The organism is Acinetobacter sp. 1125_18A, assembly GCF_052824985.1.
Window position 1 is genome coordinate 288,358 of the sequence record NZ_VTDG01000001.1, and the last position, 57,671, is coordinate 346,028.

44 protein-coding genes and 1 pseudogene (2 of these 45 only partly in view) are annotated in these 57,671 nt (G+C 40.9%); 15 read left to right on the forward strand and 30 right to left on the reverse strand.

What is annotated here, in order from left to right; genetic code table 11:
- Positions 1–631, reverse strand: the 5' portion of a protein-coding gene (locus tag FY049_RS01365) for an LLM class flavin-dependent oxidoreductase (RefSeq protein WP_056518009.1). It extends 503 nt beyond the left edge of the window; only the first 631 of its 1,134 coding nucleotides appear in the window; its start codon is at positions 629–631; the stop codon falls past the left edge of the window.
- 315 nt (positions 632–946) lie between these two features.
- Here FY049_RS01365 and FY049_RS01370 point away from each other — a divergent pair, with 315 nt between their 5' ends.
- From FY049_RS01370 to tatC, 7 genes are all read left to right on the forward strand, one after another.
- Positions 947–2,020 carry an ABC transporter substrate-binding protein gene (locus tag FY049_RS01370; protein WP_446083000.1) on the forward strand — a complete coding sequence of 358 codons (1,074 nt, stop codon included), beginning with the start codon at positions 947–949 and terminating at the stop codon, positions 2,018–2,020.
- Between the two features lie 3 nt (positions 2,021–2,023).
- Positions 2,024–2,863 (forward strand): ABC transporter permease, encoded by an 840-nt coding sequence (locus FY049_RS01375; protein ID WP_004717490.1) that lies wholly within the window; start codon positions 2,024–2,026, stop codon positions 2,861–2,863.
- Positions 2,863–3,651 (forward strand): ABC transporter permease, encoded by a 789-nt coding sequence (locus tag FY049_RS01380; protein WP_446083001.1) that lies wholly within the window; start codon positions 2,863–2,865, stop codon positions 3,649–3,651. Before FY049_RS01375 ends, FY049_RS01380 begins: the two co-directional genes overlap by 1 nt.
- Before the next feature lie 30 nt (positions 3,652–3,681).
- Entirely contained in the window at positions 3,682–4,437 is a 756-nt protein-coding gene (locus FY049_RS01385; RefSeq protein WP_004717493.1) for an ABC transporter ATP-binding protein, read from the forward strand.
- Between the two features lie 96 nt (positions 4,438–4,533).
- Positions 4,534–4,749 carry a Sec-independent protein translocase subunit TatA gene (locus tag FY049_RS01390; RefSeq protein WP_004823388.1) on the forward strand — a complete coding sequence of 72 codons (216 nt, stop codon included), beginning with the start codon at positions 4,534–4,536 and terminating at the stop codon, positions 4,747–4,749.
- Positions 4,750–4,762: 13 nt separating this feature from the next.
- Positions 4,763–5,179 (forward strand): Sec-independent protein translocase protein TatB, encoded by a 417-nt coding sequence (gene tatB, locus FY049_RS01395; protein ID WP_004823389.1) that lies wholly within the window; start codon positions 4,763–4,765, stop codon positions 5,177–5,179.
- Entirely contained in the window at positions 5,176–5,913 is a 738-nt protein-coding gene (gene tatC, locus FY049_RS01400) for a twin-arginine translocase subunit TatC (RefSeq protein ID WP_446083002.1), read from the forward strand. The genes tatB and tatC overlap by 4 nt, the downstream gene beginning before the upstream one ends.
- Positions 5,914–5,955: 42 nt before the next feature.
- On the opposite strand, the gene FY049_RS01405 is transcribed toward tatC, so the two are convergent.
- A complete protein-coding gene (locus FY049_RS01405; RefSeq protein ID WP_004717502.1) occupies positions 5,956–7,026 on the reverse strand; it encodes a sigma-54 interaction domain-containing protein in 1,071 nt (356 codons plus the stop codon).
- Positions 7,027–7,343: 317 nt separating this feature from the next.
- Between FY049_RS01405 and FY049_RS01410 the strand changes: the two genes are divergently transcribed.
- A complete protein-coding gene (locus tag FY049_RS01410; RefSeq protein WP_004717504.1) occupies positions 7,344–8,435 on the forward strand; it encodes an LLM class flavin-dependent oxidoreductase in 1,092 nt (363 codons plus the stop codon).
- Between the two features lie 127 nt (positions 8,436–8,562).
- Here FY049_RS01410 and FY049_RS01415 read toward each other — a convergent pair whose 3' ends face one another.
- The 4 genes from FY049_RS01415 to FY049_RS01430 all read right to left on the reverse strand — a co-directional run bounded on the left by FY049_RS01415 (position 8,563) and on the right by FY049_RS01430 (position 16,190).
- Positions 8,563–9,825, reverse strand: a complete 1,263-nt coding sequence (locus FY049_RS01415) for a lipase family protein (RefSeq protein WP_446083003.1) — start codon at positions 9,823–9,825, stop codon at positions 8,563–8,565.
- 53 nt (positions 9,826–9,878) lie between these two features.
- Complete coding sequence (locus FY049_RS01420) at positions 9,879–12,371, reverse strand: TonB-dependent receptor plug domain-containing protein (RefSeq protein ID WP_446083004.1); 2,493 nt, start codon at positions 12,369–12,371, stop codon at positions 9,879–9,881.
- A gap of 166 nt (positions 12,372–12,537) precedes the next feature.
- Positions 12,538–14,370 (reverse strand): ABC transporter ATP-binding protein, encoded by a 1,833-nt coding sequence (locus FY049_RS01425; RefSeq protein ID WP_446083005.1) that lies wholly within the window; start codon positions 14,368–14,370, stop codon positions 12,538–12,540.
- Positions 14,367–16,190: an ABC transporter ATP-binding protein gene (locus tag FY049_RS01430; protein WP_105713534.1), complete on the reverse strand. Its 1,824-nt coding sequence runs from the start codon at positions 16,188–16,190 to the stop codon at positions 14,367–14,369. Before FY049_RS01430 ends, FY049_RS01425 begins: the two co-directional genes overlap by 4 nt.
- Positions 16,191–16,476: 286 nt before the next feature.
- Here FY049_RS01430 and FY049_RS01435 point away from each other — a divergent pair, with 286 nt between their 5' ends.
- On the forward strand, positions 16,477–17,532 hold the full coding sequence (locus FY049_RS01435; RefSeq protein ID WP_004717513.1) for an ABC transporter substrate-binding protein: 1,056 nt from the start codon (positions 16,477–16,479) through the stop codon (positions 17,530–17,532).
- Positions 17,533–17,733: 201 nt separating this feature from the next.
- Here the strand turns inward: FY049_RS01435 and FY049_RS01440 are convergent, their stop codons facing one another.
- The 15 genes and pseudogenes from FY049_RS01440 to FY049_RS01510 form a co-directional block, all read right to left on the reverse strand.
- Positions 17,734–19,002, reverse strand: coding sequence for an acyl-CoA dehydrogenase family protein (locus FY049_RS01440; RefSeq protein WP_004823398.1), 1,269 nt, complete (start codon positions 19,000–19,002; stop codon positions 17,734–17,736).
- Between the two features lie 26 nt (positions 19,003–19,028).
- The gene (locus tag FY049_RS01445) at positions 19,029–20,846 is read right to left on the reverse strand and encodes a dipeptide ABC transporter ATP-binding protein (RefSeq protein ID WP_446083006.1); all 1,818 of its coding nucleotides are present in this window, start codon (positions 20,844–20,846) and stop codon (positions 19,029–19,031) included.
- 2 nt (positions 20,847–20,848) lie between these two features.
- Positions 20,849–21,697 carry an ABC transporter permease gene (locus tag FY049_RS01450; protein ID WP_004717521.1) on the reverse strand — a complete coding sequence of 283 codons (849 nt, stop codon included), beginning with the start codon at positions 21,695–21,697 and terminating at the stop codon, positions 20,849–20,851.
- Positions 21,694–22,845: an ABC transporter permease gene (locus FY049_RS01455; protein WP_446083007.1), complete on the reverse strand. Its 1,152-nt coding sequence runs from the start codon at positions 22,843–22,845 to the stop codon at positions 21,694–21,696. Before FY049_RS01455 ends, FY049_RS01450 begins: the two co-directional genes overlap by 4 nt.
- 2 nt (positions 22,846–22,847) lie before the next feature.
- Entirely contained in the window at positions 22,848–24,425 is a 1,578-nt protein-coding gene (locus tag FY049_RS01460; RefSeq protein ID WP_446083008.1) for an ABC transporter substrate-binding protein, read from the reverse strand.
- A 12-nt stretch (positions 24,426–24,437) separates the two neighbouring features.
- Positions 24,438–25,631 carry an LLM class flavin-dependent oxidoreductase gene (locus tag FY049_RS01465; protein WP_224964057.1) on the reverse strand — a complete coding sequence of 398 codons (1,194 nt, stop codon included), beginning with the start codon at positions 25,629–25,631 and terminating at the stop codon, positions 24,438–24,440.
- Between the two features lie 32 nt (positions 25,632–25,663).
- Entirely contained in the window at positions 25,664–26,374 is a 711-nt protein-coding gene (locus FY049_RS01470) for a class II aldolase/adducin family protein (RefSeq protein WP_446083009.1), read from the reverse strand.
- Positions 26,375–26,389: 15 nt separating this feature from the next.
- Complete coding sequence (locus tag FY049_RS01475) at positions 26,390–27,448, reverse strand: ABC transporter substrate-binding protein (RefSeq protein ID WP_004823403.1); 1,059 nt, start codon at positions 27,446–27,448, stop codon at positions 26,390–26,392.
- Positions 27,449–27,742: 294 nt separating this feature from the next.
- Positions 27,743–29,970 (reverse strand): annotated as a pseudogene (locus FY049_RS01480) (TonB-dependent receptor).
- A 143-nt stretch (positions 29,971–30,113) separates the two neighbouring features.
- Positions 30,114–31,088: a siderophore ABC transporter substrate-binding protein gene (locus FY049_RS01485; protein WP_224964059.1), complete on the reverse strand. Its 975-nt coding sequence runs from the start codon at positions 31,086–31,088 to the stop codon at positions 30,114–30,116.
- 6 nt (positions 31,089–31,094) lie between these two features.
- Entirely contained in the window at positions 31,095–31,865 is a 771-nt protein-coding gene (locus tag FY049_RS01490) for an iron ABC transporter ATP-binding protein (RefSeq protein ID WP_151956382.1), read from the reverse strand.
- Positions 31,862–32,788: an iron chelate uptake ABC transporter family permease subunit gene (locus FY049_RS01495; RefSeq protein ID WP_224965544.1), complete on the reverse strand. Its 927-nt coding sequence runs from the start codon at positions 32,786–32,788 to the stop codon at positions 31,862–31,864. The genes FY049_RS01490 and FY049_RS01495 overlap by 4 nt, the downstream gene beginning before the upstream one ends.
- A 17-nt stretch (positions 32,789–32,805) precedes the next feature.
- Complete coding sequence (locus FY049_RS01500) at positions 32,806–33,750, reverse strand: ABC transporter permease (protein ID WP_056513055.1); 945 nt, start codon at positions 33,748–33,750, stop codon at positions 32,806–32,808.
- The gene (locus FY049_RS01505) at positions 33,750–35,519 is read right to left on the reverse strand and encodes an ABC transporter ATP-binding protein (protein ID WP_446083010.1); all 1,770 of its coding nucleotides are present in this window, start codon (positions 35,517–35,519) and stop codon (positions 33,750–33,752) included. The genes FY049_RS01500 and FY049_RS01505 overlap by 1 nt, the downstream gene beginning before the upstream one ends.
- A complete protein-coding gene (locus FY049_RS01510; RefSeq protein WP_446083011.1) occupies positions 35,513–37,318 on the reverse strand; it encodes an ABC transporter ATP-binding protein in 1,806 nt (601 codons plus the stop codon). The genes FY049_RS01505 and FY049_RS01510 overlap by 7 nt, the downstream gene beginning before the upstream one ends.
- 213 nt (positions 37,319–37,531) lie before the next feature.
- Here FY049_RS01510 and FY049_RS01515 point away from each other — a divergent pair, with 213 nt between their 5' ends.
- Positions 37,532–38,152: a TetR/AcrR family transcriptional regulator gene (locus FY049_RS01515; RefSeq protein WP_446083012.1), complete on the forward strand. Its 621-nt coding sequence runs from the start codon at positions 37,532–37,534 to the stop codon at positions 38,150–38,152.
- Between the two features lie 158 nt (positions 38,153–38,310).
- Here FY049_RS01515 and FY049_RS01520 read toward each other — a convergent pair whose 3' ends face one another.
- The 3 genes from FY049_RS01520 to FY049_RS01530 form a co-directional block, all read right to left on the reverse strand.
- Complete coding sequence (locus tag FY049_RS01520) at positions 38,311–39,759, reverse strand: NAD-dependent succinate-semialdehyde dehydrogenase (protein ID WP_446083013.1); 1,449 nt, start codon at positions 39,757–39,759, stop codon at positions 38,311–38,313.
- 16 nt (positions 39,760–39,775) lie between these two features.
- Positions 39,776–41,038 (reverse strand): 4-aminobutyrate--2-oxoglutarate transaminase, encoded by a 1,263-nt coding sequence (gene gabT / locus FY049_RS01525; RefSeq protein ID WP_224964065.1) that lies wholly within the window; start codon positions 41,036–41,038, stop codon positions 39,776–39,778.
- A 279-nt stretch (positions 41,039–41,317) separates the two neighbouring features.
- On the reverse strand, positions 41,318–42,442 hold the full coding sequence (locus tag FY049_RS01530; protein WP_410549120.1) for a hypothetical protein: 1,125 nt from the start codon (positions 42,440–42,442) through the stop codon (positions 41,318–41,320).
- 509 nt (positions 42,443–42,951) lie between these two features.
- On the opposite strand from FY049_RS01530, the gene pdxR reads away from it, so the two are divergent.
- Positions 42,952–44,457 carry a MocR-like pyridoxine biosynthesis transcription factor PdxR gene (gene pdxR, locus FY049_RS01535; RefSeq protein WP_056513072.1) on the forward strand — a complete coding sequence of 502 codons (1,506 nt, stop codon included), beginning with the start codon at positions 42,952–42,954 and terminating at the stop codon, positions 44,455–44,457.
- Positions 44,458–44,872: 415 nt separating this feature from the next.
- Positions 44,873–46,330, forward strand: a complete 1,458-nt coding sequence (locus tag FY049_RS01540) for an amino acid permease (protein WP_335955506.1) — start codon at positions 44,873–44,875, stop codon at positions 46,328–46,330.
- 111 nt (positions 46,331–46,441) lie between these two features.
- Here the strand turns inward: FY049_RS01540 and FY049_RS01545 are convergent, their stop codons facing one another.
- From FY049_RS01545 to FY049_RS01570, 6 genes are read right to left on the reverse strand one after another with little or no spacing between them, the layout of a single operon-like run.
- Positions 46,442–47,500, reverse strand: a complete 1,059-nt coding sequence (locus FY049_RS01545; RefSeq protein WP_446083014.1) for a 2,3-butanediol dehydrogenase — start codon at positions 47,498–47,500, stop codon at positions 46,442–46,444.
- Between the two features lie 22 nt (positions 47,501–47,522).
- Positions 47,523–48,308, reverse strand: a complete 786-nt coding sequence (locus FY049_RS01550; protein WP_446083015.1) for an acetoin reductase — start codon at positions 48,306–48,308, stop codon at positions 47,523–47,525.
- Between the two features lie 11 nt (positions 48,309–48,319).
- Positions 48,320–49,720, reverse strand: a complete 1,401-nt coding sequence (lpdA, locus tag FY049_RS01555) for a dihydrolipoyl dehydrogenase (RefSeq protein WP_446083016.1) — start codon at positions 49,718–49,720, stop codon at positions 48,320–48,322.
- A 10-nt stretch (positions 49,721–49,730) separates the two neighbouring features.
- Positions 49,731–51,266, reverse strand: a complete 1,536-nt coding sequence (locus tag FY049_RS01560; protein ID WP_446083017.1) for a 2-oxo acid dehydrogenase subunit E2 — start codon at positions 51,264–51,266, stop codon at positions 49,731–49,733.
- A gap of 1 nt (position 51,267) precedes the next feature.
- Positions 51,268–52,287, reverse strand: a complete 1,020-nt coding sequence (locus FY049_RS01565; protein ID WP_446083018.1) for an alpha-ketoacid dehydrogenase subunit beta — start codon at positions 52,285–52,287, stop codon at positions 51,268–51,270.
- A gap of 15 nt (positions 52,288–52,302) precedes the next feature.
- A complete protein-coding gene (locus tag FY049_RS01570) occupies positions 52,303–53,265 on the reverse strand; it encodes a thiamine pyrophosphate-dependent dehydrogenase E1 component subunit alpha (RefSeq protein WP_034610596.1) in 963 nt (320 codons plus the stop codon).
- Between the two features lie 362 nt (positions 53,266–53,627).
- Here FY049_RS01570 and lipA point away from each other — a divergent pair, with 362 nt between their 5' ends.
- From lipA to FY049_RS01585, 3 genes are all read left to right on the forward strand, one after another.
- A complete protein-coding gene (lipA, locus tag FY049_RS01575; protein ID WP_446083019.1) occupies positions 53,628–54,620 on the forward strand; it encodes a lipoyl synthase in 993 nt (330 codons plus the stop codon).
- A gap of 563 nt (positions 54,621–55,183) precedes the next feature.
- Entirely contained in the window at positions 55,184–56,281 is a 1,098-nt protein-coding gene (locus FY049_RS01580; RefSeq protein WP_446083020.1) for a transcriptional regulator, read from the forward strand.
- A gap of 894 nt (positions 56,282–57,175) precedes the next feature.
- Positions 57,176–57,671: the 5' portion of a siderophore-interacting protein gene (locus FY049_RS01585; protein ID WP_446083021.1), read on the forward strand. Its footprint extends 422 nt past the window's final position; only the first 496 of its 918 coding nucleotides appear in the window; the start codon lies at positions 57,176–57,178; the stop codon falls past the right edge of the window.

Here is a 57,671-nt window from a genome sequence, read left to right on the forward strand (position 1 = left end):
CTGCAACTTGCAGTGCCGCTGGACTAGCTCCCGCTAACCACAAACGAGGAACGTCATATTGATTCATTGGATATTTCAAACCACCTTGTTCAACATGGAAAAACTTTCCATCATAGTCAAAAGGTGCCTGATGCGAATACCCTTTTACAAACTCTAAAAATTCATTGGTTCGCGCATAGCGCTGATCATGTTCAATAAAATCACCATAGGCTCGTTGCTGTGCCCCTCCGCCACCTGAGATCACGTTCCATTCAACCCGTCCCTGACTGAGACGCTGCAAACTTGCTGCCATTTGGCTTGCGTATGCAGGATGGATAAACCAAGGTTGAATCGCAATCAATAATCGGAGTCTTTTGGTTTCTCTTGCCAATGCCGATGCCAGCACCCACGGTTCTTCAGTATGTGGAAAAGCAGGAATCAATGCGCCGTGAAAACCTACGATATCTGCGGCTTTTGCTACCTGTTGTACATAATCATAGTAGGCAAACAATTCATCTTGATGTTGAGGTGCCACACGTTGAGGGGATTGTACTGCTGGGCCCAACTGGTTCCATTCACCTCGTGTATGTAACTGATGTGCTCGACGACCATCCCCATGCACAGGGATTCTCCATAAAAATTCAACAGACATAATACTTCTCAATAATTTAAAGGTTTTACACGCTATCGTGAGTGATACAACTCATGAGCAGAAACCATGCCGTTTTTTATTCAATATTGAATTCATCTATATTGTTGTTTTATCTAAATATTATAAAAACCTAGCTAAACATGGTGTTGAAATTTCAACACTTATCCATCTAATACTGTCGGTTTCACAACATAACCTGTTTGATCCATTCAAATAACACCAATCATGAAAACATAACAAACTGATTTATATAAAATAATTATTTTGGCTTGGTTCTTGCTCTATCCCCTTATATTTCTAGATTTTTATGATGATATGCGTATTTTTTCTGGTCTTTTTTTAAGTTTTAGTCTTTTAGGATTGGTTGCTTGTGGCGTACACAAAACCGAAGATCCAAACCAAAGTAAAACCAGTCAACAACAGCTTCGTATTGCAGTTGTGGCCAATGGAACTTCTGGCGGTCTGGACTTTATTGGTGTACCACAACTTATTGCACAGGACCCCATTTTTCTAAAAGCATTAAAGCAGAAAAATATTGAATTAAAGTGGGAACCTGTAACCACTGCGGCTGTGGCCACCTTAGTCAATGAAAGCTTTATCAACAATAAAATTGATTTTGCTTTTTATGGCAATCTTCCTGCGGTAGTACTCAATGCCACTGGTGTTAGAACACAAATTGTCGTCCCTGGCGGAGTCGGTAATAATGTTTATTTGGTGGTTCCAGCTGATTCACCCATCAAAACCATTGAGGACCTCAAAGGTAAAAAGATTGCCTTACATCGTGGTCGTCCTTGGGAAATTAATTTTGCTCAATTGATACAGAGCAAAGGTTTAAAGCTTAAAGATTTTCAAATCATCAATCTCAATCCACAGGCGGGAGCTGCTGCTTTATCCGCTAAAAGCGTCGATGCATTTTTTACCTTAAGTGATGCGCTCACTTTACAAGATCGCCATCTTGGCAAAATTATTTGGTCATCGCAAAGTCTACCCGCTGACTGGAAAATGCGTGCTGAACTATGGGGACGCAAGACTTATCTGGATCAACATCCAGACACAACCCAACTACTTGCTGATGCGACAGTACGGGCAATGCAGTGGATTTCACAGCATCAAGATGAATTCCAACAAAGCCAAACCAAATTTGGTCAGCCTCTAAGTGTGATTCAACGCGAAAGTCAAAATACCAGCAGTAACTGGCAACAAGATTGGTCACCTGAGTACCAAGTGGATTTTCTTAAACAGCATTATGCAAAAGTCATCGACCATGCTGTAAAAAACCAATTGATTCAAACGCCAATCAAAGCTGAAGAGTTGCTCAATGCTCAGTTTACCAGTCAAGCCATTCAAAATTTACAAACACTTGATATTCGACATAAGCAAGGAAACTAGGTCATGAAAATCCTCGTAAATCCGCTTATCGAAAAAAAAATCGTGGCGATCAAAGCACCATTATGGAGGCGATTGTCTTCTGAGCAGGTCTATCGCTTGCTCTCATTCCTTTCACCCATCTTGGCGTTACTGGTTTGGCAATTGATTAGCTATTTACAGATTTTTCCAACCCAAATTTTAGTGCCACCTATAACGGTATGGCAGACATTTCTTGCCTTGTTGCAAAGTGGTGAACTACAACTGCATTTAAAAGATAGCCTTTCTCGACTGCTGATGGGTTTTTCAATTGCGGCCACCTGTGCGATTTTGTTTGGCATTGCCTATGCATCTCTCACCTCTTTCCGAAATTACACTTATATTTTGTTCAATATCCTTTATCAAATTCCAATCTTTGTGCTTATTCCTATTTTTATTTTGGTTTTTGGAATTGGTGAACTATTTAAAATTTTACTGATTATTAAAGCCTGTTTTTTTCCAATCGCACTCACAACAGCTGATGCTGTTAGAAATATTCCTAAAAAATATATTGAATTGGGCCAGATCTACAAATTAAAAACTCCAGCATGGTTGAGATACATCATCATCCCTTGCATCCTCCCACCATTAATCGGTGGACTGCGGATTGCTCTAGGTCGTGCTTGGTTGATTTTGGTGGCCGTTGAATTACTTGCTGCAGGCACTGGCATTGGTCAAATGATGGAGCTCGGACGACAAATGTTACGTTTAGACGTTGTCATGGTCGGAGTTTTTATTACAGGAATCATTGGTTTTGCTTTAGATAAAACTTTACGTCAGCTCGAACAATATCTTGTATCACCTGCATTGAGTTCAAGGGGGAAATAATGTCACAGCATCCACTGAACTTAAAAAGTGCTTTTGCGCAACCACTGATCTTGATCAAAGGTCTGCTGCTACCGCTCCTTTTACTGGCTTTATGGCAATACAATTCAAGTTTAGGCGCCAGTCATGCCTATGCATTTTTGCCTTTACAGAAGGTGTATTTTGCTTTTATTCAGCTGCTTGAAACAGGTGAATTATGGTTAAACACATGGGGAAGTCTTAAAAAAGCTGGACTGGGGTTTTTACTTGGCTCGACAACAGGGCTACTACTCGGTGCCTTACTTGCCTATTCAAAAATTTTAAATGCCTTGGTTTCACCATTATTTAATAGCATTCGCCAAGTACCCTTACTTGGTTTAACCCCATTGATTGCACTGTGGTTTGGCAATGGTGAGCAGGCAAAAATCTTTATTATTGCGCTTGCTTCTTTTTTCCCGATGGTGATTAACAGCTTTCAAGGGCTAAGTCATTATGACCAGAAATACAGTGAAGTCGCTCGTATTTACAAATTATCTTTTTGGCAGGAATTTAAAAAAATCCGTTTCCCTCAAGCTCTCCCATATATTTTAACGGGGTTGAATTTAGCGGTGCCTTTTACATGGATTACCACAACTGCCAGTGAGCTGTTATTCAATGCTGGTGCAGGCTTAGGCAATTTAATGATGAAAGCTGAAATCAATGCCGAAATGGATATTTTGTTGGTGTGTGCAATCACGGTCACCCTCAGCGGTATTGGCATGACGCTTTGTATTCACTTGATTTCTAAACGACTACTGCAATGGCGTGTTTAACTGAATCACCCATCTCATCAGGATATTGATATGAGCTTTTCCTTACTCTCGATTAAAAAACTCAATAAATCATTTTATCGAGATCAACAAACTTTCACCGTATTAGATGGTATTCATCTCGATATTCAACAAGGAGAATTTATTTCTATTGTCGGAAGCAGTGGCTGTGGTAAATCGACCTTGTTGCGCTTAATTGCAGGATTAGATAAAGACTATCAAGGTGAGATTTTACTGAATCAAACACCAATACAAGGGACAGATTTAAAACGAGGTTTAATTTTTCAGGAGCACCGTCTATTGCCTTGGCTCAGTGTTTCCGAAAATATTCATTTAGCGCTCGAAGAAACCGACTTAAGCCGTGCCGAAAAAAATGCCCGTGTGGCAGAACATCTTACAATGGTGGGTTTAAAAGGTTTTGAAAATGCTTATCCACATGAGCTATCGGGTGGTATGGCGCAGCGGGTAGCGATTGCACGAGGCTTGGTTAATCAGCCTGATATTTTACTTTTAGATGAACCCTTTGGTGCTTTAGATGCAATTACACGTAGCCATCTGCAAACTGAATTACAACGTATTTGGCAAGATCAAAAGATCACCATGATTCTAGTTACACATGATATAGAAGAAGCGGTTTATCTGGGTGATCGCGTGATCGTAATGTCTGCTCGACCAGGAAAAATTAAAGAAATCATTCAAGTTCCTTTGACCCATCCAAGACATAAAGACAGCGAATTATTATTTAACTATCGTAATCAAGCACTCAATATGCTGGACCATAGCGCATAATGAAATCGAATATTCATCGATATAAATATTATTTAGAAAATATATTCAAGCATGATATTTATACCAACTAGTTTTAAATTATTAAGGAAATATGAAATGGGTTTATCAATTTGGCATATATTATTATTTGCCGTGATCGTTATTTTATTATTTGGTACATCAAAACTTAAAAACTTAGGTAAGGATTTAGGTGGTGCAATTAAAGATTTTAAAGACTCGGTTCATTCTGATGATCAAAAACTGTCTGAAACAAATCAGCCTAAAGAAATTCATCATCTCGATTTAAATAAAGAAAAAAACACTAACCGGTGAGTACTAAATCATTATGTTCAATATCAGTTTTGGTGAACTCTTGGCTTTTGCTGTTATTGCACTGATTATATTGGGACCTGAAAAGCTCCCTCAAACATTAAGGGTGGGATTACTTAAATATAGAGCCCTTAAAAATAATCTTAACAAAATCCAGCTAGAGTTAGAAAATGAACTGGAATTGCTTGAACTAAAAAGGATCATGCAAGAAGAGCTGCTCAAAATAAAACAAAATGAAGAGCTACTCAAACAGCAGCTTGCACAAATGCAACACGAAATCCAAAGTGTACATAGCGCTGTTGCTATAGCACATCAAGCGCCTCCTTATCCCACACATGATTATGTTTATCAAATCTCTGCGCGTGAATTAAAAGTACCCTTTTTAATTTACACAACATCATCCAATATCTTGCGTGAGGATCAAGCTGCATGACCGAACAAATACTCAGTGAAACACTCACTGAAATGAAATATAGCGAACATTTAAAAGAGCTTAGAAAGCGTTTGATCTATAGCATTGCTACAGTCTTAACTATTTTTTTACTATTATTGCCCCTTGCACAACACAATTATCATTTTTTGGCTCAACCCTTAATATCCCGATTGCCTAAAAATTCAACCATGATAGCTACAGATGTGATGAGTACATTTTTAGCGCCCTTTAAACTCAATATTTATTTTGCAATTTTATTGGCGATTCCCTTTATTCTTTATCAATTCTGGCGCTTTATTGCACCTGCTCTATATCAAAGTGAAAGAAAATTTGGCGTGGCGCTTGTACTCTCCAGCATCGGTTTATTTTATCTTGGCATCTTATTTGCCTATTATTTGATTCTGCCTTTGGCGTTAAACTTCTTTGTCTTAGCTTCACCAGATAATGTTTTACCGATGACTGATATCAACAGCTATCTTGATTTCTGTCTCAAGCTTTTTCTGGCTTTTGGTATCGCCTTTCAAATCCCTGTACTCACCTATATTCTTATTTTTATTGGTATTCTTTCTATTCAACAATTGGAACATTACCGTAAACACATCATTGTTTTATTTTTCTTTATCGCAATGTTTATTACACCCCCTGATATTTTTAGCATGCTTGCACTGGCAGTACCAATGTGGCTTTTGTTTGAACTGGGTTTATGGATCACAAAAATGACCAGCCCAAAATAAAACATCCATGGGTAAAATGGGTGTTTCTATTGCACAGCCCAATTAAACAATTTCATTTTTATTTGGTAATAAATTATATCTTGATAACAAATTACGTAAAACATTGCGCGACAGTCCTAACATTTTTGCAGTCTTAACCTGATTATTCCAGCAACTTGAAAAAGCAGTATTGACGATTTTATCTTCAATGATGTGCCATGCTTCACCATCATATTCTTGAAATAAACGCTTGAGTACATCCTCAAACTCTTGAATCAAATCATTATCTGGTAAAACGCTTGAGCCACCCTCCTCTGAAAACCTTAAATGTTCAATATCAATGGTTTTGCCACCACTGATGAGCAGTGCATAATGGATATTATTTTCAAGCTCACGGATATTTCCCGGCCAACTATAGTTGAGCAGCGCATTTCTGGCGCGATCACTGATGTTGGGTTTCGGCGTAATCATCTTTTGCGAATAGGAGTTTAAGAAAAAATCCACCAAAGGCAAAATGTCACCCTTACGCTCTCGCAATGGTAAAATATTTAGCACAACCACATTTAGGCGATAGTATAAATCTAAACGGAATTTATTTTCCGCGACAGCTTTACGCAAATCAACATGTGTACCAGACAAGATGCGTACATTAATCGGGATCGGTTTACGTCCACCGACCCGAACAACTTCCTTTTCTTGCAATACACGTAACAGTTTTACTTGCAAAGACAACGGCAACTCACCCACTTCATCCAAGAACAAAGTTCCGCCGTCGGCTGTTTCAAAAATACCAGGGCGTGTCTTATGCGCACCCGTAAATGCGCCTGCTTCATAACCAAACAATTCAGATTCTGCAAGTGTTTCAACTAAAGCACCACAATTGACAGCAAGAAATGGCTTATTTTGGCGATCACTTTTCAAATGAATTTCACGTGCGATTAATTCTTTACCTGTACCTGATTCACCTTGGATGATCACACTGGCAGAACTTGGTGCAATGGTTTCAACTTGGCTTAATAGCTTACGAGAGTTTTGATCAGAAAATATAATCGCTTTTGCTCTTATTGGCTTAATTGGCACACCATTATCAGGCAAGGTAATTACTTTATAATCATTATCCAAATAGGATTTCATAATTAACCCTTTAAATAGCTGAGGAGGATATTAAAATAGAATAGTACAATTCTATTACAAAGCTGATAAATAATAATTACAGATATTTAATCCTAAATTTATATATTGAATGATTTAATAGGCGTTTTTGCTTATGCATTTATAATCAATGTATTTCTATTTTTATGCAATGTTGCTTTTTAAACAATATGTCTGTCAATTGATCATATATAAACAGATTACAATAATATTTTTGAAAAAATTATATATTTTATCTCCCCTCACTATTTGGCACCTATTTTGCTCTTTTATTTAAAATTTACAGCATAGGTTAAATGATGAGCATAGAGTTTGTGGGTATGGTTTTTCCAAATCAATGGTCTGAAACCAAAGGAACCCGAATTGGTCATAAAATTGATCTCGAATATTTACGTTATCATGCTCGTGCACATGAATATGCAGGTTTTGATAAAGTTTTAATCGCCAATGGACCAAGTAGCCCTGATAGTACCCAAATCGCAGCTTATCTGGCACAACAGACTGAACGACTTGGATTTATGATTGCACATCGCCCTGCGCTGATGACGCCTAATCTGGCTGCACGTTCCTTTGCCACACTGGACCATACCACTGGCGGAGGACGCATTCGTTTACATGCCATTACGGGAATTACCGCTGAACCGCAAGAAGGTGATTATATTGTTGATAAAATTCAACGTTATGAACGCACGGGTGAATATCTAGATATCATCCAAAAGCTTTGGAAAAGTGAGCAACCGATTCACTATGAAGGCAAATACTTTAAACTGGAAAATGCTTTCTGCCCTTTAAAACCGGTCAATGGAACTTCTATTCCGATTTCATTCGGTGGTTCTTCGGATATTGCCTACGATATCGCAGTGCGTCATGCAGATCTTTATTCGCTTTGGGGTGAGCCTTTAGCGGGCGTGAAAGAGCAGATAAATAAACTTAAAAAGGCAGCAGAAGCAGCCAATAAACCCCAGCCGCAGGTCAGTTTATCAGTACGTCTTATTATTGGGCCAACAGAACAACTTGCATGGCAACGAGCACAACAAATTTTAGCTGATATTCAGCAAAATCCAACCTTCCAAAATAATGGCTCACTTTCGGGACATAAAATTAAAGGCGTAGGTTCACAACGGTTACTGGCAGCAGCACAACAAGGTGATCGCCATGACCGAGCCTTATGGATGCCAACTGCAAGCGCAGTTGGGGCCTATGGTGATACCACCGCCCTTGTCGGAACGCCTGATACGATTATTGCCGCATTACTTGATTATGTAGATCTGGGCGTCACCACCTTTTTAAATCGTGGTTATGATCCAATTTACGATACTGTGGACTATGGTCGTTATATTATTCCTGCGGTACGAGCTGAGGCGGCCAAGCGAAACAAACAGATTGCCTAAGTCCTCAAGCTAAATAAAAACCGCTCATTTAATCGGATTGAATGAGCGGTTTTTATTGCTTGCTAATTTAAGGTCTTGTCATAACCATGAGCATCATTATGAGGGATGGTTATTTTCTTCTGATTTTCTATTGTAAATCTGGTTTGCAAATGGACTGAATCTTCTCCCCTGCAATCACCTTTTTGGCAAATGGAACAGAATCTTGTAGGGAAGCATTCACTGTCTCACTATGTCCCAATCCATGATACAAATGCCCTTCAACGACTGTACCTGCCTTACATGCATCCGCCACCAACTTCATTTGATTACGTGCATCTGGTGTACGATCATTTGCCCCAGTGCCAATAAATAATGGATGATTGATTTTTAAGGTCGGGTAATAGCCATAATCATTGGATTGTTTTTCCTGTAATTTTTTATAGATCGATGGTGGATTCACCTTATAGGCTTGCGCAGGTGAAAGTCCTGCTGTTTGAATATCTCCCATAAAACTGGTCAAACAGGCATTTCTTGCTTGTTCCACCAAAGGCACTGCTTCAGCGGTAAAAATATCTTCAGTTTTGATTTCAGGAAATAAGCTTTGCGTCACTAGAAAACTATAAATACCATATGCTAAGGATGGACTGACTTCATAAGGATTTAACTTTAACTGATTCTTTTCAGCTGTTGCCTCGGGGTCCTGATAAATCACCCCTGTGCCAATAGATCCTTTAATATTTAACTCTGGTGCATAGGTTGCTGAATAAGCTGAAGCTGAAACAGCCCCTGCCCCACCTTGAGATTGCCCTACAATAACAAAACGATTTGCTAGAGGTAATTTCGTTTTAAGCGCAGCTCGACCGCTGTCTAAAATACTATAAGCAAGCATTGGATTATTGATCAGCAAGTGCGGGCCAGCCACACCAAGTCCTTCATAGTCAGTTGCTACTACAGCGAATCCTTCTTTTAACCATCGGTTTAAATATTGTACATCTCGATAAGATCGTCCATTCCAAGAAGGTGCGCAGGCATCTGCTAGACCAACCGTACCATGTGCCCATAACACAACAGGCCAACCTTCTTTCGGTGGCGTACCTTTAGGAAGATGTACTGTCCCAGAAACCACAATGGGGGTCTTACTATCCCTTCCACTTGTTGAACTATATAAAATACGAATGGCCGTACTATCATTGTCCAAACGGATATAAGGGTTGCTGATGTCCTCTGTCTTTAAGAGTTTTCCAGCTTGTTCTGGAATCGCAGCTTTCCATGTATAAAATGCTGAAACACGTCCATCCCCATAACGATCTTCAGGCTGTGGGGCTTGCTGGGCATTTGCCATTCCAGCAGACGTTAGTATGCTTGCGACAAAAACGGATTTAACCACATTAGATATAAAAGTATTTTGCATTTTCATGTCCTTGAAACCTATTTAAAAACTGTTTTAAAAATTTATTTTTTAATTTAAAAGTCGTAACTTACACGGCCATATAAATACGTTCCAAAGGCACCTTCTGGCGCATTAAAACTGTATTTGACGATGTTCCCTACAGATGAGTCTTTGGCTTTGTCTGGGTAACTGTTAAATAAATTATTTGCGCCCAGATTGAATTTTAGCCCCTTTACCCACGCATCTGCTTTGTAGCCAAAGTCCAAATCAGCAATCCATTGCGGATCAAAGGTCTGATCCAATGAAGTATTGGTATTATTTAAGGTGGTCCATTTATCATAACGACGGACTGCGGCATTGATACTCCACACTTGATTTGACCAAAGTGCACCCAATGCTAATTTGGTTTTTGGCGCTGTAGATTCAATTAGGCTTTGGGTATTTCGACCAGCAATACTAGAGACTGGAATTCGCTCACCTTTTGCAGTGATTGAGTCTCGGCTGTCAGTGATTTTATTTTTATGATAAGCCAAGCCTAAATTCAGCCTTAACTTGCCATATTGTTCAAGATCAAGATCATGTTTTAACGCGAACTCCAAACCACGCGTTTGCGTATCTAATAAATTATTAAAAAACGCCACATTGGCAATATTTGCATACGGCGTATTTGCAAAAGCATTATTGATCACGCTGCCAGTAATATTGTCTGAAAGTAAAATACGATTTCGAATATCGATTTGATAAAGGTCTAAAGTTGCAGAGGTATTGATAAATGGTTTGAGTACCAAACCTAAAGAATAATTGGTGGATTTCTCAGGCTTAAGTGAAGTTCCACCAATCAGTAAAGCCGCTTCACTTCCCGCAACTAAAGTCCTTTGCTGTACATCTTGCCAACCTGTCGGAGTTTGCACCGTTTGTACACTATAAGCGGAGTATCCTTGCTGGGCTAATGACGGTGCGCGATAACCTGTATTGACAGATCCACGAAGGGTCAACTGCGGAGAGATATCATATTTAGCAAAGAGTTTGCCGTTGGTTGTCGAGCCAAAGTCTGAATATTTTTCTGTTCGAATGGCAGCACCAACATTTAAATCTTTTACAATATCGGCTTCGAGATCCAAATAAATGCCGTACACATCTCGACTAATTTTGCGTTGGTCTTGATCTGTAATACCCGTGTATATACCTGGGATACCCGTACCTAAAGCCGTACTTGGATTAAAATACGGTCCACGGGTATAGGCAATGGGGTCGCCTGCATTTTGTTTATATTGTTCCCAACGGTATAGCGCTCCCGTCGAAACAGTCAATGGACTGGCTAAACCATCAATTGCAAAATCACGACTATAGTCCAGTCCTGTATTGAGTTGGGCAAAAATGTTTTCCCCTAAATCATAATGAGAGGGTGAATCTGCACCATAACTTGGGTTAATGCCATTGCCTTGTTCAGTGCTGACTTTGTTTTGTCCATAAGTGGCATACAGGTCATATTTTCCTGAAGTCTGGTTGCCTTGTTTAACCCCAAACGTGGTCGCAAAATCATCCACACTGACTAAACTCAAAGGTGAACGTCCATCAGGATAACGTTGCTTAAAATAACTGGATTGATTCAGTACTGTTTTGGTGGTTGGAGGTTCATAAAAATTTTCCCCGATGGTCTTACGATGCCCATAACTACTAAAACCATACAAGGCAATTTCATCAGTTAAAGGTAAATCTAAATTCGCAGTGATATTGATTTGGTCTTTTTGTTCAGGAGAACCAAATTTCCAAGTTCTAAATGGTGTGTTCTGCTCGGTATATTGGGCTTGGGTTGAACCATCATAAAATGTTCGCGTATCTGGTGCAGTATTACTTGCAGCTTCACGCTTTCCTAAATCTACAGCAACAGTTAAAGCACCATCATTGGGTAATTCAAAGCCTTTCCAAAGATTGATTTTATGCTGTTCACCATCCCCTTGTGTATAGCCTCCAGTTTGATAACTCACGCCACCACCATGATCACGTGATTTCAATATAATGTTAACCACGCCCGCGATCGCGTCAGAACCATATTGAGCTGCGGCACCATCTCGTAAAATCTCAATACGTTCAATGGCACTAATCGGGATTAGGCTTAAATCTGTTACCGCAGCACCTCTCCCCCCAGCATACGCTTGTCGAGTGAAGTAAGCCGCTGTATGGCGACGTTTACCATTGATCAAAATTAAGGTTTGATCTGCAGATAAACCTCGCAATGCAATACTCGGCGGCACCGATGCACCGAAACCACCCGCAGGTGATGTTGGTAAACTCACTGACGGCGATAAGCGTGTTAATGCAGCTGCAAGATCACCTGCCCCTGTTTCTTGTAGTTCTTTGGCTGTCACAATGTCTACTGGAGCAGGAGCCTCTAAAGCACTATTGATAGCTCGCCGAGAACCCGTTACAACAACTGATTGCAATGTCACGACATCCTCTTTTTCTGATACAGGCCTTTGTTCATTTGCCAAAGTGATTGAGGCGGTAAGTGTACTGAACGCAAAAATAGAAGAATGAAAAATGAATTGAGAAAAATATGTACGCATATAAGCTTCCTTAACGATCTGCACCGATATAGCAAAGCCAATGCCAAAATTTTTATTATTGAATATCAAAAACTTGTCATTAAAAATAAAAAAATCATTGTTTATATTTAAACAATGATTCGAAAAAATGTTTATAAAACCACAGATTTGCTAGTGGCGCATAAGCTTATACAAGTTGATTGTGTAAATAAGATTGATACAACTGATAGTAAGATTGTTGCTGTTGAATCAGTTGTTCATGAGCACCTTGTTCCACTACAGCCCCATTCTCAATCACCACAATTTTGTCTGCTTCTTGAATGGTACTTAAGCGATGTGCGATCACAATACAGGTTCTATTTTTACATAAGCGTCGAAGGGCATATTGGATTTTCTGTTCCGTATAAATATCAATCGCAGAGGTCGCTTCATCTAAAATTAAAATTTTAGGATCAGCCAAATATGCACGTGCGAGACAAACAAGTTGGCGTTGCCCATGACTTAAATTTTTTCCGAGTGTTCCAACTTCAGTAAAATAACCATGAGGAAGCTGTCCTAGAATATCATCTGCACCAAGTTCTTCAATCGCCTGAATCAGTTGTTGATCTGTAGCTTCGGGTTGAATTAAACGTAAATTGTCTAAAATTGTGCCGCTAAACAAGACATTGTCCTGTAAAACAATACTGACATTTTGTCTTAAACTGTCCAGATGAATATCCTGTATCGGATAACGGTCTAAGAAAATCCCACCCTGCTGAGGCTCATAAAACCGTGTCAGTAACTGAACGATCGTGCTTTTACCATGACCTGTAGGCCCCACGATCGCAACCACCGTTCCAGCGTCGATCTCTAAATCAAAATTTTGTAAAACAGCTTTGGTGGTATAAGCAAAATGTACAGACTGAAAACGAATATGCCCGTTAAGTTGCCCTAATTTCAACGCATGTGGTGCATCTTGAATGCTAGATTGGGTATCTAAAAGTAGAAATATCCGTTGTGCACACGCTGCACCATTGGCATAACGCTCAAATAAATCGGTCAATTCCTGTAAAGGTGCCAAGAATAAAAACACATAAAAAATACTTTCGGCAAACTGTCCAATACTGATGACACCTTCACTATAAGCATAACTTCCAATCACAATAAAAACTGCGGTTGCCACTGTCGAAAGCAATCCAGTAAATGGGGCAAACCAGCTGGTCCGCTTACTTCCATAAATAATAGAATCATTAAAATCTTTTAAGAGCTGCTGATAGCGCTGTTGATTGGTTTCACTATAATTCAATTGCTGAATAATTTTGGCGCCATTTACCGTTTCAACCAAATGTGCAGTAAATCGACTGCGTTCTTCGGCAACCCGTCCCCAATGCCGTTGTGATGACTTTTTAAATATTGCAGTCATTGTCAATAAAATCGGCAAAGTTGCAAATAAACACCAGAAAAATGGGGGATAAATATGCCACAAAAGCACAGATGCTAATCCACAACGTAAAATCGCAGAAAGTAGTTCAGGTGGTCCTTGTATCAATACTGGTTCTAAAGTATCGACATCACGATCCGCTCGTGAAATAATTCGGCCCGCTTTAGTTCGATCAAAATAACCAATATTTAAAGCTTGAATATGTTGAAATAATGAACGTCTTAGATCATTAATGACACTTAAAGCCGCTTTTCCAGACAAGTATTTTGATATACCCGCTAATCCAAAACGACACACCCAGCTGAATGCCAGAATAGCAATTGCTATAAAAAGTACTGGCTGATACAACACCAGTTTCCCACCCACTTGCTGAAATCCAGAATCTAAAATGTACTTGACTGCCCATGGACGTACAAAGATGCTCAGCACTTGTAAGATCTCTACTGAGATCATGGCTAGAATTAAATAACGAATCGGATAAAGCAAAGGAATGAGTTTTTTTAACATTCCGCGATGTAGCGCGGTTTTTGCTAAGTTTTCTTCGATCTGCAGATCAGAGATTTTCGTCAGCGGTTGGAAATTTTTAACCGTGGTATTCATGCTTGAATCTCCTGTTGCGCTTTCTGAAATCCCATCAACTCCCGATAAAATTCGCAATGCTGGAGCAATTCTGTGTGGCTCCCTTGAGCAAGAATTTGTCCCTGATCTAATACGATAATGCGATCTGATAAAGAAATCGTGGTCTGTTTATTTGAATTGATCAGGATGGTTCTTTTGAGCTGATTTTTATTGTCAGCCAAGCCTGATAAACGCTGTAACACCTGTTTTTCTGTAGTGGAATCTAAAGCACTGGTTGAATCATCAAGCGCCAAGATTGGCGAGTTTTTTAAAATTGACCGTGCCAGTGCAATCCGTTGTTTTTGCCCTCCAGATAAGGTGACTCCCTTGTCCCCTATTCGTGTCTCCAGACCAGCATCGAGTCGCTGTAACAGTTCAGATGCTGAAGCCAAATGCAACGCGTCTCGCATCTCCTGTTCAGTCGCATCCTGTTTGGCTATTTTTAAGTTATCCGCCAAGGTTCCTGAGAAAAAGAAATTATCTTGCGGAATAATCTGAACCATATGACGTAAGTTAACCAAACTAAGATCTTTAAGATTGAGCCAACCGCGTTGATCTGAACCAATCCAGACCTGCCCTGCGGTTGGATCGATAAAACGATTGAGCAAGTTCATCAGTGTGGTTTTACCCGCTCCAGTTTTCCCCACAATGGTGACGATTTCACCTGCTCGGAATTCAACATTACACTGTTTTAAAATATACTTTTCTGTGTTTCGATCCTGAAAACTGACATTTTCCAGTCGAATATTTAAACCTTCATCCCCATCAGCATCCCCTTGTAGTGGCAAAGCATGTGCAGCATCTACAATTGCCGATTTCTCATCTAGCATTTGCCATATTCGAGTTGCCGATGAACGTGCATCTGCAAAAATATGTAAGACCTGTCCAATACTTTCAATACGAAACACCAATAAATTTGCCATAAGTACAGCAGCCACAAATTGCCCAATCTGTAATTGATTTTGTCCAATTAAGTAGCCACCAAACCCAATCACCCATAAGTAGGAACAGGCAATAATCATTTGAGGAATCGGTAAGCGTTGTGCACTGGTGCGAATGGTTTGAATGGAATGACGAATAAAGCTATCAACCGCAGCATCAAAACGTTGTAAGAGCTTTTCCTCAAGTTGAAAGGCTTTGACCACTCGAATGCCATTGACGCTTTCAGCCAAAGTATCACTGACTTTTTCATAGGCATAGGCAACTTGATGATCCAGCACCACCAACTGATTGGTCAGTTTAAACAGCACTGCTAGGCCTAGAAAAATAAAAATAAGCGGGACGATCCCCAACCAAGGATGATACCAACACAACAATCCGACTGTTGCGGCGACCACTAGACTGGATTCAAACACTTGTCGCCAAAAATTAATCAAAGCTTCTTTTAATTTATCTGAATCTCGGGTGGTTCTTGATAAAACTTCACCTAATCCGTGTTTCCAGTGCCATGAAACATCTAAATGCTGGACCTGGCTAAAGATTCTTTCTCTTAAAATACTTAACAATTGCTGTCCAATCGTCAAGGCACTTAAACCCGCTAAATATTGAATAATGGCACGAAGTAAAGCGATACTCGTCAGTAGAATAAACCAAAACCACGGATTTAACGGATCTGTAAAAGCATGCTGAAATAAACTTTCAGGTTGGCTGTGTTTTAGCGTATCAATCGCATGTCCGATTGAATATTGCTGTAGTGCTAAGCCAAAATTGGCAAGGACAAATAATGTTGCCGTCAATACAAAGCGAAATGGCATAAAACGATATAAGGCCAAACTTCGCAGCAGTGGATAATTTTTAAACATAAAAATAAAACAACAACTAAAGATCTATAGCTCACTGCGAGATCTATGCCAAATTTTTCAAAGGCATAAATATTTTAATCTACTGTTTTATATTATTTTTTTAAAAAACATGTTTGATGAGATGTTTGATTTAAAACATCCGCACTTGTTATCTGTTGTTATTGCAACAATATTTGATATATCAACATCACAAAAATAGATATTAAAAATATATTTTAAATATCAACAAGTTAAACAATGGCATCAATATTGCTTTAAAGCATTCAAATCACAACAGGATGTCACAATGACAACACTTCAAACGCAACCATTGAATACACTTTGGTATACACGCTGTCCAGTTCCTACAGGGCTCGGAATCTCGATTCAAAAAGGTTGGCTAAAAGAAAAATTTATTGAGCAACAAATTGAAATTAAATCAATTCGTGAATCGAACTCAAAAGAGGTTCGTAACTCACATTTTAACCATACCCTTGCCAATTCAGTTCGGCATGGTGGCAGTATTCCTGCAATTTGGGCATATGCTTCTGGACAAAAAACCAAAGTCATCGGTTTATCTTGGGCAGATGAAGTCCAATTACTGCTGACTCGATATGATTCCCAAATTAAGACGGTTGAGGATCTAAAAGGTAAACGCTTTGGGCTCCCACTGAATCAAGATGCCATCATCGATTTCTCTCGTGCTCAAGCCATTCGCGGTTTAGAAAATGCATTAAAAACAGTAAATCTTAAGGTCAGTGATCTGGAACTGGTGGATTGTCTGCGTGCTGATATATTAGTGGCGCAACAGCAAAATCATACCGAAGAAAATGATGCGAGTTTCTTTAGCAATCGTAATAAACTGAGCGCAAGTGCAGAGATTGTGGCTTTAATCAAAGGGGATGTCGATGCCATCTTTTTAAAAGGCGCACATGCAGCACAAATTGCCCATGATTTTGCCCTGCATACCATTATTGATATTGGTTCACATCCCGACCCTATCCTACGTTCAAATAATGGTACCCCTCGAACACTAACTGTGGATGAAGATTTTCTATCGCAATATCCACAACAAGCTCAATCCATCGTCGATGCGGTTTTACAAGCTGAACAATGGGCGCATGTGCATGCAGATGAAACTCACCGCTATCTGGCTAAAGAATGTAATAGCAGTGAACAATGGGTCCATGCAGCTTATGGCGCAGATGCACATCTCAAGCTGAATACCAATTTTGATGAAACATCGATTATTGCCTTACAAGACCTTAGTGACTTTCTCTATCGCTGGAAGTTTATTCCAGCTCAAATCAATGTTCGTGAATGGCTAGCACAAGATATTGCTATTCATGCACAAGTGGCTTAACAATACGAAAAAATAAAAGGTTGTCGTGATGACAACCTTTTATTTTTCAGCTTCCAAATTTAAGGCATCGCCTATACAAAAGCTTCTGACTATTCTCAACGCACAAAACGCTGCTTCTCACCGAAAAAAATATGCGATTAAGTACTGCCTCAAACAGTTGTGGATGAGGTTTCCGAATAGCATATTTTTGTCGAACTCAAATTATGACTTAAATTTGGTCACATTTTCAGCCTGTTTCTTTAAAAGCACAGAGTTATATTCACCAGGTGGAATATTATTTAAATAATAATTTCCAACATGATATAAACGCCAACGAATCGGATCATGTGTGGTATGTGTACGAGCATTACGCCAGAAACGATCTAAATTCCATTTTGACAAAGTAGAGCTTGCTCCAAGTAAGCCAAAAATTTCACTGGAAATTTTCAAAGATGCATGGTCTGACTGACTCCGTGTGGCAGCCACAGATAAAATCAATTCAGTTTGTAAGGCTTCATCTTCCAGATTGGTTAAATGCTGCTCAAAAATCGCTGCTGAGCGATCTAAAAGTGCTTCTGCTGAACGGACCAAAACTGCAAACTCACCAATTTGCTTAATGATATGCGGTTCCTGTGTCGGGGAGTCGACACCACTTTCCACCCAAGGACGAGCATTCTGTTGCAAATAATCAATCCCCCCTTCAAGTGCACCTTTGGCAATACCTGTATCCATAGCTGCATGCAAAATCTGAGGCCAAGTTAAACCTGTGCGTAGCACTGTCCCTAAACCACCAGTATTGCGCTTGGCAACATAGCGTTCATCGACAACAACATCTTTAAAATTGACTGTGCCACTGACACTATTGTTTTGCCCCATTGCATCCCAATCATCGAGCAGTTCTACCCCATGCGTATCACGATGAATCAAGATCGAAACAGGTCCATCATCACTGCCTGCAAATAAAGAGATCCACTCGGCCAATAAAGAGCCTGTGGAATAAAATTTACTGCCATTTAAGATTAACTGCCCTTGTGAATTTCTTTCTACACGAGTCTTATGCTGAAATTTATCTTTTCCGCCCACTTCTGCGAGTGCATTGCCTAAACGTTTACCACTCAATACATCACGCAATAATTGATCGCGAATATCATCCTCATAACCCGTTAAAATTCCTCGAAACATGGTGAAATGAATTTGTAGAAGTTGCCCCACACCACCATCTGCAGATGAAATAATCTTTACCACATTGACCAATGTGGTAATACTCGCACCTAAACCACCAAATTGTTGAGGAACAATAATCGCTGTCAGACCTGCTTCTGAAATTAAGCGGGCCTGTTCATAAGGAACACTTTTGTTATATTGAGGATCTTGAGCAAATTCAGTCAGTTGTTTTGCTACTGCCTTGGCAATATCCAATGCTTCTTGTTCACTTTGAATATGTCTTATACTGCCCAATTCTAAAAAATTGTGTTGCTGAATATCGTTCATTTTAACTCCGGAAAATCTCTTGTTTTTTATGCACAGATACACTGTGCTGTAGTCTTAAATAAGCTGGGTGCATGTGTGAGCAAAGTTTTGGTATACGCATGTTGCGGATGACTCAGTACTTGATCGGTTTCACCGTATTCCACCAGATGGCCATTTTTTAAAACGGCAACTCGATCAGCAATTGCTCTAACTACCCCAAGGTTATGGGTCACAAAAAGTAAAGTTACGCCTTGCTTTTGCAGTTGTTGCAACAGTTTTAAAATAGATGCTTGTACTGACACATCTAAAGCAGAAGTAATTTCGTCGCAAATCAAAACATCAGGCTGACATAACAGCGCTCGTGCAATCGCTACACGTTGCCGTTCTCCGCCAGATAAATCTCTTGGGTAGAGTTCTTGAACCTGTGGAGGAAGCGATACTTGTTGAAGTACCTGAACGACCTTTTGTTGAGTTTCTTGCTGAGATGTAGCAAAAAAGTGCTGAACCACTTTAGTGAGTGTCTGTCCTATGGTATGTGCTGGATTCAAGGCTTTATATGGATTTTGAAAGATATATTGCAGTTTATGTCGTTGTGTTAACTGACGTTTTTGTCCCTGCAAGGACAATACTTCATCTGCTAAAATTACCTGACCTTCTGCATTTTCATTCAGTCCTGCAATCACTCTAGACAGTGTGGTTTTACCTGAACCAGACTCCCCGACTAAGGCCAAACATTCTCCACGCTGTATTTGAAAAGAAACATCGAAAAGTGCTTGTTGCTGGCCATACCAAGCATTGATATGTTCTACTTTAAGCAGTGCCTGTTGATCTGTTTTTAATTCAATCAGATGCGGATCAAGCTCTTGAAAATTGATCACACCCACTTCATCCCAATGATGACAAGCAACAAAATGTGGATCAAATGCTTGAGATAACAGGGTTAATTTCGGTTGCTGTTGATGACATAATTCGCTAGCGAAAGTACATCTTGCGGCAAAGGCACATCCTGTTGGACGGTCATTCGGTGAGGGTGCATGTCCTTCGATGGGGGATAAATATTTACGAATCGACACATCGGGAATGGCATTGAGTAAACCTTGAGTATAAGGATGTTTTGGCGTTTCAAATAACTGGCTTAATGCAGCATCTTCTGCAATCTGGCCTGAATACAGGACGATTACGCGATCTGCAATATCTTTCACCACAGTCAAATCATGTGATACATAAATTGCTGCAACATTATATTCGCGACATAATTTACGAATAATATTTAGCACTAAAGTTTGGGTTGTAACATCCAATGCTGTTGTCGGTTCATCCAAGACAATTAAGCGAGGCTGTAACAAAAATGCCAATGCTAATAAAATCCGTTGTTGTTGCCCGCCGGAAAGCTGATGAGGATAGCGTTTTAAAAACACATCATCCTGAGGCAATCCCACTTCATCTAAAATTTTAGCAACTTTATGATTTCTTTCACTACTGGATAAGCGTGATTGATGGACTTCTAATAACTCAAGTAGATGCTGTCCAATTGTTAATGCTGGATTTAGTGCCGTTCCTGGATCTTGGGCAACGTGACTGATTTTATAACCTCGAATTTTACGCAAGGCGTGATCGTCAAGACTGAGGATATCTTGTCCATCCAGCGCAATTGTGCCTTGAATAATTTTGGCACCATGTCGTGCATAGCCCAATAACGCACTCGACAATGTGGTTTTACCTGAACCACTTTCTCCCACCAACCCAAGGACTTCGCCCTCGTTTAAATGAAAAGAAATATTCGAAACTACATGATTGCCTGTGTTGACCAATGCCACCGTTAAGTCTTTTACCTGTAGTACCGTATTCTTTAAAATCTCTGTCATGGTTACTTTTCCTCAATCCGCGCTGCGGCACGCCCTACACCTTCAGCCAACACATTGGTTCCCAGCGCAAACAAAGCAATTAAAATCACCGGTGCAAATACTGCCCACGGTTGAACCAATAACCCAGCACGATTTTCATTAATCATCAGGCCCCAATCGGCTGCAGGAGGTGCGATACCATAACCAAGAAAAGCCAGACCAGATAACATGCCAACAGCCCACGTCAACATCACCCCAAGATGAATTAATAAGGGTGTCAGCATATTGGGTAGGATTTCACGGAATAAAATATAGCTTTTCGAATAACCTAAAATTTTGGCGGCCTCTACATACTCTTGCTCAACCAAATTTAGCGCAACACTTCGTGCCAGACGTACTACCCCAGGAATAAAAGCAATCGAAACAGTGAGCACAATCAGCCATGGCTCACGCCCTAGCATCGAAACGATTAATAACACTAAAATCAGATCAGGAAATGCCATAAAAACATCGGTAAGCCAAGTCACAAACTGGTCAACTTTATCTCGTGCAAAAGCAGCCAATATGCCTAAACTGGAACCAATAATTAAAGCCACCAGACTGGCAGCGAGGGTCATCCAAATAATTGAAGCACCACCCGCTAATACACGAGACCAAACATCATGCCCAATATAGTCATAGCCAAGAAAAGCCTGTGCTTCAGGCGCACCATAGGTCATGCCCACTAATGCAGTTGGTTCAAAAGGAACCAGCACTGGGCCAATAAGCGCAAATATCAAAACTAAGCTTGTCACCACAAAACCAAAACGGACTTGTCGCTCAGAAATCAAGGCTTTGAAAAACTTACGTTGATACCAATGAAGTGTACTCATTTCCCCTCTCCTGAATTGATACTCTTCAAGGCATTACGGCGATCGACAGGCTTTACCGTAATCGGTCGGCCAGATTTCCATAAACGTAATGCCTGACGTAAACCAGGTGAGCGGGCTTTATGTTTTTTTGCAGTGCGTATTTTCGGTGTGAGTAAAGTGGTAATTAAGTCTGCAATTAAATTGACCACCACCACACAGATGGTCAGCAATAGCACAATCGCTTGAATGGTAGGAATATCCCGCATTTCAATTGCTGCATTCAATGCATTGCCAATTCCGGGATAACTAAATACAACCTCGATAATTAAAGCCCCACTGAGTAAAACCCGTATAGTCAATGCCGTGCCTTGTACCACAGGCACTAAAGCATTAGGTAAAACATGCTTCCAGATAATGCGACGCTCTGGAATACCGCGTAATCGTGCTGAAGTGACATAATCGGACTCTAAGGCATCGATCATTGAGCCTCGCACAAGACGCATGAGATAAGGAATAAGCGATAAAGCTAACGTTAAAATGGGTAAAATTAAAAACTCTAGCTGGCTAAACGGAGACTGCCCAGGAATCAACAATGATGCAGCAGGTAATACATGCATGATCGAAGTTGAAAACAACATCATCAGCCAAATGGCAATGACAAATCCGGGCACTGCTTTAAAAATAATCGAGCTAGATACAATGATTCGGTCTAGTTTGCTATCACGACGTAGCGATAACCAAACCCCAAGTAAAACTGAAATCGGTACAGTGATTGCCACCACCAAGCTACTCAAAGCAAGCGTATTACCAAAATAGTTTTGAATAATCTGTAACACAGGTACATTGGAATCAATTGAGCGTCCAAAATTACCTTGTAATAATTGAGTCAGCCAATTCCAGTATTGCACCAATATCGGTTGAGTCAGCCCCAATTGTTCACGCAGTATTTGAACCGTAGCTTCTGGTGCTTCTGGCCCTAAAATGACCCGCGCAGGGTCAGATGGAAGCGCTTGAGTCGCGATAAATACAATTAAACTGATCACAAAAATCACCAAAATTCCTGACACGATACGGGTCAAAAACCAAGGTAACCATGCAGGAAATTCAAACGACTTGGCGATAGCTGGATGTTGAATCGAGCTTTCAATTTTGCTGGCTTGAGTCGTCATCATCACTCCCCTTTACGCCAAAACTCATCAGTTCGCCATGCTGCAAAACCGGTTCGATCAGGTGTTACACCACCAATCTGATGAGAATGTGCATCTAAAACATTGTTAAAACCCCAAATCAGTAAGCCACCTTGTTCATGCTGAATTTGCTGTGCCTCATGTACCAGAACTTTGCGTTTTTCCAGATCAGGCTGTTGCAATGCGTGATGCACCAGCTCAGTAAAACGGGCTTGATTAAAACGGGTTTTGTTATTGGCTGCACCGGGTCCATCAATCTGCAATACCGTCAATAAAAATGGACGAGAAACATTTGAACCTGTACTCAATGCCCAATCTTGTTTGACTGCATCTGCAAATGTTGCAGCTTCAACTTGTTTAACGTTTACAATCACGCCAGCTTGCGCTGCATGTTGCGCAAACACCAAGGCTGCATTGCTATCTGGTCCTGTATATAAATCAACTTTTAAGTTTTGATCAAAACCAGCGGCTTTTAATAGTGTTTTAGCTTTGGCTAAATCTTGCTTACGCTGTGGAATTTCATGGTTATAAACAGGATCACTAAATGAATACAGATCGTTGGCAATTCGCCCTTGTCCCGCCAATGCCCGTTTCACTAAATCATCCCGATTGGCAATCAAACGAAATGCTTGTCTGACACGAGGATCATTAAACGGTGCTTTAGTGGTATTCATGTCAAAGGATTGCCAAGCATCTGTTTCAGATGAAACAACATTCAGTCGTTTATTGGCTTGAATCAAAGATAAATGCTCGGCACTAATACCCGATGCAATATCAATTTGCCCTGATTGCAAAGCAGCAAGACGCCCGGTTTGGTCTTTAAAATCTATAATTTCAATGGCATCTGCATAAGGCTGATTGTCTTTCCAATAATTTTCAAAACGTACGAAACGGGAACGTTGACCTGGGGTAAAACTTTCCAGCTTAAACGGGCCTGCTCCGACGACATTCTTGATTGGGTCATAATCTGTTGGAACAATACCACCCCAACTCATCCATGCTTCAGGTAGGGCTACTAAGCCTTTGCCTTGAGCAAATGGAATTTCAACGGTGTAATCATCACGCTTTTTAATCGCATCGCGCTGTAGTGAATACAAATAAGCCGCAAAGGGAGACGCCAGTTTAGGATCGGTCAAACGACGTAAAGAGAAAATGACATCATCGGCTGTAATGGTTTTACCATGATGAAATTCAAGCCCTTTCTTTAACCGAATCGTCCATTTAGTCCCATCCTCATTGGGTTCTGAAAATTCAGCAAGCGCCAATTTAGGTTGAATATCTCGCCCCCACTCCCATAATTTGGCATATAACGGCCAACCTCTAAAGGCACTCGACATTCCAATCGGCTTATGGGCATCTAAATTTCCAGCTTGATTACCATTAATCACCCCAATTTTGATCACTCCACCTTTTTGCGGTGTGGCATGCTGGCTTATATGTGCAGCAGCTTCATTTGCTGCTGAGGAATCGGAACGAGAACACCCGATCAGGCTTGCTGCTGCAATCGTACCTAGACCTAAACCAGTATTTTTAATTAATGCTCTACGCGTAATTTTACTCATAGGATTCTCCTTTTAAACCACAGTTTCTTGATTCAACAGAGAATCTACAGAGGAGCGATTTTTTAACTTCGGTAACTCAAAGCCATGATCGAGCTCAAGTAAAGGAAACAACAAGTCTGCAACACGGTAAACTTCAGTAATTAAAGGAAAACCCGACAAAATAAATGCAGATGTACCGTAGCTTTCATATTCTTGGATACGTTGAGCAATATTTTCAGCACTCCCGACCAATGCGGTCCCTGCAGCGGGATTTAAGATATCAAAACCAAACAGTGATGGCCCTGTCCAAATATTTGGATAAATTTCAAAATCTTTAGCTTGAGGTAATATCCCCTGACGTAAGCGTTCTAAATTTTTTTGAACAATCGGGTTATTACTTTGATAGCTTTCAAAAGTTTCATTGGGTGGAAGCTGACGTTTTACTGCTTCAATCGCATAATTCACATCAATTTTATCGAGTAGAGACTGCGCGTATTGCCACGCTTCTTCTTCGGTTTCACGAACAATAATTTGTAAGCGAGTTCCATACTGCAAAGTTCGCCCAACTTTAGCGGCTTCTTTTGCAACCTTACTGAATTTTTCTCCCAGCAGCGGCGGTGTGTTGGCAAAACTTAAATACACATCCAGCAATTCCACTGAATGTTGTACCCCTTTCGCTGATGTGCCAGCTCCCCACAGCGGTACGCCTTGTTTTTGGGTTGCCCCATGCCATTTTGACATCGGTGAAGCACCCTCTTGACGTGGAGCCACTTGAATAAACTCACCCTGAAAACCAGATTTATCGCCTAAATAATTTTGTTGAAATGTGCTCCAGTATTCTTTACTAAAGTCATAGCGTTCATCATGTGAATAATGAATACCCAAAGCGGCAAGTCCCTGATCATTGCCATTGACCACATTAAACAACAAACGTCCTTGAGAGAATGCGTCAAAAGTTTGTGCATATTTGGCTAAAACTGCGGGTTGAACTTCACCTGGATGCTGCGCAACCAAAAACTTCAGGCGTTCAGTAAAAGGAATTAAACTTGCAGCAACCGCCAGTGTTTCATACTCACTTGTACCCATGAGCGAACCGTAAAACCCCAGACGATCTGCGGTAATTGCAATTTGTTGTAAATGTTCATAATTGGTATCCCAGCGTCCCGACTCCAACCAAGGATAGGGACCATCAGGAGAGGTGAGATACCATAAAAGTTTTACAGCCATAATATTCTCTATATTTGTTTTAAATCATGTTTCTAATGGAGTGGAAGTAATCCCAGTGATTTTGCTTTTTCAGTCAATCCGCTCATTTTCCACTGTTGCTGTAACACCCCTTGCCCATATTCACGACTTCCTCCAACCAGTTCTGCTAACAGTTGAATTTGAGCACCTTCTTCAAGCAATAAAATAAATTCAGCAGTTTCCTGTAGACCTTGACGCCCCCAAACTGTGGCACCGCCATTGGCTTCCAAAATAGCCCGATGCTCAATATCAATCTTGAGTTGATCTAAAATGAAATCGACTTCTGCCTGACGGCGATCGATATAAATCGATAATTCATTAAATAAATGAAAACGCTGAACAGGCACATATCGAATCGGTAGGGTTCGGTGTGTTTGGGCCCAAGCACCTAAATTCGGTGCATGTACATGAGAGATTGTGGTGACATCTGCATGTTCACGAAACAGTTTGTTATAACGGCCACCAGCACCTTTTCGTCCCAATAAAACTTCACCATCAAGCTTCTCTACCAGTACTTTGCTTTTTTTATCTCGTGACCAAGGCCCTGCATAGTTAAAGGTCACCAAGGTATTCTCAGGGGCGCGTTCAACAAAGTTGACCGTGCCATTGGCAGTGATTGTGCCCGTCTCACGGAACACCTCAAATGCAAATTCAGCTTTTTCACGGTTGCGTTCAATAAAATCATTGAGTTCAGGGGAAAGTGGCGATTGAATCAGTGTAGTCATGATAAATATCCTGTTTTAACGTTGTTTATTTTGGCGACGCTTTAAAACTTCGAGTAATGGGCGATGATCGACCCATGTATCAAGATCTACGTCTTTTTCAAGGAAGCCATGTAACCAAAGAAAATCTTTTTGTTGTTTTAAAAGCTCAAGGCGCTCTTCACTTAATGAAGGATGTAAAGATTTATGGAAATTATTACGATACGCTGTAGCCACACTTTCAGCACCCGCAATGGTTTCATCTTGTAGAATAACCAGCACTTCATCTAAATGATCTTCTGCCCAGTCTGCGGTATCAAAAAGCTCTTCCAGAAAATCCACGACGACATCAAAGTGATGTTCCAATAAATCTTCATGTACCGTGATAGGGCGAGGTGTCCCGTTGTTCACACGTGAAGTCACATCTGCAAATTGATCTAAATCGATACCGACTTTTAAACCACGTTTGGTGGCAGCCTCAACAGCCGATGCCCCTTTGACATACACGGCATCCACCTCACCTGTAATCAAGGCATCAAGGCCTGACCAATAGGCACTGGCATCGCGATCTTGTTTCGATTCAGCTCGCTCAGGAACTTCAATAAAATCAACATCACGAAAACTTAAATTTGCAAGTTGTAAAGCCCCTCGAATACCTTGCAATGACATGGCTCTAAAAATACTGCCTGCACGTTTATCGGCATATTCAGGTAAAGCCACTTTGGCATTTTTTAAGTCTTCAGGTTGACGAATTGCTGAATCAGGTCGAACAATAATCACTTGCCATTCATCAATCCAAGTTAATCCAATCAGACGACTTGGGGCACCTTCTGAACGTGCAGCCAAAGCAGGTACATTGCCACCCTCACGGAATAAAGCCGGAAGCTGATGATCAAAATGATGCACAGACAAGCCTTTACGCGCATCTTGCAATACCGCAACATCAATACCATGTCGCTCAAATTTTTCGACTAAGGTGCCGCGCTTTAATGAGATTCCTGTTGCAGTGGGTACTGGACATCGTGTGACCCAAATTTCAGATAAAGTACTTTTTACAAATTCTTTAGAATTTTCTTTTTTATCGACGACAAGTGACATAGGTATTCCTTAAGATACTTCCAATTTCATATCACTTGTATTGAGCAGCTTTTATGCCAATATTTATTTTTATAATTTTCAATAGCTTATTCAAAATTCAATTTTAATAAATGTTTAGATTTCATCACTTGTTTTAGATTTAGTGTTGTTTTATCAACAGCACTTTAAGCAAGCCTGCCCTGAGACAAAAACCCCATCCGCTTTATTTTTGATTAAACAGATTTATATGATTTAAAGCGCCTCATTGAATCAACATACAGCACCATATAAAAATATAGTGCTGTATCGCTTAAATTAAAAATCGATAGAAGCCGACAGCATATAAGTTCGAGGTGCGCCCAAGGCTAAACTGGACAATTGTGGCATGCCCCAATAGGCCTTATTGGTCACGTTATTGATACTCGCAGCTAAGCTCAGTGGAAAACTTGAAACATTGGTCTTATATCTCGCCCCAACATCAAACAGTGTTCGTCCAGAAGCATGTAGTGTATTTTCCTGATTGATATATTGCTTTGAAACTGCTGTGGCATTTCCAGTCAAGGTTAAACCCTGCAACATCGAAATATCCCACTCCATGCCTAATTTCGCCTGTTGCTTGGCAACCCCAGTCGCAGTATTGCCTTGATTTTTACCACCTGCAGTTTTGGTTAATTCAGGATCAATATAGGCAACACCACCGATTACACGAAGATTCGCAATAGGTGCTCCAAAGAAGCTCCATTCAACTCATCTATTGCGCTGCTCGCCATCAGCAGTAAAAATATTGCTGACGGGATCGGTATAGCTACTTGGTTTTTCAATTTCAAACAGACTCAAAGTGTTTGAGAATTTCCCTAAATCCATTTTAACCCCAAGCTCTTTTTGTTTTGTTTTAAAAGGCGCAAAAACTTCGCCCGCATTTGCTGCAGTATACGGTGCAGTTGAGCCTTGGCTTAAGCCTTCAATATAGTTTGCATATAAGGAAATATGCGCTGTGGCTTTAAACAATATCGCAGCCCCAGGTGTGGTGGCACTTTCATCATAACGTGATGTCCGACTGCCTGTAACAATATTAAAAGCTTCACTCAGCACATTCTGTTGTCGTACACCCAAGGTCAATTGGACTTGATCTTGAGCAAAAGATAAGGTGTCCGCAATCCCATAACTGTTTAAACGAGATGCTGTTTTAGAAATATGTGGCGCATTAAAGCGAACTGGATTTCCCCAAACTGGATGATAAAGATTGGTGATCCATTCAGCCCCAGCCACATTTCTTACCCCATAGTCATTTTGATCATGTTGGTAATACGTTGCATTGACAACCCATTGGTGACCAATAGATCCTGTATCAAATTTTCCTTTTATGCCCAGATCAGCTGATTTCTTTTCAAGGTCAAAAGCCAACTGACCAATCTTGGTTTCAAGCCTGCCTTGACTGTCGAGCACGGTCGCTGACATGGCACCATTATATTTATAATCGGTTTTACTTTGTCCATAAGTGGCATATGCCATAACTCGATCACTCAAGTCATATTCGCCACGAAGCATAGTGCCCTTATCTTTGGTTTCAACAAAAGACCAGTCTGGATTTAATAGTGTGTCTGGTTTTGGTGGTTTAGGAATCGCAACCCCTGAGAGTAAATTAATCCCACGGTTGACACCATCTACTCGATCCTCAGCTGTATAGAGGTCTGCTGAAATACGTGCACGTTCGCCACGCCAATCCAGACCTAAAGAAACTAAGGCTGTTTTTTTATCTTGGTCCTTAATTGCCCCTGTTCCATCACGATATACTGTATTTAAACGTACACCAAAATCTTTATTTTGACCGAAACGTCTGCCGATATCGAGATGACCACCAAACTGTGAATCAGACATATAGGTCGCGCTAAAACGCTGCAGTGGATCATCGCCTGCACGCTTGCTGACTAAATTGACCATGCCCCCACCGATCCTGCTGGCGGCATACCATTGAGTAATGCTGTAGGTCCTTTGAGTACCTCAATTCGTTCAAACATTTCAGGAGAGGTTCGATAAAAAGGTGTGATGCCAAACATGCCGTTCATTGACATATCACTTGTACTCGAAGCAAAGCCACGAATATAGTAGTTTTCACTCCATCCGCCACTGGCACCATTGGTAAATACAGATGGGTCGGTTTTAGCAATGACATCGGTAATATCTTTTGCCTGTTGATTTTCAATATATTGGTCTGTATAGCCAATGCTATTAAATGGCGTTTCTAAAAAGCCTTTTTCACCTAAAAAACCTAACTTATTCTGCGAAGAAATCTGCCCCGCTAAAACACTGTTTTTTTCATTCACAGCTTGTACATGAATGGTGGGTAAATTTTGCAATGCCTCGCGATCTGATGGTGGCAGGTCAGGTGTTTGCGCATGAATTGTTGAGATCGGAATCACCAAAGTTAATCCGAAACCCAACAACATTTGAGCAGAAATCAAGTTTTTCAGTTTAAATTGCGGGCTTAAATCTCGGCACTGTGGTTTCAAAGCGTGCTGAAAAAGTGGATGACCATATTTCATATACAAATTTCCTTTCATTTTTTAAGCACAAGTTTCCCTATCACACTTTTTTTATTGAAAAGTATGCTGTAGTCACTTGTTCACGGTATGGGTGTTTTGGCTAGAGCTTATCTGGCTATAAATTTATCGTGTAAAGACCTAATTCATAGCTGATACCCCTTGATGACATCATCAATTAAAATATGCATGGAGGTTGGGCTTGCCGCAGTGATGTACCAAGCATCTGCATCAACAAAAACCACTTTGCCATTTTTCCATGCTTTGGTTTGGCGTAATAAAGGATTACTCATCCGCTCAGCATCAATCGTCGGACGATGTTCCATGACGGCTGTACGATCGACGATATACAAAATATCGGGATCAGCTTGTTTGATAAATTCACTAGAAATCGGTTGACCATGCAAACTTGTATCTACCACTGTACTGGCTGGTTTTACCCCGAATGCATTAAATACAAAGCCATAACGTGACTGAACCCCAAAGTTGCTAAAGGCACCATTGTTATGTAAGACCACCAAAGCTTTTTCAGGACGATTTGCAGTTGTTTTTCGTACTTCTGCTACTTTGGCATCCAATGCATCTACTTTTTGCGTCGCCAATTGCTGTTGATTAAAGATCTGGCCTAAAGTGATCAAATGCGCTTTAATCGCCTCAATATGATGCTGCTGACTGTTATTGAAATTGATGTCATAGTGCACAGTCGGTGCAATTTTACTCAACGCTTGATACTGATTTGCTTGCAGTGGCGTCATTAAGATGATGTCTGGTTTGAGTGTGTAAATCCGTTCCATATTGGGCTGAACAATCGCACCTAGATCTTGAACCTTTTGATCATCTTTATACTTTTGCAAAAAATGTGGTACATAATCTTTGGGCATACCCGCAATAGGAATACTCAGTTGATCAAGAAAATCAGCTTCATTCATATCCAATACCGCAGCACGTTGTGGATGATAGGCAATGCTGGTGGTTCCTAGTTCATGTTTAACCACGATCGGGGTTGCTAACTTTTGAGCCCCTTGGTTCGCATCAGCAGCAGGTTTTTTGTCACATCCCGATAAGCTGATTGCGGCTATCATACTCAGTGCCAGATTCCAGCTGTTATTTTTCCATTTCATGTGTATTCAAGCTCCTGTTGAGTTGAAGTAGTTGCACATACAGCCTTGTTCACTGTAGGTAATTTCAAAATCAAGTTCATACAAATCATCTAATTGTTGCGCAGTAATCACCTGTTTGACTGGACCACTAAAATGCAGTTTGCCGTTCTTCAAGGCAACAATATGGTCAGAATAATTCGCTGCAAAATTGATGTCATGAATCACCAGAATCACGGTACGCCCCTGTTCATCACATAAACGACGTAATGCATGCATGATCTGAACAGCATGTTTCATATCAAGGTTATTTAAAGGCTCGTCCAATAAAAGTACCTCAGTCTGCTGAGCAATGGTCATCGCCAGAAAAGCCATCTGCCGTTGGCCTCCACTCAATTCATCGATATAGGCTTTACGTAATGCTTCTAAATTTAGAAATTGAATTGCCTCATCAATCACCTGATGATCGTTTGCGGTCAAAGCACCACCGCTATAAGGGAACCGCCCAAAAGACACCAGTTCTTCTACGCTCATGCGTAAGTTAAAGCTTGGAGACTGTCGTAAGGTTGCAACATATTTGGCATATTCAGCTGTTCGGATCTGGGTAATATCTTTCTGCTGAAATAAAATTTGACCTTGATCAGGGCTCGATAAATTTGCCAGCATCATCAATAAAGTCGATTTACCCGCTCCATTTGGACCAATGAGTGAAGTCACCTGCTTTTCAGGAAATTCAATATTGACATCTGAAAGCACACTTTTTCCCCCATAGGATTTATGGATATTACGCACCCTAATCATGAAACACCTCTGGCACGAACTGTCAGTACAAGAAAGTACACACCACATACCAAATTGACTAAAATACTGACTGTCGTTTTATAATTAAAAACATGCTCAACTAAAATCTGAGCGATAATAAATATGGCAATCGCTACAACACAGCCGATGGCTAAGGTAAATTTATGTTGATGTGTTCCGGCAAGTGCATAAGCAATATTGGCAATAAACACCCCCATAAATGCGGTGGGGCCAATCAAGCTGGTTGAAATTGCAACCAAGACGGCAATCAAGGCAAGATAAAATTTGACGTATTGATGATGATCAATCCCCAATGAAATTGCCTGTTCACGACCGAGCACCATCACATCCAAAACAGCATATTTTTTTCTCAGTAACCCAAGAACCATAACAACCGTCACCACTGCATAAATTAATGTTTCAGGTTGAGAACGATTAAATGAGGCATAGCTGAGTCCTTGAAATACTGAAAACTCACCGGGGCTTATTTTGAGCTGGATAAACTGAGTGACGGTACTAATCACCATAGTGAGTACTAAGCCAAATAACAGCAGTTGAAAGACATCATTGCGCACTCGGGTCAGCAACCAACGGTGCATTGCCCACGAATAAAACAGCATCAGCAAGATTGAAACAAAGAAATTTCCATTTAAACCCAGCCATGACAATCCAGAAGTGCCAAGAAAAAACAGCAACATGACCTGCCATAACAAATAGACGGCTTCATAGCCCATGATGGATGGGGTTAAAATACGATTGCCGACGATGGTCTGAAAGATAATCGAAGAAAATGCAACACATATTCCGCCAAGCACGATGCTGGCGAGCCGAACCAGCCGTTGCGGAATGACATAAGCAAAATCAAATCCTGCATTTAGAAAGACAAACAATACCGCCAGCACCATTACGCCGAATACCAGCATCGATAGCTTCAACTTTGTCACGATCGAAGCCCCCTCAGAATCAACATCAGGAATAAAACCCCACCGACACCACCTGCAGTTAAACCAATCGGCACTTCAAAGGGATAAAGTACAGAACGTCCGATAAGGTCACAGACCAGCAGTAAAGAAGCACCTGCCAAAGCCACAATAGGTAAGGTTTTTGCTAAGTTTTCGCCATACATCAAGGCAACCAGATTGGGAACCACCAATCCTACAAAAGGAATAGCGCCAACGGTAATCACCGTTGCTGCAACAGTGATTGCAACCAGCAACAAGCCAATTGCAGCCATCCTTGCATAGCCTAGCCCCAGACTTGAGGCCATTTCCTCGCCCATCCCCAGTACCGTAAAGCGATGAGCAAAAATATAGCTCAGTACCACGATGGGCAAAATGATATAAATCATTTCATAGTGGCCTTGAATGACTCTTGAAAAGTCCCCCATCAGCCAGCCTTGCATGCTCTGCAAAATATTATTGCGATAAGCATAGAACTCTGCCAATGCACTCAATATGCCGCCATACATCAAACCAATCACGGGCACTAAAACGGTATTCCTAAATTGGATACGGCGAATGATGGCGATATAAATCAGACTGGCAAGAAAACAAAAAAGCATCGCAAACAGCATTTTACTGAGTACACTTGCGGCTGGAATAAGCGTTAATGACACTAAAATTCCAAGCTTGGCGGCATCCAAACTCCCAGTTGTACCCGGTTCAACAAAACGATTTCGGACAATATGCTGTAAGATCACACCACACACTGACAAGCCCACACCCGTTAACACAATCGTGATCAAACGTGGAATCCGACTTGCACTAAGGGTGAGCCATGCATCACTGGATGCAGAAAATAAGTCTAACCATGCGATTTGCTGAGCACCGAGTAGTAAGGATGCGATGCACAACATACCAAACAGTAACAATAAAACGACAGGCATTAGGCATGCTCTCCGACCTTTACATTTTTGCCTAGTCGCCATCCTTTAACCGCCTGCCCCTGCGCTAAATAACGGGCATAATGTCCATGCAACAAGCGTAATTGTGCGGGTGTTCCCTGCTCAATCACTCGGCCTTTTTCTAATACCGCAATGTGATCTGCAGCGGCAATTGTCGAGAGTTGATGTGCGATCACCAATATTGTTTTTTGACCCCGTAAGCGATTCAGCAATTCACAAATAATCGCCTGATTTTCTGCATCTAAAGCAGCAGTTGCTTCATCTACCAAAAGAATAGGTGCGTCTTTAATCAACGCGCGTGCAATGGTAATCCGTTGTCGTTCACCGCCTGATAGTCGTACACCACCCTCTCCCACCATGCTTTCAAGACCATCAGGAAGGCGCGCTAGCATTTCTGTGATGCCCGCTTGCTGGACTGCCTGCATCACCTGATCATCGGTTGCATTGGCTTTACCCATACGAATATTCTGAGCAATGGAGCCCGAAAACAAATAGCTGTCTTGGAAGATTTGACTGATCTGTGTAGTCAGTTGTTCATAGCGTAATTGCTTGACATCCACCCCACCTAACAACACTTGCCCTTGATTGACATCAAAAAAACGCGCCACGAGCTTGGCTAAAGTGGTTTTTCCAGAACCAGAAGCACCAATCAGCGCCATCATACTGCCTGAAGGGATATATAAATCCACACCCTTTAAGACATCAGGCTCATCCTCTGCATAACGGAATTGAACATTTTTAAATTCAATCGATGCATCATTGAGACTTGTAGAAATCTCAACTTGTGCTAATGCTTTGGCGTTAAAAATCTGTTGTATGGCTTCAAGTTGACTGCCTGCACTACGCAATACTTCGCTATAGCTTGCAACCTCAAGCAAGGTGTCAATAAATCGACAAACTAAGAGCAGTGAAACGGTAATGTTGACAATGTCTGCCAATAAGAGCTGATTTGCGCTGTGGATGTTCAGCCAAAACACCGTAACAATCAAAAATATCGCAAACACAATTTGAATGGCCCAGCTATTCAATACCGCTGATAAGGACGACATTAATATAAGCTTTAAACCGAAATGTCGTTGCTGGTCTACGGCTTGATGAATAAATCGGGTGCTACGACCTTCACCATTAAAAGCACGTAAAACGGATTGAGCTTGCGCGAACTCCACCATACGTTGGCTTGTTTCAGCAAAACTCTGTTGGTATCGCTCATCTGTAAAACGGGCAATTTGGCTAGTCAATCTAAAGACCAGCACAATCAACGGAAGCGCAACCAATGCAATCAAGCCGAACACACCATGTATACATAACAATGCGATGACAATGACCAAAGGCGTGATCACACTGCTAATCACAGGGGTAAAAACGTGCGCTGGTAATTGCGCAACCGACATCATGCCTTGAGTGACAAGATGATTGAATTGAGTGGTATTTTGTTGGGTAAACCAACCGACTGGTAGACTTGCGGCATGATGCCCCAAACGCAAACGGGCATTTTCTAAAACAGCAATACCAACAGCAATTCCCATTTGCTCCACTACACGGCGAAGACACCAACACAGGATGATTGCAAAAAATAATAAGATCAGCCAAAGCGCCATTTGATCAAGATTAACAAGCATCAATTGAGACAAAATCAACGCCAACATGATCAGGCTCAGGCCACAAAACACAGCATATACAACTGCCATCGCCAGATAACGGTGAAGAATAGTGACATCATCACCCAGCAATTGAGAAAAGGTTTTTAGCATGATGCTTCTCCCATTTGCGTATGAACATGCTTTTCGGTATAGGACCATAATTGGTGATATAAACCTTGCTGAGCGAACAACACTTCATGGGTACCCTGTTCAACAATTTTTCCTTGATCAAGGACAAGAATTTGGTCAGCATTCATAATGGTATCTAAACGATGTGCAATAACTAAAAGGGTTCGACCTTGGGCAAATTTTGAAAGTGCATCCTGAATTGCAATTTCATTTTCAATATCAGCAGCAGCTGTGGCCTCGTCCAGCACCAATATCGGTGGGTCCAGTAAAATTGCTCTGGCAATACTAATCCTTTGACGTTCACCCCCTGACAACTGGGCATCTTTCCCCACAATAGATTGATAGCCTTGTGGCAACGCCATAATTCGATCATGAATATTTGCAGCCTTTGCTGCATTTTCTATTTCTTGTTGGTTGGCGTTTGGACGTCCGAGAGCAATATTGTCACGTACACTGGCATGAATGAGACGGGTATCCTGCAAAACAAATCCGATCTGTTGATAAAGTGTGGTGGTTTGAATATCGCGTAGATCTACGCCACCAAGCATGATCTTTCCTGCAACAGGATCAAAAAAGCGTAGCAACAGCTGAGCAATGGTTGACTTCCCTGCACCCGATGGACCGACAATTGCAGTGATGGTTCCAGACTTAAGTGAAAAATTAAGATCAGATAGCACTTGATGTTGCGCTGCATAGCCATAGCTGACTTGATGAAAATCAATACTGCTGTCTTTAATCTGTAATTGTGGATTCCCTTTGGCCATCGGCAATACAGGTGTATCCAATAATGCCAAAATTCGCTGTGCGGCAGCCTGACTGGCTTGTAGATCATGTAATAAGGTATGCAACAATAAAACAGGGGCGCAGATGGTTGGTGTAACCAACATAAAAGGCAGTAAATTTATGGGTTTAAGCCAACCCAAAGAAATCAATAGTGTTCCACTCAGCAGTACAACACCTAATATGGTGATCGGTGAAATCATCGCATGGGCATGTGCCATAGATTTGACTAAGGGACGAGTAAATATTCGAAAAGCATCTGCAAATGAATGAACGGCTTGCTGATAGCCCTGTGAAGCCTGACCACTTTTGCCAAAGGTTTTGACGACGGGTATCGCATGGATAAATTCAACAGCGGCACTATTGATCTGATCCAGCTGATTGGCAAATTGCTGAATATTATTTCCACTAGCACGCATGGCTTTGCGTAAAAATATGACAAAGCCTAAAAATGGCAGTAATGCTAAAATTGCCATGCGCCAGTCCATCATCAATAGAAAAATTAAAGCAACACTAATTGTGCCGAATGCACGTCCAACAGCGGGATAAAAATGTGCAGTTAAACTATGCAACAGACCAATGTCATCCTGCATGATTTGTTTAACTTCCCCGGAACTTCTGCCTGTAAACCAGCCCAAAGGGACTTGGGTCAGATGCTGGGTTATATTGCTTTGCAATTGCCCAGTAATTTCATGATCCGCCAAATGCGCGATTAACTCACTGACGGCCAACAAAAGCATACCGAGCAGCAAGCATCCTATACTGAGTAACATCATCCATAGGATTTTATCGTCACCCTGTTGTGATCCACCGAGTGTAGTTACTTCGGTAAATATAGTACTGATCACCCATGTAATCGCGATCAAAGGCACCAAGGTGAGCATTGAACCAACCGCTGCTGTGACCGAAGCCAGAATTAACTTGAGGCGAATTGGGTGCAATATAAAATTCAATGGATTTGAATACTGAGCCTGAACTTCTTTTACATGACTTGCACACATAACAGTAAAAATCCTGTGTCTGATCGTTCACATCCATCCGCTTTTGGTCAGTTGATTCTGACTAAAACTCCGCTAGACATGCCATCAAACAATAATGAGAATTAATATCAATAGATTTAGTTGCATTGTAGTAAACTAATTAAGCAAAGTAAACGATTTGACCCTCATCCATTCACATGGCAACATTAAAAAATTAATTTTTACGGAATAAATATGTCTTCTCTGAGCAAACCGTCTTCTCGCGGTCGCCCACGTACCATCACCCATGAACGCATCATGAATGCTGGGATTGAGATCGGTTTATTGAACCTTACATTTGTTGGCGTTGCAGCTGCACTTGGGGTCAGTCATATGGCGTTATACAAACATATTGCCAGTTTAGAAGATCTCAAATATTTGATTGCAGAAGAAATTTTTATTCGTTGGGAAATACCGCAGCCTTTAGAAAAAAATCCGATTCCATTAAAACAATATCTGTTTGAATTTATGCATTCAATTCGAGAACTGGTGAAGTCCAACCCCGGCTTTACCCCCTATTTAATTCGTCGCATGGCATCTACACCTTCGATGATTACCAAAATTGAAAAACATCATCATCAAGTTGCTGCGGCTTATTCTCTTTCTGAAAAGCAGGCGGGTTGGTTAAATGCAACCATTGCATTTCACTGTATCGCGGTTGCAGATACGATTTATTCTGTGGCGGGTAAAGAACCGATTAAAGACACCCAACGTGCCACTGAAGAAGCAGAAATGGAGGCGGAATTTATCCAGAGTATGGAGGCATTAATCATTGGGGCATTAACCATGATCAATGAAAGAAATGATTTAAAATAACCCAATAAAGGCTTTATAGATTCAGGCTGTCTTTAACAGCTGATTCGCTAAGATCATTGTGCAATGGCTAAGCTACAAATTAAATTTTCCCTAAATTAAAAAATCAGTCTTGAATGGGCAAGACTGATTTTTAAAAAAGCATGATGAAAAGAACGTATTTATGCAGATAAATCCACACATAGATATTTCATTTCGAGATATTCATCAATACCAAATTTAGAACCTTCACGTCCTAGACCTGATTGTTTAATTCCACCAAATGGCGCAACTTCATTTGAAATAGCACCAGTATTAATACCAACCATGCCATATTCTAAGGCTTCACCTACACGCCATTGACGTGCTGAACTCTGTGTAAACACATAAGTCGCCAGTCCAAACTCAGTATCGTTTGCCATTGCCACGGCTTGTTCTTCATTGCTGAAACGGAATAATGCTGCCAAAGGACCAAAGGTTTCTTGTTTTGCAATGTGCATGTCTTGAGTCACCTCAGTTAACACCGTCGGCTCAAAGAAAGTTCCCCCTAAACTTGAACGTTTTCCGCCAATTTTAATCTGTGCCCCTTTGCTGATTGCATCTGCAATATGTGATTGCACTTTAGCAACAGCATCTTCATCAATTAAAGGGCCTTGAGTAGAGCCTTCTTGACGACCATCGCCAACTTTTAAGTTCGCCACTGCAGCCGTCAATTTTTCAGCCAATGCATCGTAAATACCATCTTGTACATAAATACGATTCGCGCAAACACAGGTCTGACCACTATTACGGAATTTGCTCAGCATAATGCCTTGTACGGCTTGTTCCAGATTGGCATCATCAAAAACCAATACTGGCGCATTGCCACCAAGCTCCAATGATAATTTTTTGATTGTTGGCGCACACTGTTGCATTAAAATACGGCCCACTTGAGTTGAACCAGTAAAACTCAGCTTTTTAACAGTATCACTTTCACACAGTGTTTTACCGACTTCAATTGCATCACCACTGATATGAAGCAATACATCTTGTGGCAAACCCGCTTGTACTGCCAAGACTTCTAAGGCATATGCCGTTAATGGCGTTTGCTCCGCAGGCTTAACCAGCATCGAACAACCCGCAGCAATGGCAGGCGCAGCTTTACGGGTAATCATCGCCGCTGGGAAATTCCATGGCGTAATCGCAGCTGTTACCCCAATCGCTTGTTTAATAACCAGCAAACGCTGATTTGGCTGTGTTGGGGTCAGTACCTCACCATCAATACGACGCGCCTGTTCGGCAAACCAGCGAATAAATGATGCCGCATAAGTAATTTCACCACGTGCTTCCAACAAAGGCTTACCTTGCTCTGCGGTCAAGATTTGTGCGAGTTGCTCCTGATTTTGCAAAATCAAGTTGTACCATGCCCACAAAACATCCGCACGCTGCAAGGCTGTTTTTGCTTTCCACATCCTTTGTGCAGCTTGTGAACGGCTAATTGCTTGTTCGACCGCCTGACGATCAGATACTTTCACCCATGCTAATGGCGCATGAGTTGCAGCATCACTCACTTCGATGTAGCCACCATTTAACGGTTGTTCAAAGTGAATATCTGCATGCTGTAATAAATATTTCAAATGATCTTGAAGCATTTCAATCCCCCATTTCTTATGCTGCAACCAGCGTTGCAAACCCTTGTTTTAAAATAGCGAGACCATCTTTAAATTGCGCTGTTGGAATTGTTAATGGGTATAAGAAACGAATGACATTACCATTGCGGCCACAGGTTAAAATCAGTAAGCCATTTTCCATTGCATGCGTCTGTATTGCTTTTGCTTGTTCAGCTGTTTCTAGTTCAATTGCAACCATTGAACCCAAAGCGCGAATATCGGTAACAATGCTGGTGGTGGACTTAATTGTATTTAATACTGAAACCAACTCAGCACCCAATACATTGGCGCGATCACATAGACCTTCACTTTCAATAACATCAATAACTGCATGTGCTGCAGCAACCGCGATTGGACTGCCCGCATAAGTACCACCTAACCCGCCAGGATTCGGTGCATCCATCACATCAGCACGGCCAACTACACCTGAGATAGGGAAACCACCACCTAAGCTTTTTGCCATAGTGATGAGGTCAGCTTTAGTTTCATAGTGATTCATAGCAAATAATTTGCCTGTCCGCGCAAAGCCAGACTGAACCTCATCTGCGATCAGCAAAATACCATGCAAGTCACATAGTGCACGTAAACGCATTAAGAATTCCGCTGGGGCTACATTGAAACCACCTTCTCCTTGCACAGGTTCAAGTACAATTGCAGCCACATCATGCGCAGCAATATCTTCAGCAAAAATATCTTCGATGCTTTGAATTGCGTCATCTATCGTAATGCCTTTCGACGCCACTGGATAACGCGCATGAAAAACGCCTCCAGGCATCACACCGAAATCACGTTTATAAGGTGCTGTTTTACCTGTCATTGCCATGGTCATAAATGAGCGACCATGGAATCCATTTCCAAAAGTTACAATACCGTGGCGACGTGTATATGAACGGGCAATTTTTACTGCATTTTCTACAGCTTCTGCGCCCGTAGAAAAGAATGAAGTTTTTGCAGGACCATCTATCGGGGCGCGTTGATTAATACGCTCGGCAAGCGATACATAACTTTCATAAGGTACAACTTGATATGCTGTATGGGTAAATTTTGTTAATTGTTCAGTAACAGCAGCAATAATTTTAGGATGACGATGACCTGTGTTGAGTACCGCAATTCCACCAGCAAAATCGATAAATTGATTGCCTTCAAGATCCCAAATTGTCGCATTTTCTGCTTTCTCCGCATACCATTGACACATAACACCAACTCCTCGAGGTGTTGCCTGCTGTTTACGCGTATTCAAAGCAGAGTGTTTACTGTCCATTTTATATCCTCAATCTTGATTCATAAATGATAAAATTTCAGCATCCATATCACCCAATTGATGATATGCAAATGACATATTGATTTGTCTTATTGTGCGCTTTTATGGGTATGAAACGAGAGCCACTTTAATTAAGTGCGAGAGAGCCAATGTATACACTTGCTCTATTTTTAAAAAAATTAAAATTCAATAAATACGGATAAATCTTAGTTTTAAAATTAGCTGATAAAAAAATGGCACCTTTTAAAAGGGTGCCATTGTTTAAGTTATGCGAAAAAACTAAAAATTATAAATAAACAGTAAATTAAGGAGTTTACTCTGCCCTGATGCATCGCCTTTTGCTAGAGAATTGGCATCACCACCAATAAATACATCATTTTTCCCCACGATATATTCTGCTGCTAACGAAAATTGCTTTATGTCCATATGTGCACCAAGGATTTGTCGGGTTGATGTGGCAAAACCTGACTTATTTTTATCAAACACGGTATAGCTATAATAAGGGGTAATATCATAATCTCTATAAAAATCATTGATGTGATAATCAATATTCGCTACATAGTAGTTGCTTTTGTTCGCAACAAAATATTTAGATTCAAATGAACCAACCGTTGTATAGTCTGTAGCGTTTAATGACTTGGTATCACTACGATTCTGCCCAGCGGTCAAGGTTAAATTCGCCTTTTGGTAATTTAAGCGACCAAAAACATTCCATGCATGACGATGACCCGTTTGCCCATTACTATTATTTTCCAAATCCGAATACCAATACGATCCCCCTACATTGAATTGAACAGGATAATCATCGAACTGAATTTTCTGATTAATCCGTGCAACCCACATATTTTTTTCTTCGATATTTTCTGTCGTTGTATCTTCAGGCTCAACATAATTGGCTGCATAACGCGCTGAATCTCCACCACCCCCTGCAAAACTTCCACCATCACGAGCAAAATAAGCCAAGTCCAAAACAGTATTGGTGCTGAGTTGCTGCTGCCAATTGATTCCTAAATTATGCACATCTTCTAAACCGGCATTGTCCAATAAACTCCCATACCAACTACTGGTCCAGAAACGACCTATACCAAAGGGCATATCCTGCAGTCCAAGCCTAATCCTGCTCGTATCACTTAACTTATAACCAAGATTGGCATTGACCAAAGTTGAAAAATCACACAAGGTATCATTTTGATAGCAGCGATATTCCACGCCACCAAACAAGGTCTTGGCATCATATTTTAAGTCGAGTTTCGCAGCATTAAACTTTAATTTATGGTCACTGTCCGAATAATCTTTATCTTGGTAATTCGCACGTACCCACCCTGACACCGTCAGTTTCCCCAATGCCGTATCAGCATTTCCCCAAGAAAGATCCTCAGCATAAATAGCCGTAGATACTGTCATTACGCTGAGCAGCGTAACCAACAAAATCAATTTTACTGGAATATCAGGCCTTAGACTCCACTTCTGGCAGTTCAGCATGCCTCTCTTTTTGCTAAATTGATCTTCGCTAAGTGCATCAAAATATGCAGATGGCTGAAGATCATTATTCCAAGTAATTGCCCCTTGTTGCTTATGTGTAAGATCGCTCACTATCCTGTTCATTATATGATCCTATTTTTGTATGTAGACGCATTTCCTCGCGACTGCAAAAAACTAAAACTGATGTAGCCTTGTTGATATTTACGATTCCCTAAGTTTTAGCAGCACAATCTGATCTAAAAAATAAGCTTGATTTTTTTGCTTGGGCTTTTAGTCAGATCTGTGTATATTTTTTTCTGCCATTTACGGGTTGCTATTTTTCAGCCAGAGATGAAGCAATTTTTTTTAACAATCATGGTCTGACTAGATCATTTTGCACGTGTTGACATTGTGCCCACGAGAGCCATTTTCAATTTGTAGGAGAGAGCCAATTGCGTAGCTTGCTTGGAGATTATTTACTACAACGATTGCAGCAAGATATCGATGGAACCTTGCAGTTACGGCTATTTCGCTGCTTACGCAATGCCATAATTGATGGTGTATTGGCACCTAAAACTCGTTTACCAGCATCGCGTGACTTGGCAAAAGAAATTAAAGTTTCTCGCAATACCGTGTTAAGCGCGTATGAACAATTACAAGCACAAGGTTATGTAAATGCCCGTACTGGGCAAGGGACTTGGGTCGCAGACGAATTACCTGAATCTTTTTTAGTCAAAGCAGAAAATCCCCATCAGCCCATTCAAGAAAAAAAATCTCAGCAAAGTTACAGCTTATCTCAACGTGGTTCTTACTTAATCGGTTATTCTGCTGCATCACCCTACCAATGGGGGGCATTTGTACCAGGCGAACCTGATGTAACTGAATTTCCGCATCATATTTTTAGCCGAATTCAGACCCGTTTAAGCCGTGAACCAGAAATTAATCAATTAATTTATAGCAATGCTGGTGGCAGTTTGGAGCTACGTCAGGAACTCGCGGAATACCTCAAAATTGCGCGTTCAGTTCAATGCGATGCAGACCAAATCATCATTACTGAAGGTACCCACCAAGCTATTGATTTAGTTTCGCGAACCTTGACTGATATCGGTGATGAAGTTTGGATCGAAGACCCGGCTTATTGGGGAGCCCGCAATATTCTACGCATTAATGGGGTTAATTTACGTTCATTGCCAGTTGACCAAGATGGGATTATTCCAGACCTTAATCCTCAATGCCCACCTAAGCTGATCTTCGTTACGCCTTCTCACCAGTATCCATTGGGTTCACATCTAAGTCTTGAACGTAGAAAACAGCTGATCGCGTTTGCACGTCAACACCAAAGCTGGATTGTCGAAGATGATTATGACAGTGAGTTCAGATTTTCAGGACAACCCTATCCCTCTTTACAAGGCTTAGAACCAGATTCACCCGTCATCTACATGGGAACATTCAGTAAAACCATTTATCCAGCGCTACGTATTGGTTATTTGGTCGTACCCAAAAAACTGTTTTCACCATTACGCATTGTCTCAGCAGAACTCTATCGAGGAGGACATTTAATCGATCAAAAAGTATTGGCTGAGTTTATTCGTGAGGGGCATTATGGCGCACATATTCGACGTATGCGTTTACTTTATAGCAAACGCCATGCATTTTTAATTGATTTAATTTACCGCCATTTAGGGCAAGATTTCCTACACGAATACAATACAGCAGCAGGTTTACACCTAATTTTAAAATTACCAAGTCACAGTGATGATGTTTTGATTGCCTCGAACGCGCTTGATCAAGGGGTAAAAGTCAGAGCACTGTCACAATACTATACAAAACAATATTCTACTCAACAGAAAGGTCTATTACTCGGTTTCGCCTGTGTTAATGAACAAGCTATTTTTGTCGCTTTCGGTATTTTGCTGAAATGCTTACGTGATGCTGGTATTCCGACACTCAATTATTAAAAAATCAGAGATCCATTAAAATTCCATTTTGAAGTTTAACTTCATTTTTACCCGCGTTAAAACATCAACAAAACCATAGAATATTGTTCATTTTATTGAACAACTTGATTTTTCTGTACATATTTTTTCCTCGCCTTTTTCACATTTTTAAAATAATTGGCTCCTTTGAATAGATAAAAAGTGGCTCTCGTCACCTGATAACAAAAAAGCCAAATTAATCGAATACATAAAAAGTATGTAAACAGTTTAGTCGCCAAAGGGTAATCCTTCCCCTGTTTACAAAACATGCGATTGAGCAAAGTTAACCTCATCTTCATTCAGTGCTTAATCACTTAGCTACATTTCAAAGGATAGATCATTAAAAAATAGCATAGCGCTCAATTGTAATTATATGCTTGATATTAAGGGAAATAATATGACTGGAAATCAATCTACTTCCAAGCTAGATTCGTCACAAGGCTTAAAAAATGGACTTAAATCTCGCCACCTCACCATGATTTCGATTGCCGGTGTAATTGGCGGTGCATTATTTGTTGGTTCGGGAAATGTGATCTACGATGCAGGACCAGCTGCAATCCTTGCCTACACTTTCGGCGGATTATTGGTTCTACTGATCATGCGTATGCTGGGTGAAATGGCAGTACTGAATCCTGACAGTGGCTCATTTTCAACTTATGCAGACCGTGCCATTGGTCGTTGGGCCGGATTTTCGATTGGCTGGCTGTATTGGTCCTTTTGGACTTTACTAATGGGATGGGAAGCCTTTGTTGCAGGCAAAATTCTCAATAACTGGTTTCCATTTATTCCCATTTGGGGCTATATGCTCCTTGTTATTGTAAGTTTAGTTTGGATTAATTTACGTGATGTTAAAAACTATGGCGAATTTGAGTTTTGGTTTGCCTTAATCAAAGTCATTGCCATTATTCTATTCTTGGTGATCGGAAGTTTAGCCATCTTACATATATGGCCTTGGGGTGATGCCACTATGGTCGGTGGTGTTACATATTTAACAGCTGAAGGGTTTATGCCGAATGGCTTTTCTTCAGTCATTACTGCCTTGCTCGGTGTAATGTTTGCCTATATGGGCGCAGAAATTGTGACTGTTGCAGCCGCTGAAACCAAAAATCCAGCCAAAGAAATCCGCAAAGCATCCAACTCAATCGTATGGCGGATCATTTTATTTTATGTCGGCTCAATGTTGATTACTGTTTGCTTAATTCCACATAACAACCCTTTATTAAAAGATCCAACTTGGGGGACATACAGTGTAACCCTAACAGCACTGGGTATTCCTGAAGCACGTCATATTGTCAATTTTGTGGTCTTGACCTCAGTATGTAGTTGCTTTAACTCGGCGCTTTACACCTGCTCTCGCATGGTATATTCGCTTTCTAAACGAGGAGATGCACCGAAGAGCTTTGCATTGACCAATCGTAATAACAGCCCATGGATTGGCGTCATTTTTTCGAGTCTGTTTTCATTCGTTGCCGTTTATTTTACCGCGACTGAAAGTATGAATATTTATGATGTACTCATGCTGACAACAGGTACAGTATCTCTCTATGTATATCTTGCAATTGCTTTTTCACAATTAAAGTTGCGTAAAAAACTCGAAGTCGAAGGTGAAAATATTCCATTTAAAATGTGGTTATTCCCTTGGCTGACCTATCTGGTGATTGTCTTTATTATTGGTGCATTAATTACAATGGTTATTGAAGGAACTTATTTTAAAGAAGTTGCATACACCAGTGTACTGGCCTTACTTATCGTAGGCCTTGGGATTTGCGCACAAAAGTTTAATTGGGGCGCTCATCAATCCTTAAATAATAAGGCTTCACAAAACAACGTTAAGCTCAGTGACAATAACTCTTAATACAACAGCAGAGATCAGCTTAAATCGATCTGTGAACAACACTCATATTTGTTCACAGATCATTTTCATTATTTGCCAATATTTGCATTGAATAAAGGCGCATTCGATCTACTAAGGATGCACAATGATCTTGACCGCAGATTCGTTGTTATGAATCAAGGTTTCAAAGCCTTGCGAAACCAAATCATCTAAAGCAATTCTTTGGGTAATAAAAGGTTCTAAATTAATTTTACCTTGCTCAACCAAGCGAATGGTTTCTTGATGATCATTGACATAGGCAATCGTGCCGCGAATATCCAGCTCTTTCATCACCACACTATGTACATTAATCGTTGCAGGATGACTCCAGATCGAAACTATCACTACCACACCCGTCGGTTTCATGGCTGCCACCAGTGTATCCATGACCTTATTGACACTACTGCATTCAAAAGCCACATCCACCCCACGGTCTTGGGTGATTTTCATTACTTCAGCCACAACATCCACTTGAGATGGATCTAGCACATAGTCGGCAACACCCGCTTCTAAGGCTTTTTCTTTACGTTTTGCACTGAGCTCGGTAATGATGACAGTTAAGCCTTTAGCCTTTAAAATTGCAGACAATAACAATCCAATCGGGCCCGCTCCACCAACCAAGGCAATATCACCTGACTGTGCTCCACTTCTTACAAAAGCATGATGTCCGACAGATAAAGGTTCAATCAATGCGGCTTGATCCAAGGGGATTTGGTCAGAAATGGGATGTACCCAACGGCGTTGTACCGCAATTTTTTCAGATAGCCCACCACCGCGACCACCTAGACCAATAAAATTCATATTTTTTGACAAGTGATAATTATCATGTGGTCCAGTCGGAACATCATCTGCAATGATATAAGGCTCAACCACAACATGTTGCCCCACCTGAATATCATCCACGCCATCCCCTACAGCGTACACCACACCTGAAAACTCATGACCCATAGTCACGGGTGCAGCTTCACCCGAAATCGGGTGCGGATGACCACACGGAGGAATAAAAATTGGACCATCGATAAATTCATGTAAATCTGTGCCACAAATACCACACCATGCGACTTGGATTCCAACAGTTCCTGGTTGTACCTGTGGTTCTGGAACATCCTCAATACGGATATCCCCTTTATCATAAAAACGAGCTGCTTTCATTGATGCATTCCTCATTCCAGTATTAACGATAAACCATTCCGCCATCGGTCAAAATTGACTGTCCAGTAATATAGTCAGCATCCTCACTGGCTAGAAAAGCAACCAATGCGGCAACATCATTTGGGGTTTCGGCACGTCCTAAAGCAATTCCATCCACATATTTCTGATAAGTTTCACCAACGGGTGTACCAGTGATATCAGCAAAACGTTGATCTATCTCCACCCACATATCTGTACCGACTACACCGGGACAGTAACTATTTACCGTGATACCAGCACTGGCATATTCTTTTGCTGCAGTTTGAGTTAAGGCACGAACGGCAAATTTAGTGGCTGAATAGACACCAAGCAAGGCAAAACCTTCATGCCCAGCAATCGAACATGCATTGATGATTTTGCCAGAATGCTGGCGCTGTTTAAATTTATCGGCAGCGGCCTGAATTCCCCACAGCACACCACCTACATTGATATTCATAATCCGATTAAATTCATCTGGACTCACTTCCGCCAAGGCTTGGACTTGGGCAATCCCTGCATTATTAATAATGATATCAAAGCCATTTAATGTCGATTCTGCATGATCAATCGCACTGCTGATTTGTACAGGATCAGCAACATCTGCAATAAATGTGGTGGCTTTTACCCCTAATACTTGAATCTCTTGCTGAACAGCAGTTAACTTTTCTTGGTGAAGATCAACCAAGGCAATATGTACGCCCTCTTGTGCCAAGCGTAAAGCAATACCGCGTCCTATGCCCTGTGCGGCACCAGTAATTAATGCGACTTTATTGTTTAGACCTCTAGGCATGTTGCGACTCCTTAAATATGGATTGCACGTTGCATTGCCGATAAAACCGACTCATGCATCGCCTCAGATAACGTAGGATGTGGGAAAATAACCTGTGCTAGGCTTTCATCAGTGGCTTCTAAATATTTAGCGATGGCAAAGCCCTGAATATGTTCAGTGACCTCATGACCCACCATGTGTGCCCCCAACAATTCCCCTGTTTCTTGATTAAAAATAGTTTTTACAAATCCTGTGGTCTCGCCTAAAGCCAAAGCTTTACCATTGGCTTGTAAAGGGAATTTACCTACATTGATTGTAAAACCTGCTGCTTTGGCTTTTTGCTCGCTTAGCCCAATACTTGCCACCTGCGGATGGGTAAAAATACACCCTGGAATTTGGCTACGATCTAAAGCATGTACATGCGTCAGTCCAGCAATTTTCTCCACACATAAAATTGCTTCATGACTGGCTTTATGTGCCAAGCATGGCGCACCTGCGACATCACCAATGGCATAAACTCCAACCACATTGGTCTTACACCACGGATCAACTTTGATAAAACCATGCTCAAACTCAATACCCAATCTTTCTAAACCCAGATTTTGAGTATTGGGTTGCACACCGATTGCGGAAAGGACTTTTTCAACAGTTATGGTTTGTACACCTGTTGCAGTTTCAACATGACAATGTACTTGGCCCTTGTCGATTTCGATGTTTTGTACAGCGGCTTCAGTCAAAACCGTCATGCCATGCTGTTCAAATTGCTTTTGCACATATTTGGCAACTTCAATGTCTTCACTGGGTAGGATCTGTTTGGCAATATCAACCAAGGTGACTTGGCAACCTAAGTCCTGATATAAACTGGCAAACTCACTGCCAATGGCCCCTGAACCAATCACCAGAAGTGATTTCGGTAATTGTTCTGGGGCTAAAGCCTCTTTATAACTCCAGACATGCTGTCCATCGACAGGAACATGCGCTAAATTGGCGGCTCTAGCACCCGTGGCCACAATAATATGCGGTGCAGAAATCTGTTGTTTTTGCCCCTTTGCATCAGTCAGTTCTAAGCGTTCTTTCACGATAAATTGAGCGCTTGCATTAAAAACAGTAACTTGATTCTTTTTCAGTAATTGCCCAATCCCTTGTACCAACTGTTCAGACACCTGACGGCTATGACGTACCAGTTGTTGGATATCAAAATCAATCGCACCCAAAGAAAAACCAAACTGTTGTGAATGTTTAAATTGCTGTGCAAGCGCCGCGCCACTCAATAAAGCTTTGGTTGGAATACAGCCCCAATTCAGGCAAATGCCACCCAAATGCTGTTCTTCAACAATCGCTGTTTTTAAGCCCAGTTGGGCTGCACGAATCGCAGCCACATAGCCACCTGGACCAGCGCCTATCACAATGAGATCAAATTGTGTGTCTGACATGCTCATGCTCCTACACCAAAATCAATGCAGGATTTTCAACAAACTGCTTAAATGCTGCCAAGAACTGTGCGCCTAACGCACCATCAATCACCCGATGATCACAAGACAAGGTCGCGGTCACCATCTGTCGAATCACGATGCTCTCATTTTCAACAATTGCCCGTTTTTCTGCTGCACCTAAAGCTAAAATCGCACCTTGGGGTGGATTAATAATCGCGTCAAACTGTTGAACGCCGAGCATACCTAAATTCGAAATACTGAAACTGCCACCCTGAAATTCATCAGGCGCCAATTTTCCGGTTTTGGCACGTGTTGCAAGATCACGCATATCATTGGAAATTTGTGCCAAAGACTTGGTATTGGCAGCTTTAATGATTGGAGTGATAAGGCCATTCTCAATCGCTACAGCAACAGAGATATCCGCCTGATCAAACTGCAAAATCTGCTGATTCTCTTCATCAAACTGAACATTGACCTGCGGCACTTTGATCAATGCAGCTGCTGCCGCTTTAATCAGCATGTCATTGATTGACAATTTCACTTGCGGCACAGTGGCATTAATTTGCTGACGTAATCCCTGAATGGCATCTACATTTAAATTTACGGTTAAACGGAAGTGTGGTGCATTGCGTTTTGCTGTCTGTAAGCGTGAAGCAATGGCTTTACGCATACCATTCATCGCAACGGTGGTCACCTTGGCAGTTTCAGTCAACGTTACATCAGCGCTATTTTGGGCAGGTGCAGGGTTTTCACGCTGATAAACTGCTTCCACATCTTCCTTACAAATACGCCCTCTGGAGCCTGAGGCACGGCAGTCATGTAAATTAATGCCCCATTGTTTGGCTAAACGACGTGCAACTGGTGTTGCCAACACTTGGCTATCATCTGCTTTAGATTTCGCCACCTTACCACTCGGTTGCTGTCGAATATCGGGCCATGATCCACCCGCAGCTTGAACTGCGGTTTGAATGTCTTGCACACTGATACGACCTTCACGCCCTGAGCCTGAAACCAGCGCCAAATTCACTTGATGCTTTTCAGCCAATTTCAAGGCATGTGGTGTTGCAAAAACATCCTCAACATGTTGGTAACCTTGTAATACCGCAGGAATTAAATAGCCATTTTGGGCAATAGCTTTTGATACCTGCTCAGTATGATTCTGTTTAGGCACAGCTTGTGTCTTGGTTTCAGGCTGAGTTGCCGTCTGCTTTTCAGTAACCACTTCAACAGTTTTGCTTTCATTGACAATAGATGCACCAGCCAAAGATTGAGCAAAGGCATCAATTTCAGCATCAGAAACTTGCGCATCTGCACAAATTGCAATGATCCCGCCAACCACTAAAGTATCGCCATTATTGGCAATGATTTTACGCAAGGTACCATCAAACGGTGCTTCAAGGACATTGACGATTTTTGTGGTTTCAATTTCACAAATTTCTTGTCCTTTACTAAACTGCTCACCTTCTTGAATCAACCATTGGGCAATGGTGCCCTCTTCCATCGATAAACCCCATTTTGGGATTTCTAAAGTTTTAATTTCGCTCATCCTAAGCCTCCAACGTTTTACGTACAGCCTGTTCGATACGTTCTACACTTGGTAGCCATTGTTTTTCTAATACTGGTGAAAATGGCACAGGTGAATGCGGTGGTGTCACCAGTTCAATGGGTGCTTTGAGATAATGAAAGCCTTTTTGTGCAATCAATGCAGCCACATCATGCCCAAAACCACAACGGGCAGCAGACTCATCAACAATCACTACACGCCCTGTTGACGCGACAGATTCTAAAATGCCTTCTTCATCCAGTGGAGAAATCGTTCTTGGATCGACAACTTCTACAGAAATCCCCTCCTTGGCAAGCTTATCCGCGACTTCATTGGCACGATGCACCATTAAACTTAGGGCAATAATCATGACATCGGTTCCTTCACGGGTGTAATTTGCCACACCAAAAGGGATGGTATATGGTTCATCTGGAACTTCACCTTTGATGTCATAAAGCAATTTATGTTCACAAAAAACCACGGGATCATCATCACGGATGGCTTGGATCAATAAGCCTTTTACATCATACGCACTAGATGGCACCACGACTTTTAAACCGGGTACAGCAGCAAAAACGTTATACGGGGATTGTGAATGTTGTGCGGCAGCAGAAAAGCCTGCGCCGATCATGCCTCGAACCACCAAAGGCGCTTTGGCTTTTCCACCAAACATATAACGAAATTTGGCCGCTTGGTTATACAACATGTCATGACATACGCCATAGAAGTCCATAAACATTAGGTCAGCCACAGGTCGTAAACCTGTTGCAGCAGCCCCTGCTGCCATTCCAATAATTGCAGATTCAGTAATCGGGGTATCGATCACACGCTCTGAACCAAACTCTGTCCATAGCCCTTTGGTGACACCAAGTACACCGCCAAAGCCTTCGAGTTTATTGTCATCCGTATTTTTACCGCCATGCCCGCCACGGACATCTTCACCGACAACAATCACGCTTGGGTCACGGCGCATTTCTGATTCAATCGCTTCTTTAATCGCGTTTCGATAACTTTTATTTGGCATTGCTTTACTATTCCTTTAGTAAGAGACATAAACGTCGGTAAGAAGTTGAGAAAGTTCTGGATAATTGGCAGCACGTGCTTTTGCGACAGCAGCATCGACATTGGCTTTTGATTCAACATCAATTGCATCCAGTGTGGCTTCAGCAATCTTGCCTTTGACTTTTTCACGGAAAATTTTCAACGGATCTTTATGCTCTTTGACATAATCGAGCTCTTCTTTTGAACGAATCAGTCCTGGGTCACCTTCAAAGTGTCCATAAAAACGATTGGTAATGGTTTCAATCACACTTGGGCCTTCGCCACGACGTGCACGTTCAATAGCTTTTTGGGCGACCTCATACACAGCAAAGAAATCTGTCCCATCTACTTTTTCAGCAGGCATACCAAAAGCCGCAGCACGACCTGCAATGTCTTTGCTTCCGACTGCATAATCATGCGCAGTACCTTCACCAAAACCATTATTTTCAAAAACAAAAATCACTGGGAGTTTTAAAACCACAGCCATATTCATCGCTTCAAAGGTCAAACCTTGGTTAGAACCACCATCCCCAGTAAATGACAGACCAATTCCACCCGTCTTTAAGGTTTTTGCGGTTAACGCAGCTCCAATTGCCAAAGGCGGCCCGCCACCGACAATACCGTTGGCTCCCAACATACCTTTGTCTAGATCAGCAATGTGCATTGAACCGCCTTTGCCACGGCACAAACCATCGTCTTTACCAAAAATTTCCAACATCATGCCGTGAATATCACATCCTTTGGCAATGCAGTGACCGTGACCACGATGGGTTGAGGTAATAAAATCTTTGTCGGTCAAATTTTCACAAATTCCAACGGCTACCGCTTCTTCACCACTGTAAAGATGGATAAATCCGGGAATATCACCTGTATTATTTTCATCGTGAAGTCGATCCTCAAACTCACGAATATCTCGCATCCGTCTGTATGCTGCTAGCAATTGCTCTTCCGTTAATTGCATATACTTATTCCTTCATGCTCACAGTTAAAAGTAAAAACCATATATTTAAAAATAAACACTGGTATTTAAAATCCGTATATTTATATAAAATTATTTCATTCAAAATTAATATTAGACTAAAAAAATATTTCTTTATAAAACACAATAAAAATATTAAAAACAGTACTTTATAAAGCAAAAAATATTTGTAAATTTTTATAATTTTCAAAAACTTAAAAAATCAAACCTTTAACCAACCTTTATTTTATAATATTAATATTTTGCACTCTTTTATTATATTGATAAATATTTTAAATATATTTGACATCATAGATAAAAATGTCATTTTATATTAAATTATTTTATTTAATGGACTATTTAAAATGGATTTAAAAGTTTCAGTCACCACGGGACAAAAACTACGTGGTGCAGATAAATTGGCACGTATTCCAGTAAAAATTATCAGTACAGAACAGATCCCACAAAAGCCTGAATGGATTCGCGCCAAGATCAGCCAGCCTGAAGAAGTGCAACGTATTAAAAATTTATTACGTCAACAAAAACTACATACCGTATGTGAAGAAGCCGCGTGCCCCAATTTGCCACAATGCTTTGGTGGAGGAACAGCGACCTTTATGATTATGGGAGATATTTGTACCCGTCGATGCCCATTTTGTGATGTGGCCCATGGACGTCCCAATATTTTGGATGCTGATGAACCGAAACATTTAGCAGAAACCGTTAAAAATCTAAATTTAAACTATGTGGTGATTACCTCAGTAGACCGTGATGATCTTATTGACGGTGGAGCACAACACTTTGCTGCATGTATTCGAGAAATCCGTAAAAGTAGCCCAGATACGCTAATTGAGATTTTAGTCCCTGATTTTCGGGGCAGATTAGAAGTTGCCGTCAACATTCTGAGCGAAACCCCGCCAGATGTATTTAATCATAATATTGAAACGGTCCCTCGTTTGTACCGTGCAATGCGTCCAGGTTCAGATTATCAACATTCCTTGGAACTGTTAAAACGGTTTAAGCATTTACGTCCAGACATCGCAACGAAATGTGGCTTGATGGTGGGATTGGGTGAAGTCGAAGCAGAAGTTATTGTGTTGCTGAATGACCTCAGTGACTATCAGGTGGACTATGTCACCATTGGTCAATACTTACAGCCGTCTAAATCTCATGCCCCAATACATCGTTTTGTTTCATTGAAAGAGTTTGAACATTATCAAGCACATGGTGAGTTATTAGGGTTTAAAAATATATGGAGTGCGCCAATGGTTCGTTCCAGCTATTTTGCTGATCGTCAATACAAGGGCGAGCCTGTACCCAAGCCGTTTACACGTGAAAGCATTGCCACAGAAATTTAGGATGATTCAGTGTTAAAGTGAATATGGACGCCTAAACATTAAACAATGAGTACTAAAAAGAATACGCTGTCTTTTTATTGGTAACTTTATTTAACATTTGTGAGCAGAAAACTCATTTCAAAGCGAAACATTAGCTTCTAAAGTGAGACAAATGAGGGTCTGTTAACAATTCGTCTATGTTTGCGACTAGGTGTGTTTTTTAGGCGATACTAGGCGAGAAATACGAAATTTAGTCATTCTAAATGAGTAGTTCGTAACGACGTAGCGGCAAAAAACACGCTAGTCCCGAAGGGTTGTGGCTAAAATTATCTCAGCCTTCGTTATGAAACTTGAAAATAGTCTCGCTATTCTCTTCGTTTCCTGCCTTGCCTGCTCAATTTTAACCTACAACGCAAGCCATTTATGAAATGTCAACAGACCCTAATAAAGATGATTATTTTCGGAACACTATTTGTTTGAATATAGCTTAAAATCTGGTGTGATCATCAACTAAAATCACCAGACACAACGACAAAGAATACAAGGTATTAATGGCATAACCATTCATCATAAAGGAATATGATATGAAGCTATTGAATCAATTACAGCCACAAGCGCTTCGTTTACAGACCACACATTTTGTCAATATCGAATCCGTCACTGCTGCGCCACTTCTCGCTTTACCTACCGAACTAGAACCGTCACTGTTTCGTCGTTCTCTTCAACATAATTATGCGGATTTACTAAAAATTGCAGATGATTCTGAAATGGCAATTGGAATCACAGATCATCATGGCACATTACTTTGGACATGGAGCAGCCGTGCTATGCTCTCCTCTGCTGAGCAAGTGCATTTTGTCGAAGGTGGACATTGGTCAACACAGGCTGTCGGTACAAATGCGATTGGTTTGGCTTTAAATAATCATCTCTCTAGCTGTGTTTATTCACATGAAAATCAGATGAACAGTGTACAGGATTGGGTTTGTTATGCCGCGCCGATTGTTGACCCTGTATCTGGACAATTTCATGGTGTGATTAATTTATCGACCAAGTACAAGAAGCATACTTCACTGGGTATATTGGCTGTAGAGCGCTGCGCAGAGTTGGTTCAACGTGCGATTCAATTTGAACAAAAAAACATGCTTTACCTCAAAGTTTTTGGTACACCTAAAGTTCAATTTAACCAACAGCTTTTAACTTTGACCCATCGACAAATTGAAATTCTATGCATTCTTGTGTTACACCCAGAGGGTATTAACCTAGATGAACTGCACTATGCGTTATACGGCGATCGGGACATTAGTGAAAAAACCTTAAAAGCAGAAATGTCACAATTACGCACCTTGCTCCCTAACTGTATTTTATCGCGCCCTTATAAGTTAGTTTGTGAGATTCAAACCGACTTTACCAGAGCTGAACAATCCCTCAATGCAGGTTTTCTCGCCAGTACATTTTCACTCTACAAAGGAAGTTTTTTGGCCAAATCAGAAAGCCCTTTCTTGACCACATGGCGTGATTGTTTCGATGCGCGTTTAAGTCATCTGATTTATCAAATTCAGGATATTGACCCACTTTTAAAAATTATTAGTCGTCTTCCTGAACGTAATGATGCAATACAACGGGTACTGGAGTTATTGCCTGAACAAAGTCAGCATCGCGCGTATTTTTTAAAATTACTTTAGGCTCAATGAACTTAGATATTTTATTGCACAACTTGTAGTACAGTGCCGTTTTGCTCCAATGTTTAAGGCTATAAAGTTGAGTAAAGTAGAATACATCTCATCAAGCGAGCTATGTTTTTGCTTGAAGTTGTTTTGCTTAAAATTGCTTTGTATAAAAAATGATAAATGAATCGATCTAAGGTTAATTTTTAAGGCCAACGACAGAAAATGCACGGCAAATATAGTCAACCTGTCAAAAAAAATCAGACACAATAATATAATTTCTCTTAATTAATATTTTTAATTAAATCAAACATATGATGAAATGATATTGTTTAATTATATAAAAGCTTACACTGCCACATCTTACATTCAAAGTTTAAATCCCTTTGCGTAGGCGATGCCTCACTTTTCAGAGATGAAAAGTGACAAAAATCTTCTATTGGGCGAGGGGTACGTCCTGTACCCCCGCCCAACGGCGACATCCATGTCGCCTCACGGTAGGATCACCAGCTATGATTCAAAAGTATAAAAATGAATTGATAACCAACAATTTTTAAAAGTTCATACAAAAACATAAGCTTCATTTATGCTCAATGACTTGATGCAAATCACTTGTATGAAATAATTAGGTGATTTGACTATATAGAAAATTACAAGATTAAAATTAATATATTTTTCACGCAATTAAAATAAACCATTAGCCTGATCAATACTACAACGCCTCACAATCTTACCTCTCTCCGCAATAAATCAATTGCTAAAATTAAAATACAAGTAATTTAAACATAAATGCCCTTTAAATGATAATGATTATATTTTACATTTAACACCATGCAGATCTTCTCGATCCGCTCAGCACTGAAAGAAAGGCAATTGTGGTTTATTGCTTAATAAATATAGGTAGACTTAATAATGAATAGCCAACAACAAACGACATCAGATCAAAAAACAACTTTAGATCAAAAAATAGTACCAGACAAAAAAACAGTATCAGACCCAAAAGCGATACTGAAACAAGATGATCATATGCGGAATCTGGAAGTCATTGAGATGACGATAACGGCGATTTCTCATCCTTTTCCGTCAATTGTACGTATTCGGGGGGAAATCAATACAACACAGCCAGACTTATGGACAACACCCAACCTTGCCATTCGTTTAGAAGTGCATCAACAAGCAGACAGCTTACCTATATCACGTGTATATACCGTGCGTTGCTTTGATCCAAGTACCCGTCAAATTGAAATTGACTTTGTTCTACATGCTGACCCAAGTCCAGCAATGCTTTGGCTAGATTCAGCAAAAATTGGCACTAAAATTAAACTTACGGGTCCAAGACCACACTTTCTCCCCAATTTTACCCCAGCCAAACGCATGGTGATGTTTGCTGACGAAACCGCCATTCCTG

Excerpts from the sequence above, each read along its gene's own strand:
- tatC (WP_446083002.1), top strand. The coding sequence starts at position 5,176 with ATGACCGAACAAATACTCAGTGAAACACTCACTGAAATGAAATATAGC.
- FY049_RS01510 (WP_446083011.1), bottom strand. The coding sequence starts at position 37,318 with ATGTGTGCAAGTCATGTAAAAGAAGTTCAGGCTCAGTATTCAAATCCA.
- FY049_RS01385 (WP_004717493.1), top strand. The coding sequence starts at position 3,682 with ATGAGCTTTTCCTTACTCTCGATTAAAAAACTCAATAAATCATTTTAT.
- FY049_RS01415 (WP_446083003.1), bottom strand. The coding sequence starts at position 9,825 with ATGCAAAATACTTTTATATCTAATGTGGTTAAATCCGTTTTTGTCGCA.
- FY049_RS01380 (WP_446083001.1), top strand. The coding sequence starts at position 2,863 with ATGTCACAGCATCCACTGAACTTAAAAAGTGCTTTTGCGCAACCACTG.
- FY049_RS01475 (WP_004823403.1), bottom strand. The coding sequence starts at position 27,448 with ATGTCACTTGTCGTCGATAAAAAAGAAAATTCTAAAGAATTTGTAAAA.
- FY049_RS01455 (WP_446083007.1), bottom strand. The coding sequence starts at position 22,845 with ATGACGACTCAAGCCAGCAAAATTGAAAGCTCGATTCAACATCCAGCT.
- FY049_RS01545 (WP_446083014.1), bottom strand. The coding sequence starts at position 47,500 with ATGAAAGCAGCTCGTTTTTATGATAAAGGGGATATCCGTATTGAGGAT.
- FY049_RS01435 (WP_004717513.1), top strand. The coding sequence starts at position 16,477 with ATGACAACACTTCAAACGCAACCATTGAATACACTTTGGTATACACGC.
- FY049_RS01440 (WP_004823398.1), bottom strand. The coding sequence starts at position 19,002 with ATGAACGATATTCAGCAACACAATTTTTTAGAATTGGGCAGTATAAGA.
- FY049_RS01580 (WP_446083020.1), top strand. The coding sequence starts at position 55,184 with ATGAAGCTATTGAATCAATTACAGCCACAAGCGCTTCGTTTACAGACC.
- FY049_RS01530 (WP_410549120.1), bottom strand. The coding sequence starts at position 42,442 with ATGACAGTATCTACGGCTATTTATGCTGAGGATCTTTCTTGGGGAAAT.
- FY049_RS01450 (WP_004717521.1), bottom strand. The coding sequence starts at position 21,697 with ATGAGTACACTTCATTGGTATCAACGTAAGTTTTTCAAAGCCTTGATT.
- tatB (WP_004823389.1), top strand. The coding sequence starts at position 4,763 with ATGTTCAATATCAGTTTTGGTGAACTCTTGGCTTTTGCTGTTATTGCA.
- FY049_RS01495 (WP_224965544.1), bottom strand. The coding sequence starts at position 32,788 with ATGCTGGTATTCGGCGTAATGGTGCTGGCGGTATTGTTTGTCTTTCTA.
- gabT (WP_224964065.1), bottom strand. The coding sequence starts at position 41,038 with ATGGACAGTAAACACTCTGCTTTGAATACGCGTAAACAGCAGGCAACA.
- FY049_RS01540 (WP_335955506.1), top strand. The coding sequence starts at position 44,873 with ATGACTGGAAATCAATCTACTTCCAAGCTAGATTCGTCACAAGGCTTA.
- lpdA (WP_446083016.1), bottom strand. The coding sequence starts at position 49,720 with ATGTCAGACACACAATTTGATCTCATTGTGATAGGCGCTGGTCCAGGT.
- FY049_RS01375 (WP_004717490.1), top strand. The coding sequence starts at position 2,024 with ATGAAAATCCTCGTAAATCCGCTTATCGAAAAAAAAATCGTGGCGATC.
- FY049_RS01570 (WP_034610596.1), bottom strand. The coding sequence starts at position 53,265 with ATGCAATTAACGGAAGAGCAATTGCTAGCAGCATACAGACGGATGCGA.
- FY049_RS01490 (WP_151956382.1), bottom strand. The coding sequence starts at position 31,865 with ATGATTAGGGTGCGTAATATCCATAAATCCTATGGGGGAAAAAGTGTG.
- FY049_RS01550 (WP_446083015.1), bottom strand. The coding sequence starts at position 48,308 with ATGCCTAGAGGTCTAAACAATAAAGTCGCATTAATTACTGGTGCCGCA.
- FY049_RS01425 (WP_446083005.1), bottom strand. The coding sequence starts at position 14,370 with ATGAATACCACGGTTAAAAATTTCCAACCGCTGACGAAAATCTCTGAT.
- FY049_RS01370 (WP_446083000.1), top strand. The coding sequence starts at position 947 with ATGCGTATTTTTTCTGGTCTTTTTTTAAGTTTTAGTCTTTTAGGATTG.
- FY049_RS01515 (WP_446083012.1), top strand. The coding sequence starts at position 37,532 with ATGTCTTCTCTGAGCAAACCGTCTTCTCGCGGTCGCCCACGTACCATC.
- FY049_RS01410 (WP_004717504.1), top strand. The coding sequence starts at position 7,344 with ATGAGCATAGAGTTTGTGGGTATGGTTTTTCCAAATCAATGGTCTGAA.
- FY049_RS01465 (WP_224964057.1), bottom strand. The coding sequence starts at position 25,631 with ATGGCTGTAAAACTTTTATGGTATCTCACCTCTCCTGATGGTCCCTAT.
- lipA (WP_446083019.1), top strand. The coding sequence starts at position 53,628 with ATGGATTTAAAAGTTTCAGTCACCACGGGACAAAAACTACGTGGTGCA.
- FY049_RS01405 (WP_004717502.1), bottom strand. The coding sequence starts at position 7,026 with ATGAAATCCTATTTGGATAATGATTATAAAGTAATTACCTTGCCTGAT.
- FY049_RS01505 (WP_446083010.1), bottom strand. The coding sequence starts at position 35,519 with ATGCTAAAAACCTTTTCTCAATTGCTGGGTGATGATGTCACTATTCTT.
- FY049_RS01420 (WP_446083004.1), bottom strand. The coding sequence starts at position 12,371 with ATGCGTACATATTTTTCTCAATTCATTTTTCATTCTTCTATTTTTGCG.
- FY049_RS01520 (WP_446083013.1), bottom strand. The coding sequence starts at position 39,759 with ATGCTTCAAGATCATTTGAAATATTTATTACAGCATGCAGATATTCAC.
- FY049_RS01445 (WP_446083006.1), bottom strand. The coding sequence starts at position 20,846 with ATGACAGAGATTTTAAAGAATACGGTACTACAGGTAAAAGACTTAACG.
- FY049_RS01565 (WP_446083018.1), bottom strand. The coding sequence starts at position 52,287 with ATGCCAAATAAAAGTTATCGAAACGCGATTAAAGAAGCGATTGAATCA.
- FY049_RS01500 (WP_056513055.1), bottom strand. The coding sequence starts at position 33,750 with ATGCCTGTCGTTTTATTGTTACTGTTTGGTATGTTGTGCATCGCATCC.
- FY049_RS01470 (WP_446083009.1), bottom strand. The coding sequence starts at position 26,374 with ATGACTACACTGATTCAATCGCCACTTTCCCCTGAACTCAATGATTTT.
- FY049_RS01460 (WP_446083008.1), bottom strand. The coding sequence starts at position 24,425 with ATGAGTAAAATTACGCGTAGAGCATTAATTAAAAATACTGGTTTAGGT.
- FY049_RS01430 (WP_105713534.1), bottom strand. The coding sequence starts at position 16,190 with ATGTTTAAAAATTATCCACTGCTGCGAAGTTTGGCCTTATATCGTTTT.
- FY049_RS01560 (WP_446083017.1), bottom strand. The coding sequence starts at position 51,266 with ATGAGCGAAATTAAAACTTTAGAAATCCCAAAATGGGGTTTATCGATG.
- FY049_RS01485 (WP_224964059.1), bottom strand. The coding sequence starts at position 31,088 with ATGAAATGGAAAAATAACAGCTGGAATCTGGCACTGAGTATGATAGCC.
- FY049_RS01390 (WP_004823388.1), top strand. The coding sequence starts at position 4,534 with ATGGGTTTATCAATTTGGCATATATTATTATTTGCCGTGATCGTTATT.